This is a genomic window from Halomonas terrestris, assembly GCF_049166755.1.
GTDB lineage: Bacteria > Pseudomonadota > Gammaproteobacteria > Pseudomonadales > Halomonadaceae > Halomonas.
The window spans coordinates 1-55,399 of sequence record NZ_JBMHFZ010000005.1; the positions used below are offsets into that span (position 1 = coordinate 1).

Genomic DNA, 55,399 nt, shown 5'->3' on the forward strand with positions numbered 1-55,399 from the left:
TCGGCGTCGAGCTCGAGCCGCGAGATCCACGGCAGGAAGGTGCCTGCCGAACGCCACTCCCCCTTGAGCCGCAGGCGCGATGGGCACTCGTGGTGCAGCAGCTTGCCTTCGGCATCCAGCACCGGATAGTGGCCCAGGTAGACCCCCTGCTCCATGGCCTGGTGAAGGGCGGCCCGCCAGTCGGCATGCGTGGTGTACAGGATGTCGCGCTGTACGCCCGGGACGATCAGCTGGCCGTGATCGCCCCTGGCCTCGGCGCCGGCCAGGGCGCCGTCGAGGCTCGCGAGCAACTCGCTGCGACGGTCGCCCTGGGCGTAGTCGATCACCGCCGAGGGCAGGCCCAGGGTCACCGACTTCTCCTCCCCCTGGAGGGACCGCAGGCGCTGGCTCAGTTCGCTGCCCAGGCCCTCGAGATCGCTGTTGCCCGGCAGCAGCAGGGCGAAGTCGCTGCCGTTCAGGCGTCCCACCAGACCACCGCCGCGCACCTTGGCAAGCTGGTCGAGGCTGTGCGCCAGGCGCTTGATCAGGGCATCGGTGCCGGGGCGTCCCAGGCGCTCGTTCACTTCGGCGAGCCGCGCCAGGCGCACCAGGGAGAGGCTGCCGCTGGCCCGGTGGTCGTCGCTCTCCAGGCTGGCTCGCAGCTGGTCGAGGAAGGGTTCGCGGTCGAGCACGCCGGTCAGCGGGTCGTGCTGCAGGCGGCGACGCAGCAGGTCGAGCTTCTCGCTCTCCTGGCTCAGCATCTCGCGCACCGCGCCGGAGAGCTGGTTCATCGCCTGCACCACCTCGCGCAGCTCCCGGGTACGCGGCTCCCGGGAGGTGGTGAAGCGACGGACGCCGATGTCGCGGGCCTGGGCGATCACGGTATGCAGCGGCCGGCGGATGGTGTGCACGATCCACCAGGCCAGCAGCAGGCTGATCGCGCCGGCGACGGCGAACCAGCCGGCCAATCCCAGGGCGCTCCGCCACAGCGAGCGATAGGCGAAACTGTGCTGGCTCTGCAGGGTCAGGGTGCCGTACTGGCGCCAGCCGTCCTGCACCACGGCCTGCCCGGGCGGCACCTCGAAGCGCACCAGGTCGACGAACCAGCCGGGCACGTCGTCGACGTGCTCGCCGCCCTCTCGCCGCTCGAGGAGCTCCCCGTCCGGGGAGCGCAGCTCGATCAGCCGATAGTGGCCGGTGTCGAACTGGGCCGCCATCAGCAGCTCGATATTGACCGGGTCCTTGTCGAGCTGGCTCATCGACAGCGCCAGCGCGTTGGCATTGTCGGCGTTCTTGATGCGAACTTCCTGCTCGATGTAGTGACGGCTGGTAGTCACCCCGATGAACAGGCTGCCGACGAAGGCCAGCAACAGCAGTACCACGATGGTCAACCACAACTGCTTGATCAGCGACATCTCAGTGTTCCCCCGGGGGTGAATCCCCCTTGTCGTTGGTTCGCCTTGCCATTCCCCTGACGCCGCATCAGATGAATCCCTGCTGCTGCATGCGGTCGATCACGTTGCGCCAGCGCGACAGCCGGGCCAGCGGGTCGGCGCGCGACTCGGTGGAGCCGCCGGCCCAGAGTCCGCTGCTGTTGAAGCTGAACAGGGGATCGAGGTCGCTGCGTTGCGAGGCCGGGGTGATCGACGGCACCAGGTTGTCGAGCACCAGCGGTTCCGCGGCGGGTGTCTCGTACCAGCCCAGCACCATGTGCGCCTGGGTGATCCGGCTGCGGCCGATGCGCGCGCGAACGTAGATCATGCGCAACTGCTCGCCCGGCACCCCCAGCTGCTTGAGGGTGATGTACTTGGCGATGGAGTAGTCCTCGCAATCGCCCTGGCCCTGGCCCATGGTCTCCAGCGGCGTGGCCCAGAAGTCCTCGTGCCCCCAGTTGTCGATGTCGTCCACCCAGCGCACCCGGCGGTTGAAGAAGTCGTTGACCTCGCGCAGCCGGGTCCGCAGCTCCGCCCCGGCGAGGCGGTCGAGCAGGGCGAACCACTCCTCCAGCACGGCGAGGCCGCCCTGGCCGTAGAGGCGCTGCATGGACTGGCGCAGTCGCGAGGGATCGAGGTTGGCGTCGACCCCGTTCGGCCGCAGCCCCAGGCCGGCGGCCAGCACCAGGCTGCCCAGGCCCGCCAGGAAACGGCGGCGCCCGGGCGCGGCGAGGGTCCGGTGAGGGGGATGGGGCATGCGGACTCGAGACTGGATGAGCGATGTCTCAAGTTTAGGGGTATGAGTTCCGCAATGCGAGGGGGGTGAGTGCTTTCATGAGGTATCGGCCAGCAGGGGCGATCACCCCTGGCTCGGGCCCTTCCACACCCGCAGTCGTCCGACCCACTCGAGCTCGCGGCTGGCCCGGCGCAGCTCGTCGGCCGCCTCGTCGAGGCTCTGGCCGGTGGGCAGTTCGTTGACATAGACCGACACGTCCACCTGGTTGTCCAGGTAGTGCAGGTCCAGGGCCACCCGGGCGTGCCAGACGCGGACGTTGTGCCAGACATCGTCGAGCATGCCCTCCACGTCGCCGCGCAGGGGCAGGCCGGGGCGCAGGCTGTGCTCGGTCTCGCCGGAATCGTCCTCCGGGTCGATATGGAAGGTCACGTCGGTGAGGTTGGGGAAGGTCTCGCGCAGGCGCCGGCTGACCTCGTTGCCGATCTCGTGGGCCTCGGAGACCGTGACCCGCGGCGGCACCACGATATGCAGGTCGAGCAGGGCCTGGCTGCCCAGGGTGCGGGTGCGCAGGTCGTGCACCCCCTTGACCCCGGGCACCCGTTCGGCGACCTCCCGCATCCGGCCGCGCTCCTCCCTGGGCAGGGCGGTGTCGATCAGCTCCTGGCTGGACTCCCACAGCAGGCGCCCCCCCACCTGGCCGACCATCACCCCGACGATGATCGCCGCCACCGCGTCCATCCAGCCGGCACCGAACTGGGCCGCCACCAGCCCCACCAGCACCACCACGGTGGACAGGGCATCGGAACGGGAGTGCCAGGCGTTGGCCTCGAGCAGCCGCGAGTTGACCCGCCTGGCCACGCGCAGGGTGTAGCGGAAGATCCACTCCTTGGCCAGCAGGGCCACCACCGCGATGCCGATGGCCCAGGCGCCGGGGGCGGGAATCGGCTCGCCGCTGACCAGCCGGGTCAGGCTGGCCCAGGCGATGCCGCCGGCGACGAAGATCAGCACGCTGCCGAGCCACAGAGTGGCCAGGGTCTCGATGCGGCCATGGCCGTAGGGATGGTTGCTGTCGGGTTCCTGGCGGCCGAAGTGGGTCGCCGCGATCACGAAGACGTCGGTGAGGATGTCCGAGAAGGAGTGGATGCCATCGGCCACCAGGGCGGCCGAGCCGACGATGAAGCCGGTGACCATCTTCGCCACCCCGACCACGAAGTCGACCAGGGCACCGATCAGCGTGACCTTGTGGGCCTCGCGGGTCTGGGCCCCGCGATCGGGCGGCAGGTGGTGATGTGCTGAGTGGCCCATGGTGGTCGTCATCCGGTTGGTATCGAGGAACCCGCTTCCCCGGTGAGTCAGGCGGGGAATCTCCCCGCCCTGTTGCACGGTTAGCCGTCGATCCTGCCCGCCCGGTTGCGCACCGGGTTGGCGTACTGGGCCAGCCACCACTCGCGCAGCTCGGCGGGCACCTGCTGCAGGCGTGCCTGGAAGGTCGCCCGGTCGGCGTCGGTGACTTCCGAGAGGTCGAGCAGCTCCGGGGCGTCGCCCAGGGCCTCCAGCGCCAGGTAGTGGCTGGGGAAGAGGTGGTAGCCCTCCAGCACCTGGCGGTCGATCTCGGCGGCCACCTCCTCGGCGCTGTCGAAGTCCGCCGCCAGCGGCGTGCCGAAGCGCAGGTGCACCCGGCCCTTGTGGCCGGTGATGCCGGCGACGATCGACATGATGTCCTCCAGCTCGCCTTTCGCGTAGCTGCCGCTGGCGTGGATGGCGTGCAGCTCCCGGGCCTTCTGCACGTCGCAGGGGTCGTGCTCGTAGCTGATCGACACCGGGACCAGGCGCAGCTCGCGGATCGCCTCGCCCACCCCCATGTCGCGGTCCAGGGCGCGACGCGACATGGTCATCATCTTGATGATCGCCGGATCGGTCCGGTCGATGCCGTCCTTGGCGCGCCCCTCACGCTGGGCCATCCAGATCGAGTGGTTGTCCTCGAGGATCGAATGGCGGATATAGCCGGAGAGGTTCTGGTAGGCCGCCAGCATGGCACGCTTGCCGCGGGCGCTGCGCGGCACGATGAAGCTCTTGTTGAGCCGCATCAGGTCGGTGACATAGGGCTTCTTGAGCAGGTTGTCGCCGATGGCGATGCGCACCGTGTCGCGTCCCGCCAGGTAGAGCGCGTAGTTGACGAAGGCCGGGTCCAGCGAGATGTCGCGGTGGTTGCCGATGAACAGGTAGGCGGTGTCCTGGTCGAGCGCCTCCAGGCCGTCGACCCGGAAGTCGTCGGTGGTGGTACGGATCATGCGCTGCATGTAGGCGGCGATGCGCGTCTGGAAGTCGCGCACGCTGGCCACCCCGCGCACCTCGCGGCGGATCACGATGCTGGCCAGGGTGCGGGACAACCGCGGCATGAGGCGCGACAGGCGCGGCAGCCGGAAGCGGGTCAGGGCGTCCAGCAGCTCGGGATCCAGGGCCAGGCGCGCCAGCACCTCGGCGACCTCGTCGTCGTGGTAGGGGCGAATGTCGGCCCAGGGGTCGGTCGGCTGTTCGTCGGTTCGAGGGTCGGTCATGCGCTTGTAATGATGGTTGTTGGAATCATGGTCGGACGCGTCGTCGTTGGCGGCGGATGGGTCATGCGACGTCCTGGTCGCTCGCGGCACCGGCCTCGCCGCCCAGCCAGTCGATCAGGCGGTCGACGTTCTCGCCCAGCGCCTGCGCCATCAGCAGGAAATCGGTCTCCAGGCGCACCAGGGCATCGTCGCCGTCGTCGCTGTTGGTGGCCTCGTCGATCAGGGCGTCGCCGAAGCGCAGCGACTTGAGGGCGAGGTCGTCGTGCAGCACGAAGCTTAACCGCCCCTCGATCTCCAGTGCCAGCTTGCTCGCCTGGCGGCCGCTGGCCAGCAGCTGCTGGATCTCGTCGCTGTCGAGGTCGACCTGGCGGGCGCGCAGCACGCCATCGTCGCCCTTGGCCTTGAGTTCCACCTGATCGCCCAGCGTCATGTCGGCCGGGCGGGCACCCGGGTCGACCAGCCAGGCGGTCATCGCCCGCATCGGCAGCGTCTGGCTGGCCAGGGGAGTGACCTTGAGGCTGCCCAGGGTCTCGCGCAGCAGGTCGAGCACCTCCTCGGCGCGGGTGCGCGAACTCGCGTTCACCCCGATCAGGCCGCGACGCACGTCCCACCACAGGTCGATCTTCTGGCTGCGCACGAAGGCCCGCGGCAGCAGCTCCTCGTAGACCCGCTCCTTGATGTCGAGCTTCTCCTGGCGGCGCAGCTTGCGCCCCTCGCGGGCCTCGAGCTCGGCGCTGCGCTCCTCGACCTCCTCGCGCACCACCGATGCCGGCAGCAGGCGCTCCTGGCGCAGGGCGGTGACCAGGCGCTGTCCCTGCAGCTCGTGCAGCAGCTGGGTGCCGGCGCGACCGGCCGGGGCACACCAGCCCAGGCGGCGCGGCTCGCTGCCGTTCAGGGGGCGAAAGGCCTGCTCGGAAAGGGCGGCTTCCAGGTCGGCCGCGGCGAGTGCCGGCGCGCCGTGCAGGCGATACAGGTGCAAGTGCTTGAACCACATGACGCATTTTCTCGAGCGAAAAGGAGGCACATTATGGCCAAAGGGAGGCGGGGGTGCCAGTGAAAGCCCGTCTTCCCCCGAGCTGCCTTTGCCCTGCCCGGGGTGGTATGATGTGACGCTGTTATGGCGCCCTCGGCGATGCCGGGGTGAGCGGCCAACCTGTTGCAGTGCAAAGGATTCGACGACCCATGGGTGACATCGCCAGAGAGATTCTGCCAGTCAACATCGAGGACGAGCTCAAGCAGTCGTACCTCGATTACGCGATGAGCGTGATCATCGGCCGTGCGCTGCCCGACGTGCGCGATGGCCTCAAGCCGGTACACCGGCGCGTGCTGTTCGCCATGCACGAGCTCGGCAACGACTGGAACAAGGCCTACAAGAAGTCTGCCCGTGTGGTGGGCGATGTCATCGGTAAGTATCACCCCCATGGTGACAGCGCCGTCTATGACACCATCGTGCGCATGGCCCAGGACTTCTCCATGCGCCATGTGCTGGTGGACGGCCAGGGCAACTTCGGCTCCATCGACGGCGACAACGCCGCCGCCATGCGTTACACCGAGGTGCGCATGGCCCGCCTGGCCCACGAGCTGCTGGCCGACCTCGAGAAGGACACCGTCGACTGGGTCGACAACTACGACGGCACCGAGCGCATCCCCGAGGTGCTCCCCACCAAGGTGCCCAACCTGCTGATCAACGGCTCCTCGGGCATCGCCGTGGGCATGGCCACCAATATCCCGCCCCACAACATGGGCGAGATCATCGACGCCTGCCTGGCGCTGATCGACGACTACACCCTCAGCGTCGACGACCTGATGGCGCACGTGCCCGGGCCGGACTTCCCCACCGGGGGCATCATCAACGGCCGCGCCGGCATCCTCGAGGCCTATCGCACCGGCCGCGGCCGCATCTATGTGCGCGCCTGCCACACCATCGAGCACGACGACAAGACCGGCCGCGACCACATCATCGTCACCGAGCTCCCCTACCAGGTGAACAAGGCGCGGCTGATCGAGAAGATCGCCGAGCTGGTCAAGGACAAGAAGATCGAGGGCATCGCCGAGCTGCGCGACGAGTCCGACAAGGACGGCCTGCGGGTGGTGATCGAGGTCAAGCGCGGCGAGAGCGGCGAGGTGGTGGTCAACAACCTCTTCGCCCAGACTCAGCTGCAGAACGTCTTCGGCATCAACATGGTGGCCATCGAGGATGGCCAGCCGAAGATCATGAACCTCAAGGAGATCCTCGAGGCCTTCATCCGCCACCGCCGCGAGGTGGTCACCCGGCGTACCCTGTTCGAGCTGAAGAAGGCCCGCGAGCGCGGCCATATCCTCGAGGGCCTGGCCGTGGCGATCTCCAACATCGACGAGGTGATCGAGCTGATCAAGGCCTCGCCGAACGCCGCCGAGGCCAAGGAGAAGCTGCTGGCCCAGACCTGGCAGCCGGGGCAGGTCACCGCCATGCTCGAGCGTGCCGGGGCCACCTCCTGCAAGCCCGAGGACCTCGAGGAGGGCTTCGGCCTCAACCCGGCCGGCAGCCAGTACCGCCTCTCGCCGGCCCAGGCCCAGGCCATCCTCGAGCTGCGCCTGCACCGCCTCACCGGGCTGGAGACCGAGAAGCTCCTCGACGAGTACCTCTCCATCCTCGAGAAGATCGCCGAGCTCACCGCCATCCTGGCCTCCGCCGACCGCCTGCTCGAGGTGATCCGCGAGGAGCTGATCGCCGTGCGCGACCAGTTCGGCGACCCGCGCCGCACCGAGATCCAGGCCAGCCACCTTGACCTGCGCCTCGAGGACCTGATCGCCGAGGAGGACATGGTGGTCACCGTGTCGCGCTCCGGCTACGCCAAGACCCAGCCGCTCTCCGACTACCAGGCCCAGCGCCGCGGCGGCCGCGGCAAGTCCGCCACCGCCATGAAGGACGAGGACGTCATCGAGCACCTGCTGGTGGCCTCGACCCACGACACCGTGCTGCTGTTCTCCAACCGCGGCAAGGTCTACTGGCTCAAGGTCTACGAGATGCCCAACGCCAGCCGCGGCTCGCGGGGCAAGCCGCTGGTCAACATGCTGCCGCTGGACGAGGGCGAGGCGATCAACGCCATCCTGCCGGTGCGCGACTACGACCCGGAGAGCTACATCTTCTTCGCCACCGCCCGCGGCACCGTCAAGCGCACCAGCCTCGAGCAGTTCTCGCGGCCGCGCAGCGTCGGCCTGATCGCCATCGACCTGGAGGAGGGCGACCGCCTGGTGGGCGCCGCCATCACCTCGGGCAGCGACCACGTCATGCTGCTGTCGTCCAACGGCAAGGCGATCCGCTTCGAGGAGGGCAACGTGCGGGCCATGGGGCGCACCGCCCGCGGCGTGCGCGGCATGCGCCTGCTGGGCGATGCCGAGGTGATCAGCCTGATCATCCCCCAGAGCCAGCTGATCGACGCCGAGGCCGATCTCGAGGCCGAGGACGAGGAGGGCGCCGACCTCCCGGCCGGTAATGGCAATGGCAACGGCGGCCAGATCTATATCCTCACCGCCAGCGAGAACGGCTACGGCAAGCGCACCCGCCTCGAGGAGTTCCCGCTGCGCGGCCGCGGCGGCCAGGGCGTCATCGCCATGCAGACCAGCGAGCGCAACGGCTCGCTCGTCGCCGCCATGCAGGTCTACTCCACCGACGAGATGATGCTGATCACCGACCGCGGCACCCTGGTGCGCACCCGGGTCGACGAGGTCTCGATCACCTCGCGCAACACCCAGGGCGTGATGCTGATCCGCCTGGGCAACGACGAGAAGCTGGTCAAGACCGTGCGCGTCGACGAGCCGGAGGACATCGAGGACGTGGTCGATGTCGAGGGCGAAGAGAGTGCCGAAGGCACCGAAGAATAGAGTGGGGTCAGACCCCTCAGGACACTTTGGGGTCAGACCCCACAGTATGCTTAGGAATACGACGCTGATGACACGCCACTACAACTTCTGCGCCGGACCGGCGGCGCTGCCCGCCGCGGTGCTCGAGCGGGCCCGCGACGAGATGCTGGATTACCGGGGGCGCGGCCTCTCGGTGATGGAGATGAGCCACCGCGCGCCCGAGTACGTCGCCATCGCCGAACAGGCCGAGGCCGACCTGCGGGAACTGATGGCCATCCCCGACAACTACCGGGTGCTCTTCACCCAGGGCGGGGCCACCCTGCAGTTCGCCGCGGTGCCCTACAACCTGCTGGGGGAGGGCGGCCGCGCCAACTTCCTCTACACCGGGATCTGGGGCAAGAAGGCCATGGCCGAGGCCCGCCACCTGTTCGGTGACGCCCATATCGCCGCCAGCAGCGAGGACACCGGCCACAGCGCGGTGCCTCGCCCGGCCGACATCGCCCTCTCGGAAGACGCCGCCTACCTGCACTACACCGCCAACGAGACCATCGGCGGGCTGGCGTTCGACTATATCCCCGAGGCCGTGCGGCCCGATGGCCGCGAGGTGCCGCTGGTCTGCGACATGTCGTCCAGCATCCTCTCCGGCCCGCTGGATGTGTCGAGGTTCGGCGTGATCTACGCCGGCGCCCAGAAGAACATCGGCCCCGCCGGCCTGGTGGTGGTGATCGTGCGCGACGACCTGCTCGAGCGCGCCCGGGCCGACATGCCCTCGCTGTTCGGCTACAAGGCGCTGGCCGAGGCCGGCTCCATGATCAACACCCCGGCCACCTACAGCTGGTACCTGGCGGGCCTGGTGTTCCAGTGGCTGAAGCACGACATCGGCGGCCTGGCGGCCATGGACGCCATCAACGCCCGCAAGGCCGAGAAGCTCTACGCGGCCATCGACGGCAGCGGCCTCTACGCCAACCCGATCACCCTGCGCAACCGCTCGCGGATGAACGTGCCCTTCGTGCTCGCCGACGAACGCCTCGACAAGCCGTTCCTCGCCGAGGCCGAGGCGGCCGGGCTGCTCAACCTCAAGGGCCACCGCAGCGTCGGCGGCATGCGCGCCAGCCTCTACAATGCCGTGCCCGAGGCCGCCGTGGACGCCCTGATCGACTTCATGGCAGATTTCGAGAAGCGGCGGGGGTAGAAGCGTCCAGCCGGCGCTGGCGGTCCCTATGGGGTCAGACCCCGGCGGAGGTTGGTTCGGCTGGTCAAGGTGCACCCTGACAGGCAGGGCGAGTTGGCTGGGGTCTGACCCCATAGGGGCCATGTCGCCGACACGGACGAAGGGGTGGCTTGTCACTTGGGCCCTGGTTCGGCCGCTGAAACATGAGACACCGAGAAGAAGGGAACCACGCATGACCGACACCCCCAACGATCTCGAGGCGCTCAGACAGCGCATCGACGAGCTGGACGGCGATATCCTGCGCCTGATCAGCGAGCGAGCCGCCTGCGCCCAGCAGGTGGCCGAGATCAAGACCGCCGAGGACCCCAGGGCGGTGTTCTACCGCCCCGAGCGCGAGGCCCAGGTGCTGCGCCGGATCATGGCGCTCAACAAGGGCCCGCTGGACAGCGAGGAGATGGCGCGCCTGTTCCGCGAGATCATGTCTGCCTGCCTGGCGCTGGAGCAGCCGGTCAAGGTCGCCTACCTCGGCCCCGAGGGCACCTTCACCCAGCAGGCCGCCCTCAAGCACTTCGGCGAAAGCGCGGTGAGCATGCCCATGGCCGCCATCGACGAGGTGTTCCGCGAGGTCGAGGCCGGTGCGGTCAACTACGGCGTGGTGCCGGTGGAGAACTCCACCGAGGGCGTGATCAACCACACCCTCGACTCCTTCATGGACTCCTCGATGCGCATCTGCGGCGAGGTGGTGCTGCGCATCCACCACCACCTGCTGGTGGCCGAGACCACCCGACAGGACAAGGTCTCGCGGATCTACTCCCACCCGCAGTCCTTCGCCCAGTGCCGCAAGTGGCTGGACGCCCACTTCCCCCACGCCGAACGGGTGCCGGTGTCGTCCAACGCCGAGGCCGCCCGCCTGGTCAAGACCGAGTGGCACAGCGCCGCCATCGCCGGCGACATGGCCGCCAAGCTCTACGGCCTGACGCGCCTGGCCGAGAAGATCGAGGATCGCCCGGACAACTCCACGCGCTTCCTGATCATCGGCAACCAGGAAGTGCCCATGTCCGGCGAGGACAAGACCTCCATCGTCGTCGCCATGCGCAACCAGCCCGGTGCCCTGCACGACCTGCTCGAGCCCTTCCATCGCCACCAGATCGACCTGACGCGCCTGGAGACCCGCCCGTCGCGCAGCGGCGTGTGGAACTACGTCTTCTTCATCGACTTCAAGGGCCACCGCGACGAACCCCGGGTGGCCGCGGTGCTCGAGGAGGTGCAGCTGCGCGCCGCCGAGGTGAAGGTGCTCGGCTCCTACCCGATCGGTGTCCTGTAAGGCATGGCGTCGGCAGTGACTCCCTCGGTCAACGAATCCCGCCTCCTGATCGTCGGCCTGGGGCTGATCGGCGGCTCCCTGGCCGCGGCCCTTCGGGCGAGTGGCTACGGTCGTCGCGATAGCGACGATGCCGGCGGCGGTCCGGCGAAGAGCGCGGAGATCGTCGCCTGCGACCCCGACCCCGACGAGATCGCCCGGGGCATCGAGATGGGCCTGATCGACCGCGGCGACACCCGGCTCGCGCCGCTGGTCGAGGGCGCCTCGCTGATCGTGCTGGCGGTGCCCGTGCTGGCCATGGAAGGCGTGATGGCCGACCTGGCCGCCAGCCTCGACACCGCCGCCCCGGGCGTGGTGATCACCGACGTGGGCAGCACCAAGGCCGCCATTCGCGACTGTGCCCTGGCCGTCTTCGGCCGGGTGCCGCCCAACCTGGTGCTCGGCCATCCCATCGCCGGCTCCGAGAAGAGCGGCGTGGCCGCCGCCGATGCGCGCCTCTACGCCAACCACAAGGTGATCCTCACCCCCGAGCCCGACACCGACCCGGCGGCGCTGGCCCGGGTGCGCGGCCTGTGGGCGGCCTGCGGCGCCGAGGTGCTGGAGATGGACGTGGTGCGCCACGACCAGGTGCTGGCCCGCACCAGCCACCTGCCGCACCTGCTGGCCTTCTCGCTGGTGGACACCCTGGCGCGCCAGGACGAACGCCTCGACATCTTCCGCTACGCCGCCGGCGGCTTTCGCGACTTCACCCGCATCGCCGGCAGCGACCCGGTGATGTGGCGCGACATCTTCGTCGCCAACCGCGACGCCGTGCTCGCCTCCCTCGACGACTTCGAGGCCGGCGTGGCCCGGCTCAGGCACGCGGTGGAGGCGGGCGACACCGACGCCATGCTGGCGATCTTCGATCGCGCCAGCCATGCTCGACACTATTTCGAATCCCTGCTGAACCAGACCAGCTATCAGGCGGAATACCAGATGCAAGCACAAGGCAAGCTGCGCTACCGGGTCGCCCCCGGCGGCGGCGTCACCGGGCGCATCCGCGTGCCCGGCGACAAGTCGATCTCCCATCGTTCCATCATGCTCGGCGCGCTCGCCGAGGGTGTCACCGAGGTCAAGGGCTTCCTCGAGGGCGAGGACAGCCTGGCCACCCTGCAGGCCTTCCGCGAGATGGGGGTGGCCATCGAGGGGCCGCACCAGGGGCGCGTCACCGTCCACGGCGTGGGCATGCACGGCCTCCAGGCCCCCGCCGGGCCCCTCTACGTGGGCAACGCCGGCACCGCCATGCGCCTGTTCGCCGGGCTGCTGGCGGGCCAGGCCTTCGACACCGAACTCACCGGCGACGCCTCGCTGACCAAGCGCCCCATGGGCCGGGTGGCCGATCCGCTGCGCCTCATGGGCGCCGAGATCGACACCGCCGAGGGCGGCCGGCCGCCGCTGCGCATCCACGGCGGCAAGCCGCTCAAGGGCATCACCTACGACATGCCCATGGCCAGCGCCCAGGTGAAGTCCTGCCTGCTGCTCGCCGGGCTCTACGCCGAGGGCGAGACCCGGGTGCGCGAGCCGGCGCCGACCCGCGACCACACCGAGCGCATGCTGGCCGGCTTCGGCTACGCGGTCCATCGCGACGGCGACACCTGCTGGCTCGAGGGGGGCGGCAGGCTCACCGCCGCGCCCATCGACGTGCCCAGCGACATCTCCTCGGCGACCTTCTTCCTGGTGGCCGCGGCGATCACCCCGGGCTCGGACCTGGTGCTGGAGCACGTCGGCATCAACCCGACCCGCATCGGGGTGATCAACATCCTCAAGCTGATGGGCGCCGACCTGCGCCTGGAGAACGCCCACGAGGTGGGCGGCGAGCCGGTGGCCGACCTGCACATCCGCCACGCGCCGCTCCACGGCATCGACATCCCCGTCGACCAGGTGCCGCTGGCCATCGACGAGTTCCCGGCGTTGTTCATCGCCGCCGCCAATGCCGAGGGCACCACCCGCCTGCGGGGCGCCGAGGAGCTGCGGGTCAAGGAGTCCGACCGCCTGCAGGCCATGGCCGATGGCCTGGCGACCCTCGGGGTCGAGCACACCCTGCTGCCGGACGGCATCGATATCGTCGGCGGCGGCAACCCGGAAGGGGCCGACGCATCTTCTCCAAGCTATGGCGGCGGGCGCATCGACAGCCTGGGCGATCACCGCATCGCCATGGCCTTCGCCATCGCCGCGCTGCGGGCCGGCGGCGAGATCGTCATCGACGACTGCGCCAACGTCGCCACCTCCTTCCCGGGCTTCATCGATCTGGCGCGCAAGGTGGGTCTCGCCCTCGAGGAGCAACCGGCCGGCGGGGAGGGCGCATGAGCATCTCTCCCGCGCAGGAAGGCGTTCCCGTGATCGCCATCGACGGCCCCGGCGGGGCCGGCAAGGGCACCATCAGCCGGCTGATCGCCGAGCGCCTCGGCTGGCACCTGCTCGACTCCGGCGCCCTCTATCGCCTCACCGCCCTGGCCGCCGCGAAGCACGAGGTACCCCTGGACGACGAGGCCGGCCTGGCCGGGGTGGCCCGCGAGCTCGACGTGGTGTTTCGCGCCGAGGGCGATGCCACCACCGTGCTGCTGGAAGGGTGCGATGCCACCACCACCATTCGCACCGAGCAGATCGGCGATGCCGCCTCCCAGGTCGCCGCGCTGCCCGCCGTGCGCCAGGCGCTGCTGCAGCGCCAGCGCGACTTCCGCAAGGCCCCCGGGCTGGTGGCCGACGGCCGCGACATGGGCACCGTGGTGTTCACCGACGCCCCCCTCAAGGTCTTCCTCACCGCCAGTGCCGAGGAGCGCGCCCGACGGCGCCACCTGCAGTTGCAGGAGGCCGGGGTGGATGCTAGTCTATCGAGTCTTTTGAAGGAGATTCAGGCGCGCGATGCACGCGACATGCAGCGCAGCGTGGCACCGCTCAAGCCGGCCGATGACGCCATCACGCTTGACACCACGCGCCTGACGATACCGGAAGTGGTGGATCGGCTGACGGAAATGCTGACCGAACGCGGTCTGGCCCCCGACACCTGACACTCCCTTGCGGCGTCTCCGGCAGGATGTGATGACGTGGTCCGGCACTTTCAGGTCTGTGAAATAACCGTGAGCCGAGCCAGGTCGAACCAGCGTTAACATCTCCGGAGACATGGTAAATAAGGCCCGCACTCGCTGGTGGTGCGGAGAAGGCGGCAACGCCGTACTCAACGTTGATCACGTAGGAACATCATGAGCGAAAGCTTTGCTGAACTGTTTGAACAGTCTCTCCAGGACATCAACATGGAGCCGGGCGCCATCGTCCAGGCTACCGTCGTCGACATCGATGGTGACTGGGTCACCGTCAATGCCGGCCTGAAGTCCGAAGGTCAGATCCCCGCGGCCCAGTTCCGCGACGAGAACGGCGAACTCGCCATCGCCGTCGGCGACGAGGTCCACGTCGCCCTGGAAGCCGTCGAGGACGGTTTCGGCGAGACCCGCCTGTCCCGCGAGAAGGCCAAGCGCGCCGAAGCGTGGAAGGTGCTGGAAGCGGCCTTCGAGAAGGACGAGATCGTCAAGGGCGTGATCAACGGCAAGGTCAAGGGCGGCTTCACCGTCGACGTCGACTCCATCCGTGCCTTCCTCCCGGGCTCGCTGGTCGACGTGCGCCCGGTGCGTGACACCACGCACCTCGAGAACAAGGAACTCGACTTCAAGGTCATCAAGCTCGACCCGAAGCGCAACAACGTCGTCGTGTCCCGTCGCGCCGTGCTCGAGGCCGAGAACAGCGCCGAGCGTGAGGCCCTGCTCGCCACCCTGCAGGAAGGCCAGCAGATCACCGGTATCGTCAAGAACCTCACCGACTACGGCGCCTTCGTCGACCTCGGTGGCGTCGACGGCCTGCTGCACATCACCGACATGGCCTGGAAGCGCATCAAGCATCCCAGCGAGATCGTCGCCGTGGGCGACGAGATCAACGTCAAGGTGCTGAAGTTCGACCGCGAGCGCAACCGCGTCTCCCTGGGCCTGAAGCAGCTGGGCGAGGATCCCTGGGTCAACATCAAGGATCGCTACCCGGAAGGCACCAAGGTGCATGCCACCGTCACCAACCTCACCGACTACGGCTGCTTCGCCGAGCTGGAAGAGGGTGTCGAGGGCCTGGTCCACGTCTCCGAGATGGACTGGACCAACAAGAACATCCACCCGTCCAAGGTCGTGCAGGTCGGCGACGATGTCGACGTCATGATCCTCGACATCGACGAGGAGCGTCGTCGTATCTCCCTGGGTATCAAGCAGTGTACCGCCAACCCGTGGGAGACCTTCAACGCCGAGTACAACAAGGGCGATCGCGTCTCCGGCACCATCAAGTCCATCACCGACTTCGGCATCTTCATCGGCCTGGAAGGCGGTATCGACGGCCTGGTGCACCTCTCCGACATCTCCTGGACCGAGACCGGCGAGGAAGCCGTTCGCCAGTTCAAGAAGGGCGACGAGGCCGAGGCCGTGATCCTCTCCATCGACCCCGAGCGTGAGCGCATCTCGCTGGGCATCAAGCAGCTCGATACCGACCCGGTCGCCGAGTTCCTGGCCGTCCACGACAAGGGCACCATCGTCACCGGCCGCGTGGTCGAGGTCGATGCCAAGGAAGCCCAGGTCGAGCTGGCCACCGATGTCGTCGCCGTGCTCAAGGCCTCCGAGATCAGCGCCGACCGCGTCGAGGATGCCCGCAACGTGCTGAGCGAGGGCGACAGCGTCGAGGCCCGTATCATCGGTGTCGATCGCAAGAACCGCCAGATCAACCTCTCCATCAAGGCCAAGGAGCAGGACGACACGCGGCAGAACCTCAAGAAGCTGCGCGAAGAGAGTCCCGAGAGCGGTGGCCCGACCACCATCGGCGACCTCATCAAGCAGCAGATGGGTCAGGACTGACGAGACGGGCACTCGCCCCCTCGCAGCCACGGAAAACGCCGCCCCTCGGGGCGGCGTTTTCATGTAATGATGATTATCCGAGTCGAGCCCGGGTTAATCCGTTCTTCCACTTCCCGTTTCAACGAAACAAGTGAGGCTCGGCTTTCCACCCTCTTGTATCGGACTCGCGAAGTTGCGCTCGATAATAATCGACTCGATACTTACACTGTTGTCATGATCAAGTTTAACGTCCATAATCACACTCGCATCCTGAAACCCGAAGAAGGAATACCCGGTTATGTCACTGCTCAGTGAATACATGCAGATGGAACAGCAGCTCAAGCAACTCCAGGAGAACATGGAGAAGCTGCAGAACGACAAGCGCCTGAAGGCCGAACTCGAGTTCAAGGAAAAACTCGAGTCACTGATGCGCGAGTTCGACAAGAGCGCCGCCGATGTCATCGCCCTGCTCAATCCCAAGCCCGCCGCCGCTGCCCCGAAGACAGCCGCCGCCGGTGGCCGCCGCAAGCGCAAGCTGAAGATCTACAAGAACCCGAATACCGGTGAAGTCGTGGAAACTCGCGGCGGTAACCAGAAGACCCTCAAGGCGTGGAAGGACGAGTACGGCAACGATACCGTCGAGTCCTGGCTGGTGCGCGTCGAGGAGTGATCCTCCGCCCCGCCGCCCACGCCCAGCGCCGCCCTCGAGGCGGCGCTGTCGTGTCCGGGGTCAGCCGCCGGCTGCCTCGGCCTCCAGCAGGGGCAGCTGGAGCTCCAGGCCCGCCGGCGTGTCCAGCAGCAGGGGCGGCTCGCCGTTGAGGTGCTCGCCCTGCTCGGGCAGCGTGCGGCCGAGCACGAAGTGCACCGCCGCGGGCAGTTGCGATATCTGCTCGAGGGGGACGCAGGCGTGGCGTCGGGCCGGCAGCTCCACCAGCCGGAAGGGCAGGGGCAGGGCCAGGTCGGCGGCCTCGCCATGGGCCACCTGCACGCCGAGATCGAGGCGCGGCAGCTCGCTGTCCAGGGGTTGGTCGTGGAGAAGGGCGATGGGGATGGCCTCGCTCAGTCGGGGTGGCAGGGGCTCGCCGTCCTCCAGCGGATGCTTCCATTCGCTTGGGTCGTCGAGGGTCCGGCTGGACGCATAGCGCCGGGTGACGATCGCATCCCGTGGCGGCATGTCGCGCAGTTCGACGGGAAACCCCGTGGCCGCGGCCCATTCGTTCTTGCGCATACACCACCGCTGACGGCGGCGATACTCCCGTGGCGAACGGGTGTAGCGGCGATGGAAGGCGCGGCTGAATGCCGAGTGGTTGCGATAGCCGCACATCTCGGCGATGCGGCTCACCCCATGGGGGGTGTGCACCAGCAGCCGGGCCGCCTTCTCCAGGCGCAGCCTGTCGCGGTAGGCACCGGGCGACATGCCGAAGTGCTGGCGGAAGCGGCGGCGGACCTGGGAAGAGGAGTAGCCCAGCCGCCGCGCCAGGTCCTCGATGCCCAGGTCGCTCGCCAGGGTCTCCTGCAGCCAGATCTCTGCTCGCATCATCTCGTTGAACATTGACTGGCTCCATCCCTTGGGGTCAGGTGCACGAGCCGGCCGCCTGCCGTGCCCGCCGACAGGTATCGCCCCGCCGGTGCCTGAACGCTGTCGCTCCGGGGACCCCGCTGCGGGCAGGGCTCCCCGGGCGTATTGCCTTGTTCCGCTTTATTAGTACTTTATGCTTGTTATGAGGGTCCGAAGGCAAGTTTGCATGGCCGGGATGATCGATTGGGCACATTTTTGCGCGGCAGGAGTGGCCGTGATGGCCGTGAGTGGGTGGCGACACCCGGGGTTCGGGGAGAAACCCCCTTCGCCACGGGCGCCAATGGCGGTATACTTCAGCGTAGATCATCAGCGTGAGCGTCGGCTCCTGGTTTCCTTTCCCTCCCCGCCGGCCTCCTGACACCACTGGTAGCGAATGAAACAACAGACTTCCCGCAAGCCCATGGATGAGCGCGAGAAATTGCGCAAGTTCCGCGAGCTCGACGACGCCTTCGCCGAAGCCCTTCGCGAACTCGAAAGTCCCGACAGCACGCTCGACATTCCCACCGGGCCGCCGGTGCGTTCCCTGGAGGCCCGTGAGCAGGACGACAAGACCCGCCAGCAGGCCTTCGAGGAGCGCCTCAAGGCGCTGATGAGCGAATACGCCCAGCCCGCCGAGAATGTCAGCGACCTGCTGCAGACATTGAAGGAACTCGGGCGCATCGCCTGATACCCGACCTCCGTCGTGGCAGTTTCCCTGCGCGATCGGCGCCGCAGGCGCCCCGGCGGTGACCGCCAACGTCGCAGACTACCGCCAGCGCCGCTTCGCGCCGCATCGCCCCGCAAAGCGCGGCTCCCACAGGGAGCCAACTCCCCGCCTTGTGGAGGATGACCGCCAGCGCCGCGCCGGGGCACTCACCGGTAGCGGAACACCCTCAGGCTCGGCAGCAGGGGTTCGTCCTCGAGGCGTTCGTCGCTGCGGCGTGCGCGGAGGCGCTTCTCGGGGGGATGGGGCGGGGGCTGGTTGTGGTCCGGCAGGCGGCCATCGGGGGCGGGCACGAACAGCGGCAGCGCCACGTTCATCGCTCGGCGCGAGCGGCCATCCTCCAGCGGCTCGCGAAAGAACAGGTTGGCCCGCATCAGCGGCGCCTGGCGCTGCACCTGGGCCAGCGGTTCGCCGTCCGGGATGCCGGCCAGCCGGCGCAGCTGGATCCGCACATGGGGCGCCTCGGCATCGAGCCTGAGCAGCTTCTGTTCGGCCTCGCGCACGCTCAGCCGCTTGATCGAGCGCCCGCTCGCGTACCAGGCCAGCCGCACCCGTGACACCGGGGCCTCGGCCACCGGGATCGCCCGCCAGCACTGCTTGAGGTGCAGCCGCGCCAGCCCCCGGCCGCGCAGGTGGTCGTGCAGGGCGGGGTGGCGGAAGGGCAGCACCGTCTTGATCTCGGGAATCAGGCCGGGCACCTGCTCGCGGATCTGGGCGAGCAGCGCGGCGAAGGCCGCCTTGGCCGCGTTCACCTCGGCGACCCGGGCCAGCAGCGCCTCGCCGGCCGCCACCAGCCCGACATGGGCCCGCGTCGTCCGGCCGTCCTGGCCATCGTGGTACCAGAAGTCCAGCAGCGCCCGGCGCAGCCACGGCTCACCCGCCGCTTCCCCGCCGAAGGCCCAGCTCGCCCCCGGGGCCTGGTGGTAGGCGTCGAGCAGCGCCTCGGTACGCTGGATCAGCGCATCGAAGGCCGCCTCCAGCTCGGCCAGCAGGCGATACTCGGGCTTCTGCAGCCCCGGGGGATGCGCCACGCCGGCCGGGCGCTTGCCGGCAGTCACTGCAGGCCACCGTCCCGGTCGGCCTGGGCCAGCATGGCGTCGAGGTCCATCTCGTCCATGGCCGGCTCGCCGGCGATGCGATGCGACTCGTCGGCCCAGGCGCCCAGGTCCAGCAGCCGGCAGCGCTTGCTGCAGAAGGGACGGTAGGGGTTCTCCTCGCTCCACACCACCGCCTTGCGGCACTGCGGGCAGGCGACTTCCAACGGGCGTTTCGTTCGTTGCGACGTCATGACACGCGATCTCGATTCGTTGGGTTGATCAGTCCGACGGCCGGGCACCGGCCAGGGCCCGGTAGTGTCGGTCCAGCTCGGCGACCTGCGCGACCAGGGCCGGCTCGTCCCCCCCATTGTCGATCACCTCGTCGGCGCGGGCCAGGCGTTCGGCGCGCGGCATCTGGGCGGCCACGATGGCCCGTGCCTGGGCCTCGTCGACATCGTCGCGGGCGGCGGTGCGCGCCACCTGCAGCGCCTCGGGCACGTCGATCACCAGGCTGCGGTCGACCAGGCGGTGCTGGCCCGACTCGAACAGCAGCGGCGAGACCAGCAGCACATAGGGGGCGTCGCCGGCCTGCAGCTGTGCCAGCCGGGCCTCGAGCCGCTCGCGGATGCGCGGGTGGGTCACCGATTCCAGCCAGCGCCGCTCGGCCTCGTCGGCGAAGACGATCTCGCGCAGCGCCCGGCGGTCGAGCCGGCCATCCTCGAGCAGCACCCGCTCGCCGTGGCGCGCGGCGATCTCCGCCAGCGCCGGCTCGCCGGGCTCCACCACCTCCCGGGCCACGTCATCGGCATCCACCCAGGGAATGCCCAGCGCCGCGAAGGCCCTGGCCACCGTCGACTTCCCCGACGCGATCCCCCCGGTCACACCCACGATCAAGCTAAGCCTCCCTTGGGGTCAGACCCCAAAATTCGCTTTGGGGTCTGACCCCAAAATTGGCTTCGGTCACTGCAGCAGGCCGAGGTAGGCGGCCATCAGCGGTTCGCCGGCGAGCAGGGCGATCCAGCCGGCGACCACCAGGTAGGGGCCGAAGGGCATGGGAGCGCCGCGCAGCCGCGGGATCGCCACCTGCATCAGCACGCCGATCACGGCGCCGGCGCCGGCGGAGAGGATCAGCACCAGCGGCAGGCTCTGCCAGCCCAGCCAGGCGCCCAGGGCGGCGAGCAGCTTGAAGTCGCCGTAGCCCATGCCCTCCTTGCCGGTCACCAGCTTGAACAGCCAGTAGAAGCTCCACAGCGAGAGGTAGCCGGCCATGGCGCCGATCACCGCCGAGGGGAGCATCAGCGGCTGGAACAGCAGCTGGTAGAGCAGCCCGGCCCACAGCAGCGGCAGGGTGAGCAGGTCTGGCAGCAGCTGGGTACGCAGGTCGATCACCGCCATCGCCAGCAGCGCCAGGCAGGCCCCGAGGATGAACAGCCCCTGCCAGCTGGCGCCGAAGATCGCCACCACCGCCAGCGTCAGTGCGCCGCCGGCCAGCTCCACCAGCGGGTACTGGGGGCTGATGCGGGCCTGGCAGGTGGCGCAGCGCCCGCGGCGCTTGAACCAGCCGAGCAGGGGGATGTTGTCGTGCCAGGCGATGGGCGCCTCGCAGGCGGGGCAGATCGAGCGCGGCGTCACCAGGTTGAAGCGCGGGGGCTCCTCGCCGGGCAGCTCCAGCGCCTCGCGGGCCTCGGCCCGCCAGCCCTGCATCAGCATCACCGGCAAGCGCACGATCACCACGTTGAGGAAGCTGCCCAGGCAGAGGCCGACGACGGCCGCCAGCGGCCAGAGCAGGGAAGGGGAGAGATCGAACAAGAAGAGTATCCTTACGGGTCAGGCGGCTTCGCTCTTGAGTAGCGGCCAGGCACCTTGTTTCGAGGCCTCGAGAATGACCACCTCCACGATGGTGCCATCTGCGGCGTAGCTGATATGAGTGTTCCAGTCCTGGGAGACTTCCTTGGTGATCGGCTTGTCAGCCAGGTGGAGCACCAGGATATCGTCGGCTTCGTCATAGGTCGTACGCATCGTCACTCCTCCCACTGGAAATGATGCATGACGGTTTTCACGACCAGTCTATCCTCCAGAATCACAGCCGCACAGATCAGATTGTCATGGCGGCTCGACACTTCCTTGGCCAGCCAAAGCCGAATGTCGTCCTTGTAACGGGTAATGCCAGTTTCAATAAGTTCGCAAAGCGTTGCCTCGGATATGCGTCGCTCGGCCATGCGCTCACGAGCATGGCGAGTGACATGGACGTCCAGGCCGAATCGTTGGCTGTGCATGGTCAGCCCCTAGATCACGCTGCCCAGCTCGAAGATCGGCAGGTACATCGAGACCACCAGGCCGCCGACGAGCACCCCGAGCACCACGATGATGAAGGGCTCGAGCAGCGAGGTGAGGGTGTCGACCTTGTTGTCGACCTCCTCCTCGTAGTAGTCGGCCACCCGGTTGAGCATGGCGTCCAGGGAGCCGGCCTCCTCGCCGATGCCCACCATCTGCACCGCCAGGGGCGGGAACTGCTCGGTGAGGCGCATGGCGAAGTGCAGCTGCTGGCCGGTGGACACGTCCTCGCGGATCTGCTCGATGGCGCGCTCGTAGACCTTGTTGCCCGAGGCGCCGGCGGCGGTGTTGAGTGCCTCCACCAGCGGCACCCCGGCGCCGAAGGTGGTGGCCAGGGTGCGCGAGTAGCGCGCCACCGACGACTTGTCGAGGATGTCGCCGATCACCGGGATCTTCAGCGACAGCGCATGCATGCGGTAGGCGAAGGCCTCGGAGCGCTTCATGCCGGTGCGGATGAAGAAGATGAAGGCCGCCACCCCGAGCAGGCCCCACCACCAGTACTGCTGGGCGAACTGGGAGAGCGAGATGGTCATGCGGGTCATCGCCGGCAACTCGGCGCCGAAGCCGTGGAACAGGCTCTCGAACTGCGGCACCACCTTGATCAGCAGCAGGGCGGTGACGCCGATGCCCACCGCGATCACCGCCGCCGGGTACCATAGCGCCTTCTTGACCCGCCCCTTGAGCGACTCGATCTTCTCCTTGTAGGTGGCCACCCGCTCGAGCATGCGGTCCAGCGAGCCCGACTGCTCCCCGGCCTCCACCAGGTTGGCGAACAGCCGGTCGAAGTGCTGGGGGTGCTGCTTGAGCGCCTCGGAGAAGCTCGCCCCCGCCGCCACCTGGTTCATCAGCTGCTGCACCAGGGCGCTCATGGCCGGCTTCTTGAGGCTCTCGGCCACCACCTGGAAGGCCTGCAGCACCGGCACCCCGGCGCGGATCATGGTCGCCATCTGGCGGGCGAAGAGCATGATGTCGCGGGGCTTGATCTTGCCCATGCCGCTGCCGAAGCCCCCCTTGCGGCGTACGGTCTTGACCATGATGTTCTGGCCGGAGAGCTCCTTCTCCACCTCCGCCTTCTTCGCCGCGATGATCTCGCCGCTCACGCGGCGTCCGTTCGGTCCCTTGCCGCTCCAGCGCCAGCGATAGAGCTTGATCTTGTCCGGCGCTCGCATCGTGCGTGTGGCCATGAGTGATTCCCTGCCTGCTTGCGTTTCGTATCATCAGTTATATGTCGGGGCGCCGTGGTCGGCGCCGCCGAATTGTATCGTTCTGGTGTGGCGAGTTTGCGAAGTGTTCGGTTCTCCTCAGTCCTTGGTCACCCGGTTCACCTCGGCCAGGCTGGTCACGCCCTGCATCACCTTGAGCAGGCCGCTGCGGCGCAGGTCCGGGTGGCCCTCCTCCCTTGCCAGCTCGTCGAACGCCATGGAGTCGCCGTGCTTCATGATCAGCTGGCTCATGGCATGGCTGATCGGCACCACCTCGTAGATGCCCACCCGGCCCTTGAAGCCCTGGGTGCAGTGCTTGCACCCCACCGGCGTGTAGATGGTGGCGCGGTCGACCTCCTCGGTGGTGAAGCCCTGCTGCAGCAGCACCTCCCGGGGGATGTCGGCCGGCTGCTTGCAGTGCTTGCACAGCTTGCGCGCCAGGCGCTGGGCGATGATCAGGCTCACCGAGCTGGCGATGTTGAACGGCGCCAGGCCCATGTTGGCCAGGCGGGTGAGGGTCTCCGCCGCCGAGTTGGTGTGCACCGTGGAGAGCACCAGGTGGCCGGTCTGGGAGGCCTTCACCGCGATCTCGGCGGTCTCCAGGTCGCGGATCTCGCCCACCATCACCACGTCCGGGTCCTGGCGCAGGAAGGCGCGCAGGGCGCTGGCGAAGTCCAGGCCGATCCTGGGCAGCACGTTGACCTGGTTGACCCCCGGCACCTTGATCTCCACCGGGTCCTCGGCGGTGCAGATGTTGCGCTCCACCTCGTTGAGGATGTTGATGCCGGTGTAGAGGGTCACCGTCTTGCCGCTGCCGGTGGGGCCGGTGACCAGGATCATGCCCTGGGGCTGGTCGAGCACCGTCTCGTACATGGCGCGCTGCTCGGGGGTGAAGCCGAGCTGCTCGATGCCCAGCTGGGCCGAGGCCGGGTCGAGGATCCGCAGCACCACCTTCTCGCCGTACACCGTGGGCAGCGAGTTGACGCGAAAGTCGATGGAGCGGCTCCGGGAGAGCTTGAGCTTGATGGCGCCGTCCTGGGGCAGGCGCCGCTCGGAGATGTCGAGCCGCGACATGACCTTGAGCCGCGCGGCGATGCGCGTGCGCATGGCGAAGGGCGGGTGGGCCACGTCGTGGAGGATGCCGTCGATACGAAAGCGCACCCGGTAGCTGGTCTCGTAGGGCTCGAAGTGGATGTCCGAGGCGCCGCGGCGGATGGCATCGAGCAGGATCTTGTTGACGAACTTGATGATCGGCGCGTCTTCGCCGGCCTCGGCGGTCACCGCCTGGGCGTCCACCTCGCCGGTGTCGCCCTCGTCGTAGTCCAGCTCGCCGATGGCGTCGTCGACCCCCTTGAGCTCGTCGAGCATGCTGTGCTCGCTCTGCGCCAGGTAGTTCTCCAGCGCCGGGGCGAGCTGGTCCACCGGCGCCAGCACCCCCTCGGGGGTGAGGCCGGTGGCGAACTGCAGCTCGTCGAGCAGCGCCAGGGTCGAGGGGAAGGGCACCGCCACCGTGAGGCGGTGGCCGTGGCGCACCAGCGGCAGCACGTTGAGCCGGCGCAGGATCTTCTCGGGGAACTCACCCGCCGGCGGCAGGCCGTCGGGGCGCAGGGCGTCCAGGTCGATGATCGGCAGGCCGTACTCCCAGGCCGCGGTGAGGGTGGCCTGGCGGGCCGGCACCAGGCCCGACTCGATCACGTGCTCGAGCAGCGACATCTCGGCCTCGCGGGCCTCCTGCTCGGCGCGTACCGCCGCCGCCTCGGAGAGCAGCCGGTCCTTCACCAGGCGGCGCGACAGCCCGCGCAGGCCGTCGGCCCCGGCGGTGCGGTGACCGACCCCGGCCAGCGGCGACTCGGCGGGCTCCGCCGCCGGCGGCGGCTGCTCGGGGGAGGGGGGACGGTAGTCGTTCATGGCGCCTCGCGGGTGCAGCAATGGGGACATCACCCCCGATTCTAGCCTTATGCAAGCGGCCCCGCCCAGCGCCAGGCCACGCCGATTCAACCTTTTTCTTGATCCAGCACATGACGCGGCTGCACGAAACCGATGAGACGGGCCATATTGTCCTTGCAGTGTCGCCATCTGTAATTTAATGTAAGCACTAGGGTAAGCCGCCGGGCAGGGTGGCAGGCCCGCAAGTGACGGTGGCGCACGGCCACCCAACGCAAATCCCGCACGGGTCGCGAGAAGAAGGCAAACGCCAGACGGGCCACGGCGGACAGCAAGCAAGGGGCAGGGCCATGAAGAGGCAAGGCATGCAGAACATGAGAAACATCAAGACCGGCCAGGGCGGTTTTACCCTGATCGAGCTGCTGATCGTGGTGGCGATCATAGGCATTCTGGCGGCAATTGCGCTCCCAGCCTATCAGAGTTATACCGAGCGCGCAGTTGCTTCAAATGCAATTGCTAGCGCTGCTTCAGCTAGAACTCAAGTTGCTATCAATTGGAATTCTGGTGCGGATGCAGCTACGGCAACTGAAATTTGTGAGGATGTGGATACTACTGGCAACATTGGCTGTGCAGCTAATGGAGTCATTACAAGTTCATATGATAGCAAGTCTGTAACACTTACTCCAACCTTTCCCTCAACAACAGGCTCTTCTAATATCACATGGGGCTGTGCACTTGTTGCTGCTGATTTTGATTCAATTACAGCTTGCCCAGGGAACTGGTAATCGGGGCTAATGAGGGACAGCCCCCCATTTCCCGCCTAGCATAAACCAGCGGCCGGCTTAATGCCGGCCGCTGGCGTTTCTGCGCCGGGCATGGCGCTCGGGAGTCGGGCGCCAGCGTCGGCAGCGCCATGGGGTCAGACCCCGGCGGCGGCGAATCCGCCCGCCAGGCGCGCCATGGCGGGCTTCACGACCTGGCTGGGGTCTGACCCCATGGGGCGGGCCTCGGCGGTTGCCTCGGCGCCAGGGCTGCCAATGGCCGGGGCCCGCGGGCAGGGAGGGGCAGCCCATTTTAGCTAAGGCTAATGAGGGACAGGCCCCCATTTCTGATGTCAGTACCCGGCTTCTTTCTGATGACGGACGGCGAGGATAACGGCCTTCTGCCCATCGAGGCGGTACAATGCGATATAGCCGTCACTGCCGAAGTCGATCGGCCATTCGCGATATTCCGGTTCAAGGTCTTCAACGAGCCGCCCCAGTTGGGGTTGGTGTGCCAGAATCCCGATGCCGGTGCGGATTGCCTTCACGGCTCGGCGGGCGGCATCGGGGTTCTTGTGTGAGAGGAAACGATAGAGCCGTTGTACATCGGCCAGGGCCTGTGGTGTCCACTCGAGCCTCACTTGTGGCAAGCGGGAATCTCCACATCTTCGCCGGCTTCAAGCCTTGCCAGCCAAGCGTCGGCATCCTCCTGGGTCAGGTGCAGGCCGGTTCGCTGATACTCCTCCCAGGCGCGGAGGGCGTCCTGCTTGAACGACTCGCGCTTCTCCTCCCGCGCGACATACTCGGCAATCGCCTCACGCATGATCCAGTGGGTTGTGCGCCGACGGGCCTTGGCAAGCTGCTGCACTCGACCTTTCAGCTCGTCATCCAGCTTGATGGAAGTTGGGGTTGCCATATTGGCCTCCGCATCATGGGGGTAATACCTTTGACTACTATAGGTGACGCACTCTCCCGGGTCGAGACGGAGACGGTAGCATGACCCAGCGGCCGGCAGCGATGCCGGCCGCTGGCGTTGCGCGCCAGGCATGGCGCTCGGGTGTCGGGCGCCAGCGTCGGCAGCGCCATGGGGTCAGACCCCGGCGGCGGCGAATCGGCCCGCCAGGCGCGCCATGGCGGGCTTCACGACTCGGCTGGGGTCTGACCCCATGGGGCGGGCCTCGGCGCCTTCCTCGGCGCCTCAGCTGCCAATGGCCGGGGCCAGCGGGTGCAGCGGCGAGCTGCGCTACAACGTGCCGCCCGGCGCCCCGGCGGCAACCGCCAACGTTGCCGCCGTTCGCTGGCGTTGTGGTGTTCTACTTGCGGGGAGTACGTCACTGACGCATAATGGCTCCATGTACACGATTATCGAAACTGCCATGTTTCGGCGTTATGCGGAGCAGATTTGGCAAGACGATGAGCGAGAGTCCTTCATTACCTGGCTTGCCGCAGACCCCCTGGTGGGAGATGTCATTCCGGGTACGGGCGGTGTCCGAAAGGTCCGCTGGTGGCGCCAAGGCAGCGGTAAGCGAGGAGGTGTGCGAGTGATCTACTACAACACCCTCGATGATGGTCAGGTATGGTTGCTGATCGTGTATTCGAAGTCGAAGTTTGACAATCTTCCCGCATCGCTGTTGAGGCAACTGAGAGAGGAGCTGGACCATGGATAAAGAAATGGATCAGTTCGGGCGTGATCTGCTGGAGTCCGTGCGCCAGATGAAGCGTGGCGAGGCAGCTGGGGTCACTCGGGTCGAGGTCCCAATGGCGGCTCAGATTCGCCATCGGTTGGGACTCTCGCAAAAGGAGTTCGCCGAGCTATTGGACGTTAGCCCCGGCACACTACGTGGTTGGGAGCAGGGACGACGTGAGCCTACCGGTACTGCACGTACCTTGCTGCGTGTGGCGGAAAAACACCCCGAGGCGCTGCGCGACCTGGCGGGGTAATCGGCGGCGAATGAGGGACCGGCTGATGAGGGACAGCCCCCTCCCGCCTGGCATGACCCAGCGGCCGGCAGCGATGCCGGCCGCTGGCGTTGTGCGCCGGGCATCACGCTCGGGAGTCGGGCGCCAGCGTCGGCATCGCCCCGCGGAGCGTGGCTCCCACAGGGAGTGGTTGGTGCCCCCCATGTAGCGGCTGCTGCCCTGTGGGGAGCGCAGATTCTCTGCGCGATTGGCGCCGTCAGGCGCCCCGGCGGTGACCGCCAACGTCGCTGACCACCGCCAGCGCCGCTTCGCGCCGCCATCGCCCCGCAAGGCGCGGCTCCCACAGGCAGGCAAATCCCCGCCTCGGTGGCGGCCGCCAGCATCGGCAGCGCCATGGGGCGGGCCTCGGCGTCTCCGGTCGCCATCGATTCTCGCGGCAATGCAGGACAGCCCCCGATTTTCCGCCGATCCCGTTCCCGTTCATGGCTTCACTTCAAGAGGCCAGTCGCTGGACCTCGGGCTGTTCGCTGTGCTCGGCTTGCCAGAGGTCATAGGCGGTCTGCATCGCGAGCCAATGCCGCGCGGTGCCTGCGCCGGCGCGTTCGAGGCGCACGGCCAGGTCCGGCGAGATGGCCGCATGCCCGTGGACGACCCGCGAAAGGGCGACCCGAGACATGCCGAGGCGTCGGGCGGTCTCGGCAACCGAGATACCCAACGCCTCGATGACATCCTCGCGCAGCATCTCGCCCGGGTGCGGGGGATTGTGCATTCCAGTGATGCTCATGATCATGTCCTCCTTACGGGCATCAGGCAGATGGCCTCGGCCCCTGGATCAGTGGTAGTCCAGATAATCAACCAACTCGACATCCTCTCCGGTGAACCGCCATATCACGCGCCAGTTGCCGTTCACGCTGACCGACCAGTGATCCTTGTATTGCCCTTTCAGTGCGTGGAGACGGAAACCGGGAAGATCCATGTCGGCGGGTTGCTTGGCTTGATCGAGCGCGGCCAGGATGCGCCTGAGCTTGTTCACGTGGTCGCTGCGAAGGCCTTTTGACGACCCTTTCCAGTACAGGGCTTGAAGGCCTTTATGCTTGATCGTGAGGATCACCGTCCTTGTCTCCGCGGACCGCCCCGGACGGATCGAAGTGTATCGTTGCGCGATACACCTTGCAAGTGCGGTGAGTCGGGCCAATCGGGCAAACCCACATCTCCCGCCGTCGGGCGTCAGCGTCGGCAGCGCCATGGGGTCAGACCCCGGCGGCGGCGACTCCGCTCGCAAGGCGCGCCATGACGGGCCTCGTGAGGTGGCTGGGGTCTGACCCCATGGGGCGGGCCTCGGCGCTTTATTCCCATCGATGTTGCACTGCACAATAAACCCTGCTATTGTGCAGTGCAGCAGAGCGGGAATCTCCCGTTCCATGGCATTCAGAACCCCGGAGGTTCCCATCATGACCAACGCCTTTACTTTCGACGCCAAATCGTTCGACACCGCTCAGCTCGAGTCCGTGTTCTTCGGCCCGGCGCGTGCCTTCGCCGCCCTGTCCATCGACTTCACCGAGAAGCTGGTTGCGGCCCAGCTCGACGCCACCAAGGGCTATGCCGACGCCAACCTGGCGCAGCTGCGCCGCCTGGTGGAGGTCAAGGACGCCGAAGGCCTCAAGAGCTACCTGGAAGGCCAGCAGCAGGTCGCCAAGGACCTGGCCGAGCGCCTGAAGGGCGATGCCGACAAGGTGGCGGCCCTGCAGCAGGACTTCGTCCAGGGAAGCCAGAAGCTGACCGAGGGCAGCGTCAAGCAGGCCCAGCAAGGCCTCAAGCAGGCCACCGAGACCGCCACCAAGGCTGTCAAGGAAACCGCTCCCAAGGCCAAGTGAGTCGGGCCCGCCCCGCGGGCCACGATGACGCAGGACCCCAGGCCGCCGATCGATGATCGGCGGCCTGTTTGCGTGGGTGAGGGCAGCGGCAACCAGCGCCCGTTTCGCGATGCACGCATCATGCTAGTATCGGGTTCGACCTGAATAACCATGATCGAATCTACGCAGAGGAATTCCGCCATGCTGCCCGCCAATGCCGTGCGCCGGCTGCTCGTCTCCCTCGTGTGTCCCTTCCTGTGGCCGGTCACCGCCGCCGTGGCAAGCCCCGATGTCGTGGTGTTCCGGCACGGCGAGCAGGAGACCCGAGTCGAGGTCGAGGCACTGCGCGAACGCGCCGACGTGCACTTCACCTTCTTCGATCCCTACATGGCCGAGGAGGTGGCGATCACCGGGCTGGTGTTCCGCGACCTGCTGGTGGAGCAGTTCGGCGCGGTGCCCGAGCGGCTGGCCTTCACCGCCTGGGACGACTACGCGGTGACGCTGGGCGGCTGGGACGACCCCAACTGGATCCTGGTGACCCACCACGACGGTGACCCCATCGGCCTGCGCGAACGCGGCCCGCTGCGGCTGGTGGAGCGTGATTACGGCGACCGCGATCGCGCCAACCTGCGCAACTTCAACGACTGGGTGTGGATGATTCGCGGGATCGAGGCCCGGCGGTGAGTTCACCCCCCGTGCGGCGCCGCTATATCGGCTGGCTGTGGCTCGGCCTGATGAGCTTCACGGCGCTGCTGCTGTTGATCACCTACGAGACGCGCTGGGTACACCCCGATATCCATGCCTACTTCAGCCAGTCGGGCAACCTGACCGGCCAGCAGCTGGCGACCCGCTCGCGACGCTATCTGGAGGAGAGCCTGGGCATCCTGCTGGAGGAGGGCGACAGCGAGTCCGCCGTGCAGCGTGCCAGCTTCCAGGTCGAGCTGGGCTACAGCCTGTTCGATATCGGCCTCTACCGTAACGAGTACGCCTGCACGGTGCCGAGCCTGCAGCGCCTGGACGCCCTCCATGACATGCTGGGCCACGGCGTCATGCCACCGCCCGCCGTGCTCAGCCAGCACCTGCTGCAGCCCATCCGCTGCCTGACCGAGATCGAGATGGACCAGCTCGATCGCCGCAGCGAGGTCACCAACCAGTTCGTCGAGGAGACCCGGCACCATCAGGCCCGGGTGCTGGTGGGAAGCCTGGTGATCTACCTGCTGGGGCTGCTGTTCTGGGGGATGCACGAGCGCAAGCACCGCCTGGCGGACCGGGCCACCCGCGAGAGCCTGCACTGGATGGCCCAGGCCCTGCGCGACCCGCTCACCGGCATCGGCAATCGCAGCGCGCTGCATGACGACGTGCTGGCCGAGCCCGGTCGCTCCCTGGGGCTGATCCTGATCGATATCGATTATTTCAAGCAGTACAACGATGCCCTGGGCCATCCCGATGGCGACCACCTGCTGCGTCAGCTGGCCGGGCTGATCGACCGGGCGCTGGACGGCCATGCGCGACTCTACCGCATGGGGGGCGACGAGTTTGCCGCGCTGCTGCCCTGCGAGGGCACGGAGGCCGTGGAGCGGGCGTGCGCGTCGGTGGTGGCGGAGGTCCATCGCGCGGCGCTGCCCCACCCGGACCATCCCGGCGGCGCCTTCGTGACGCTCAGCGTGGGCGGGGCCCAGTTCACCGCCGGCAGCGAGGCCTTTACCCACGCCTATGCCGCCGCGGACCGGGCGCTCTATCGGGTCAAGGCCCAGGGGCGGGACGCCTGGCAGGCGGCGAAGATCGTCCGGCTGTCCCGGCAATGAGCGCCCGGGGCCGGCCCGGCGCGCGCTAGCCCGGCGCCGGCATCGGGCGGATCGGCAAGCTTCTCGTTTCCTGCACCCTGCCTGCCCGTCATGTCACCTACACTCAGGGCACATCCCTGCCGATAAGGAGTTCCCCATGCGCAACGGAACCACGCGCCCGCTGCTGCTTGCCTCGCTGCTCGGCCTCGCCCTGGCCGCCGGCCCGGTGCTGGCCCAGCCCGCCGACAACCCCGGCCGCGGGCAGGGGGCGGGCGCCCGGGAGCAGCCCCCCGGCCAGCGCGGGGAGGCGCCGGGGCGCGGCGCGTCTCCGCAGCAGGAACGCCGCGACACGGAGCGCCCGCGCAATCGCGACTACTGGCGGGACCGGGAGCGTGAACGCCACGGCGAGGGGCGTGTCGAGCGCCGCGACGGCCCGCGCATCGTCGAGGGCGAGGTGAGGCGCATCTTCGAGCGGCACCGCGAGTTCATCCGCCACGACGACCGCGACGGCCTGCCCCCCGGCATCCGCATGAACCTGGAGCGCGGCAAGCCGCTGCCCCCGGGGATCGCCAGGAACTTCGACGACCGCGTGCTGCGCGACCTGCCGCGCCACGACGGCTACCGCTGGCACCGCGTCGGCCCCGATGCGGTGCTGGTGGATGCCGCCAACGACGTCATCCACGAGGTGCTGCGCGATATCCTCGAGTGAGGCGTGGCGGGCTCGAACGCCGGGAGGCGCTGGCGTCGGCAGCCTGGGCCGTCAGCGTTGATCCATGTCAGGCATCCCCGGCGCCGATCCTCCATACTGGCGGAGACGACAAGGAGAGATGCCATGGTGGAACCCCTGGGGGTGGCGCAGGTGTATCGCACCTGCCCGGAGGAGGCCTTCGCCTTCGATGTGACCAGTGAACTGGAGTCGCTGGACCTGCTCAGCGGCCATGACCGCGCGCGGGATGCGCTGAGCTTCGGCACGGCGATCCGCAGCGACGGCTTCAACCTCTTCGTGCTCGGCCAGCCGGGCCACGGCAAGCACGCCCTGGTGGGGCGCTTTCTCACCGAGCGCTCGCGGGACGAGGCGCCGCCGCCGGACTGGTGCTACCTCTACAACTTCGACGACCCGGCGGTGCCCCGCCAGCTGGCGCTGCCGCCGGGCCTGGGGCGTCAGCTGCGCGCCGACATCGACCAACTGGTGGAGGAGCTGCGCCGGGCGATTCCCGCGGTGTTCGAGAGCGAGGAGTACCAGAACCGCCTGCACGAGCTGAAGCAGGCCATGGGCGAGCGCCAGCACGACGCCGTGGAGGCGGTGCGCCGCGAGGCGCGCGAGCAGGACATCATCCTGCTCTCGACCCCCAACGGCTTCACCTTCGCCCCGGCCGCCGACGGCGACAAGATGATGTCGCCCAAGGAGTACGAGGCGCTGCCCAAGGACGAGCGCGAGCGCATCGAGGGCACGGTGGAGATCCTGCAGCGCAAGCTGACCCAGGCGATCCGCCAGATGCCGCGGCTGGCCAAGGAGCTGCGCGACCAGGTCCACGCCCTCAACGAGGAGATGCTGGAGTCGGTGATCGGCTCGCCGCTGGGCGAGCTGGAGGAGCGCTACGCCGACGAGGAGGGCGTGCTGGCGCACCTCAAGGCGATCCGCGAGGCGATCCTGCTGCACGTCGACTCCTTCCATGCCGACGACCCGGACATTCCCCCCGAGGCGGTGTTCAGCCGCTTCCAGGTCAACCTGCTGGTGGACAACGCCGACACCGAGGGGGCCCCGGTGATCTACCAGGACCTGCCCACCCACCAGCACCTGGTCGGGCGCATCGAGCACCATGTGCACAACGGCACCCTGCTCACCGACTTCTCGCTGATCCGCGCCGGGGCCCTGCACCGCGCCAACGGCGGTTACCTGGTGCTCGACGTGCGCGGCGTGCTGACCCAGCCGGGGGCCTGGGAGACCCTCAAGCGCGTGCTGCGAGCCGGCGAGATCCGCACCGAGTCGCTGGAGCAGGCCTACGGCCTGATCAGCACCGTCAGCCTGGAGCCGGAGCCGATCCCGCTGGACATCAAGATCGTGCTGCTCGGCGAGCGGCTGCTCTACTACCTGCTCTGCGAGCATGACCCGGAGTTCCTCGAGCTGTTCAAGGTGCAGGCCGACCTGGAGGACGAGCTCGACCGTGACGAGCCCCACCAGGACTTCTATGCGCGGATGATCGCCACCCTGGCGCGGGAGGCGGCGCTGCGCCCGCTGGACCGCAGCGGCGTGGCGGCGGTGATCGAGCGGGCCAGCCGCCTGGCCGACGACCAGGGCAAGCTGACCGCCCGCCATCGCGACCTCCACGACCTGCTGCTCGAGGCCGACCACTGGGCCGGCGAGGCGGACCTGTCGGTGATCTCGCGGCCCCAGGTGGAGAAGGCGGTGGAGCAGCAGCTGTGGCGCGCCGGGCGCATCCGCGAGCGCAGCCACGAGCAGATCACCCGCGGCGTGCGCATGATCGCCACCGAGGGCAGCGTGGTGGGGCAGGTCAACGGCCTCTCGGTGCTGCAGCTGGGGGATTTCGCCTTCGGCCAGCCCAGCCGCATCACCGCCACCGCGCGCCCCGGCAGCGGCCAGGTGGTGGACATCGAGCGCGAGTCGCGCCTCGGCGGGCGCATCCACTCCAAGGCGGTGATGATCCTGTCGCGCTACCTGGCCAACCGCTATGCCCAGGACCAGCCGCTGTCGCTCTCGGCCAGCCTCGCCTTCGAGCAGTCCTACGGCGGCATCGAGGGCGACAGCGCCTCGGTGGCCGAGGTGTGCGCCCTGGTGTCGGCGGTGGGCCGGATCCCCCTCGACCAGTCGCTGGCCCTGACCGGCTCGATCAACCAGCACGGCGAGGTGCAGGCGGTGGGCGGCGTCAACGAGAAGGTCGAGGGCTTCTTCGATGTCTGCCGTGCCCGCGGCGAACTCGCCGGCCAGGGGGTGGTGCTGCCGGCCACCAATGTCGAGCACCTGATGCTCAAGCGCGAGGTGCGCGAGGCCATCGAGGCGGGGAGCTTCCGGGTCTATGCGGTGCGCCATGTGGAGGAGGCCCTGGCGCTGCTCACCGGGCTCGCCCTCGGCGAGGCCGACGCGCACGGCGACTTCCCGGAGGAGAGCCTCAACGGCCGGGTGCAGGCGCGGCTCGCGGCCTTCCGCGAGGCGGTCAAGGCGGCCCGCGGCAAGGGCGACGACGACGGCAACCAGGGCGACGACCGCAACGACGAGGAGGGTGGCAATGAACGATGACACCCACGAGCAAGGCGAGGCGCTGCCGGAAGCGGCACGGGTGCTGGCGCTGCTCGATGCCTCGCGCCAGAGCCTGGCGGCGCTCTCCGCCGCCGTGGACCTCGCCGCCAGCCGCCAGGCCGAGCTGGTGGCGCTGTTCGTCGAGGATATCGACCTGCTGGCCAGCGCGGGCTTTCCCTTCTCCCGCGAGGTGGGTGCCCAGTCGGGCCTGTCCCGGCCCCTCTCGCCGGAGGCGGTGGAGGCGAGCCTGGCACGCCAGGTGAAGCGGGCCACCCAGGCCCTGGCCGAGGCGGTGGCCGGGCGCCAGGTGCGCCACCGCTTCCAGGTCAGCCGCGGCCGCGTGGCCAGCGAGGCGCTGGCGCTGGCCGGCCCCGGTGACCTGCTGGTGCTGGGCAAGGCCGGGCTCTCCGGCCAGTGGGGGGTGCGGCTGGGCTCCACCAGCCGTGCGCTGATCCTCGAGGCCCCCTGCACCGTGATCATCTGGGACGAGCGCCTGCCGACCCACCGCGGCCCCCTGCGCCTGATGTCTCCGGCCGACCCCGAGCTGCCGGCGGCGAGCCTCGCCGCGCTGGAACCGCTGTTCGACGGCGTGGAAGCGCTGCCGGCCATGGACGCCACCACCCTGGAGCGCTACCTGGCCCGGGCCCGCAGCGGCGCACTGCTGCTCCACCGCCCCGAGCTCGCCCGCCTCGCCGAGCAGGACCCGCAACTGCTCGGCCGCATCCCCGTCCCGATCATCGTGGTGCCGTAGGGCCAGCGCCGCTGTGTGCCGCATCGCCCCGCAGAGAGGGAGGGTGGCCTGGCTCCCAGGCTGGGCCGTGCCGCCCGCCGTGGCCGTTTATGGCAGAATGGCAGTTTTGCAGTGAACGAAGGATCGCCGCATGGCGTATTTTCTGGTGATGGGCGGTCTGGCGCTGTCCGTGTTCTTCACCTTCGGCTGGCTGCTGCTGCGCACCGGCCAGTGGCTGGCGCGCGGGCTGCCCGGTGGCGGCGCGCGGGGCCGCAAGCGCCCGGCCCGCAAGGCGCCGGCCCGCAAGCCCGCCCGTGCCCCCGCGAAGGCATCGCGTCCGAAGGCGGCCACCAGGAAACCGGCCGCTCCCCGAGCGCCCTGGCGGCTGACCCGCTGGCTGGCGCGCCGCCGCTTCGCGTTGCCGCTGTCGCTGCTGGCGCTGCTGCTCTACGGCTTCACCCGCCTGGCCGAGTACGGCATGGCCTTTCGGCCCCAGGAGGTCCCCGGCGCCTACCACGCCCTGGTCGCCACCCTGGGCTGGATCGCGGCCGTGCTGCTCGCCCTGGCGCTGATCAACCTGCTCGCCGCCTGGCGTTGCCGCGGCAGCTAAGCTCGCTTTGGGGTCAGACCCCTAAATCCGCTTTGGGGTCTGACCCCAAAGCAGACTCAAGGGTCTGACCCCATGGACGCAGGGAGGCTGGATTCATGGACGACACGCCCTACATCCTTCACCACGGCGGTGCCGATGGGGTGACCGGCAGCTGCCATCGGCTGCAGATCGCGCCGGACCGGGCGCTGCTGGTCGACTGCGGCATCTTCCAGGGGCAGGATGCCGATCATCTCGACAACCTGGCGCAGCACGAGGTGCACTTCCCGGTGCAGGACGTGCTGGCGCTGGTGGTGACCCATGTGCATATCGATCATGTCGGTCGGCTGCCCTACCTGCTGGCCGCCGGCTACCGCGGGCCGATCCTCTGTTCGGTGCCGTCGCGGCGGTTGCTGCCGCTGGTGATCGAAGACGCGCTGCGGGTGGGCTTCACCCGCGACCGTGCGCTGATCGAGCGCTTCCTCGACGAGGTGGAGCGCCGCCTGGTGGCGATCGACTACCGGGAGTGGCACACCCTGGTCGACGACGAGCGCCACCGCGTGCGCATCCGGCTCAAGCGGGCGGGGCATATCCTGGGGTCGGCCTATGTGGAGGTCGACAGCCTCGATCGGGAGCACGACAGGGCGCAGCGCACGGTGTTCTCGGGCGACCTGGGCGCCCCCGGCGCGCCGCTCCTGCCGGCGCCGAAACCGCCCTGGCGTGCCGATGTGCTGGTGCTGGAGAGCACCTACGGCGACCGCCGGCACGAGGATCGCCGCCACCGCCGGGATCGGCTCGAGGCCGCCATCGACCGGGCGCTGGCCAACGATGGCACCGTGATCATTCCCGCCTTCAGCATCGGCCGCACCCAGGAGCTGCTCTACGAGCTGGAGGGGCTGATCCACCGGGCGAAGTCGCCGCGCTGGCGCGAGCTGGAGATCATCGTCGATTCCCCCCTGGCGGCGCGCTTCACCGAGGTCTACCGGGACCTCAAGCCCTGGTGGGACGCCGAGGCCCACCGGCGGCTGCGCAGCGGGCGGCATCCCCTGAGCTTCGACAACCTCACCACCGTGGACGACCACGAGGCCCACGAGCGCGTCGTCGACTACCTGGCCCGCACGGGCCGGCCGGCGGTGGTGATCGCGGCCAGCGGCATGGCCGCCGGGGGGCGGGTGGTCAACTATCTCAGGCGGATGCTGCCGGACGCGCGCCACGCGGTGATCTTCACCGGCTATCAGGCGGCCGGCACCCCGGGCCGCGACATCCAGCGGTACGGCCCCCGCGGCGGCTGGGTGATGCTCGACGGCGAGCGCATTCCCATCCATGCTCGGGTGGAGACCCTGGGCGGCTACTCGGCCCATGCCGACCAGCAGGACCTGCTCAACTTCATCCGGCGCATGCGTCACCCACCGCGGGAGGTCCGGCTGGTCCATGGCGAGCCCGAAGTCCAGGCGGCGTTCAAGGCCCGGCTGGAGGCCTGGGCCGCCGAGCGGGGCCACGCCATGCGCGTGACCCTGGCCAGCCGCACGTCCTGAAATCCTCCGACGATGGAGAGCGCATGTTCCAGCATATCCTGGTGGTCTGTGTCGGCAACGTCTGCCGCAGCCCGGTCGCCGCAGCCATGCTCAGGGAGCGGCTGCCCGGCCGCCGCGTGGAGTCCGCCGGGCTCGGCGCGCTGGTGGGGCAGGGCGTGGAGCCCACCGCCCGGGCGCTGGCCGAGGCCGACGGGCTGGAGGTGGCGGGCCACCGGGCGCGACAGCTCGATGCCGGGATGCTCGAGGCCGCCGACCTGGTGCTGGTGATGAGCGAGGGGCAGCGCCGCGCCGCCGCCGACCTGGCCCCGGCGGTTCTGGGCAAGACCCTGCTGCTCGGCCGCTGGCTGAACGACGGCCAGGGCCGCGAGATCCCCGACCCCTATCGCCGCGATGCCGAGGTGTTCAGGGCAGTGCACGGCCTGCTGCGCGAAGCCGCGGATAGCTGGGCGAAGCGGCTGTAGGGGCATCCGCCGGGGCGCCTGCGGCGCCGATCGCGCAGAGAATCTGCGCACACAGGGCGCTGGTAGTAGTCTGCAACGCTGGCGGTTGTCTGCGACGTTGGCGGTTGCCGCCGGGGCGCCTGACGGGTGGCCAACAAAAAAAAGCGCCCCGGGTGGGGCGCTTCTGTCATCGGCTCAGGCCGCCGCGGGGGCGGCCATTCGATGTTGCGAGCATCGGAGTCGAAAGGCAGGGTATCAGGCTTCCTGCGCGACCGGAATCACGTTGGACGCGGCGTTCTGATACTCCTCGATCTCGTGGAAGTTCATGTAACGATAGATCTCCCCGGCCATGGCGTCGAATTCGCCCATGTAACGGCGGTACTCGTCGACGGTGGGCAGGCGACCCTCCACGGCGGCCACGGCCGCCAGTTCCGCGGAGGCGAGGTAGACGTTGGCACCGTCGCCGAGGCGGTTGGGGAAGTTGCGGGTCGAGGTGGAGACCACGGTGCTCTTGGCGGCGACGCGGGCCTGGTTGCCCATGCACAGCGAGCAGCCCGGCATCTCCATGCGCGCGCCGGCGCGGCCGTAGATGCCGTAGTAGCCCTCCTCGGTGAGCTGGTGCTGGTCCATCTTGGTGGGCGGCGCCAGCCACAGGCGGGTCTTCAGGCTGCCGGCCGGCTGCTTCTCGAGCAGCTTGCCCGCGGCGCGGAAGTGGCCGATGTTGGTCATGCACGAGCCGATGAACACCTCGTCGATCTTCTCGCCGGCCACGTCGGAGAGCAGGCGGGCGTCGTCCGGGTCGTTCGGGGCGCAGAGTACCGGCTCCTTGAGCTCCTCGAGGTCGATCTCGATGACCTCGGCGTACTCGGCGTCCTTGTCGGCGCGCATCAGGCTCGGGTCGGCCAGCCACTCCTCCATGCCCTGGATGCGGCGCTCGATGGTACGGCGGTCGCCGTAGCCGTTGGCGATCATCCACTTGAGCAGGGTGATGTTGGACTTGAGGTACTCGCTCACGCTCTCCTCGGACAGCGTGATGGTGCAGCCCGCGGCACTGCGCTCGGCGGAGGCGTCGGAGAGCTCGAAGGCCTGCTCGACGGTGAGGTCCTCGAGGCCCTCGATCTCCAGCACGCGGCCGGAGAAGGCGTTCTTCTTGCCGGACTTCTCGACGGTCAGCAGGCCGTCCTTGATGGCGTAGTAGGGGATGGCGTGGACCAGGTCACGCAGGGTGACGCCGGGCTGACGCTTGCCCTTGAAGCGCACCAGCACCGATTCCGGCATGTCCAGCGGCATCACGCCGGTGGCGGCGGCGAAGGCCACCAGGCCGGAGCCGGCCGGGAAGGAGATGCCCAGCGGGAAGCGGGTGTGGGAGTCGCCGCCGGTGCCCACGGTGTCGGGCAGCAGCATGCGGTTCAGCCAGCTGTGGATGATGCCGTCGCCGGGGCGCAGCGACACGCCGCCGCGGTTCATGATGAAGTCGGGCAGGGTGTGGTGGGTGTCCACGTCCACCGGCTTCGGGTAGGCCGCGGTGTGGCAGAAGGACTGCATCACCAGGTCGGCCTGGAAGCCGAGGCAGGCGAGGTCCTTGAGCTCGTCGCGGGTCATCGGGCCGGTGGTGTCCTGGGAACCCACGGTGGTCATCCTGGGCTCGCAGTACATGCCCGGGCGCACGCCCTCCAGGCCGCAGGCCTTGCCGACCATCTTCTGGGCCAGGGTGTAGCCCTTGCCGGTGTCGGCGGGCTGCTCGGGCAGGCGGAAGACGTCGGACGGCGCCAGGCCCAGGGACTCGCGTGCCTTGGTGGTCAGGCCACGGCCGATGATCAGCGGGATGCGGCCGCCGGCGCGCACCTCGTCGAGGATCAGCTGGGTCTTGAGCTCGAAGGTGGTGACCACCTCGTCGGTGCCGTGCCTGCACACCTTGCCCGCGTAGGGGTAGACGTCGATGACGTCGCCCATCTCGAGTGCGGAGACGTCCATCTCCACGGGCAGGGCACCGGAATCTTCCATGGTGTTGAAGAAGATCGGGGCGATCTTGCCGCCGAAGCAGAAGCCGCCGGCGCGCTTGTTCGGCACGTTGGGGATGTCGTCGCCGAAGAACCACAGCACGGAGTTGGTGGCGGACTTGCGCGAGGAGCCGGTGCCCACCACGTCGCCCACGTAGGCGACCGGGAAGCCCTTGGCCTTCACCTCCTCGATCTGCTTGAGCGGGCCGACACTGCCCGGCTGTTGCGGCTCGATGCCGTCACGCTCGTTCTTGAGCATGGCGCGGGCGTGCAGCGGGATGTCGGGGCGCGACCAGGCGTCCGGGGCGGGGGAGAGGTCGTCGGTGTTGGTCTCGCCGGGCACCTTGAAGACGGTGAGGGTGATCTTCTCTTCCAGGGCGGGCCTGGAGAGGAACCACTCGGCGTCGGCCCAGGACTGGATGACCTCCTTGGCCACGGCGTTGCCCGCCTTGGCACGCTCCTCCACGTCGTGGAAGGCGTCGAACATCAGCAGGGTGTGCTTGAGCTGCTCGCCCACTTCCCGGGCCAGCTCGGCGTCGTCGAGGAGCTCGACCAGGGAGACGATGTTGTAGCCGCCCTGCATGGTGCCCAGCAGCTTGACCGCATGGACCCTGTCGATCAGCGGAGACTCGGCCTCGCCCTTGGCGATGGCGGTGAGGAAACCGGCCTTGACGTAGGCGGCCTCGTCGACACCGGGGGGGACCCGGTTGGTGATCAGGTCGAGGATGAACTCCTCCTCGCCGGCCGGCGGCGTCTTCAGCAGCTCGATCAGCGCGGCGACCTGCTCGGCGTTCAGCGGCTTCGGCGGCACGCCTTCGGCGGCGCGCTCCTCGACATGTTGGCGATAGGCTTCAAGCACGTTGGGGCCCTCATCTGTTGTGGTGGTCAGGGTGTCCCGAACGGTGCCTCGGGGGCGGCGCCCTGGGGCACTCTGACGCGTGAAACAGTCTTGACAAGCATCGTGTCTCCGGGTGGCGGCGATTCTACGGGAAACTGTCGACAATGTTAAGCGAGCCCCGTGGTTGGGGCCTTGAACTTTGGTCGTCGGCGTTGAAAAACAGCAACACGGGGGTGTTCCCGAGGCGGCTGCGCGTTACCATGGTGTAACCGAACGGGAGTATGAAACCCGCGTCAACCGCCATCACCGCAGGAGGATCGCCATGGGGGCCGGTATCAGTTCACCCTGCGTGGGACTCTGCTCGACGACCCTGGGCGACCGGGTGTGCCGAGGCTGCCAGCGCGGCGACGACGAGATCCGCGACTGGTTCGGCCTGTCGGCCGACCAGCGTGCCAGGCGCATGGACGAGCTGGATGCCTTGCGCGAGACCATCGCCGGCCGCTACCTGCGCCTGGTCGATGCCGAGCGCCTCGAGGCCCAGCTCGAGCGCCACCGCATCCGCGTCCGCCCCGGGCAGCCGCCGCTGTCGCGGGCGGTGGAGCTGCTGCGGGTGGGGCGCGATCGGATCCGCGACCTGTCGAGCTACGGCCTGGCGCCGCGGGCGCCGTTCGCCGACCTGGATGCCGGCGCGCTGCATGCGCGGTTGAGCAAGGCCCTGATGGAGGCCGCCGAGTGGCGCCGGGCCGACGACGCCACTTCCCTCCCGACTGCGACAGCGAGCCGATGACCATGCAAGAGACCCTTTCCGCCCCCATGGGCGAGACCCGCGACGCGTCCGGCGTCGATCACCTGCTGCCGCCGGGGCTGCTCGACTTCCTCGGCTGCCGCACCCCCGACGCCTGGGTGGGCTGGGCGCTGGAGAACCCCGAACTGCTGCTGATCGATCACGCCCAGTGCGAGAAGAAGGCGGCCTCCACGGCCATGAGCCTGCTCTACCGCTACGTGGACCAGCCGCTGCTGTTGACCCGGATGTCGCAGCTCGCCCGCGAGGAGCTGCTGCATTTCGAGCAGGTGGTGACCCTGATGGAGGCGCGTGGCATCGCCTATCGGCACATCAGCGCCTCGCGCTATGCCGAGGGGCTGCGCCGCCATGTGCGACCTCAAGAACCCGAGCGCCTGGTCGATATCCTGATCATCGGCGCCTTCATCGAGGCGCGCAGCTGCGAGCGTTTCGCGCGGCTGATCCCGCATCTCGATGACAAACTTGCCAAGTTCTATCGCAGTCTGGTTAAGTCGGAAGGACGCCACTACGAGGACTATCTGATGCTGGCCCGGCATCTTTCCCCGGCGCCCATCGAGTCACGCGTCGCTTTCTTCGCCGAGTGCGAGAGAGCGTTGATCGCCTCGCCCGATACGGTGTTTCGTTTCCACAGCGGCGTGCCGGCCTGAGGCATCCGCTTTTGCCACGCAGGATCGACCATGATGCGGGATTCCTCCGACGTCGTTGACAAGCAGGACCAGGACCAGCTGTCGCTGTTCGGCCATTTCTCGCTGGTGCTGGGCGAGGATGAGCTTTCCCAGTTCAGCTACGACAAGGTCAAGGCGCTGCTGGTCTACCTGCTGCTGCACCAGCAGCCGGTGAATCGCGCCACCCTGGCCGAGCTGCTGTGGCCGGACCAGGGCCTGTCGTCGGGGCGCACCAACCTGCGCCACGCCCTGCACTGCCTGCGCCAGTCGCTGGGCGAGCATGCCGACCAGGTGCTGGCGGTGTCGCGCCAGACCATCGCCTTCCGCCTGCCGGAGCACTGGTGCTTCGACCTCAACGAGGTGCATGCGCTACTCAAGGGCCCGCGGGACGTGGCGACCCTGGAGGCGCTGCTCGCCCGCTACCGGGGCGACCTGGCGGAGGAGCTGCAGCTGTCGACCTGTGCCGAGTTCCAGCGCTGGCTGGTGCAGGTGCGCAACGAGTGGCGCCAGCGGGTGATCCGCTTCGCCGAGGCGGTACTCGAGCCGCACGACCCGATTCCCGACCACCTGCTGCATGCCCTGGTCAATCGCTTCTCGGGCTACGGGCCCTTCCACGAGCGGCTGGTGCACCAGCTGGCCGAGCAGGGCCAGCTGGCCGCCGCCCACGAGCAGTACAACGCCTACCTGCAGCTGCTGGCGCTCTCGGGGCAGCAGCCCGAGCCCGCCTTCCTGCAACTGGCCCGCTACTGGTCCGACGGCCAGCCCGATGCCCATGGCATGGCCGCCCAGGGGGGCTTCTCGCGCACCCTGGCGGCAGACAGCTCGCCGCTGCGCGAGGACGAGATCGAGCAGCGCCAGCTGTCGGTGATGGCGATCCGCCTGCGCCTCAAGGGCGACCTCTCCTCGCGCTGCGAGACCCGCGCCTGCCTGGCGCTGCAGTTCGAGCTGATGCGCTGGCTGGAGCAGCAGTGCCACCACCTGGGGGGCTTCTGGCTGCCGGGTGCGTCCGGTGGCCTGGGCCTGGCCTGCTTCGGCACCCACGGCCCGGCCCACCAGCTGGCCGAACTGGTGGCGCTCTACGAACACTGCCGGCGCATGCTCCCCGAGGAGTCGAGACGCCACTGGACCGGCGAGGGCGACCCGCCCCGCATCGAGCTGGCCGCCGGGCTCAACAGCGGGCGGGTGGTCTACCTGCCCGAACGCAACATGGTCGATCCCCTGGGCCAGGTGACCCAGGGCTCGCTGGACCTGATGAGCGCCGCCGAGAGCAGCGAGCTGGTGATCTCCCAGGAGGCCAGCCAGCACATGCCGCCGGCGCTGGACCTGCAGCCGCGGCTCTCGTCGCGGCTGGTGGCCTGCGACGGCCGGGTGTGCCTGCGCGCGCTCGTCCTGGGCGCGAACGAGGGGGGGCGCGAGGCGCTGCCGCCGAGCCTGATCGGCCGCGAGTCGGCGCTGCGCAACCTGCGCGACGCCCTGGCCCGGGCCGGCATCGGCCTGCGCCAGAGCGTGCTGGTACGTGGCCCGTCGGGGATGGGCAAGTCGGCGCTGATGGTGGGGTTCCGCCAGCTGGAGCAGAGCCGTGATGCGGCGATCTGCTGGCAGCCCACCACGCGCCTCTCGGTGCAGGAGCCCTACGGGGTGGCGCGGCTGCTGCTGCGCTGGCGCCTGGGCGGCAGGATCGACGCCGAGGCGCTGACCCGGCTGCTCGCCCAGGTCGACGCCCCCGAGCTCGACGAGCACCGCCGCCAGCTGCTCGAGGAGGCCCTGGGCGTGCGCGAGCCCGACGAGCTGGCGGCCCTGGCCCAGAGCGGCGAGGCCGTGGAGCTGGTGGTGGGGCTGATGCACAAGCTGATCACCCTGCTGACCCGCGAGCGGACCCTGGTGGTGATGATCGACGACCTCCAGTGGCTCGACGAACCCTCCTTCAAGGTGCTGGCCGGGCTGCAGGCGCGGCTGCCGATCAACTGTGCCTTCCTGCTGGTGGCCAGCCACCATGGCCGCGAGTCGCTGCCGGCCCGGCTGCACTGGGACCAGCAGATCACGCTCGGCCGGCTGGACGCCATGCAGTCCTCGCGGCTGCTCTCCCAGCTGGCCCGACGCTACCGGCTGCACCTCAGCCCGCGGCTGCGCGGCCAGATCATCGAGCGCTGTGACGGCGTGCCCCTCTACCTGCAGGAGATCTGCCGGCGGGTCGACATGGACCGCCGGGAGGGGCGCAGCGTGCAGCTCGACGAGCTGCCGCGCGGGCTGCTGGGGCTGCTCGCCAGCCGCATCGACCAGCTCGACGCCGACCGGGCGGTGGCCCACATCGCGGCGGTGCTGGGGCGCCGCTTCCGCCTCGACTTCCTCGTCGAGTGCAGCGACTGGGAGATGCCGCGGCTGACCCAGGCGCTGGAGCAGATGCGCCGACTGGAGATCATCGAGCCCGCCGAAGGCGAGGAGGGGGGCCGCGAGTACCAGTTCAGCCACCAGCTGCTCCAGGAGGCCGCCTACCTCTCCTGCCCGCGGGACGTGCGCACGGCCATCCATCGCCAGGTGGTCGAGCTGATCGAGGAGCGTTTCCCGATGTGGATCAGTCGCCACCCCGGCGACTTCGCCACCCACCTGCGGCGCAGCGGCCACTATGCCCGCGGCGCCCGCTACTTCGAACTGGCCGCCCGCGAGGCGCTCAAGGTGAGCGCCAACCGCACGGCACTGCGGATGGCCGACTTCGGCCTGGCCAGCCTGCGCCATGTGGAGGGGCAGGTGGAGCGCCAGATCAGCCTGCTCACGGTGCGCGGCCAGGCGGCCTTCGCGCTGGAGGGGCACGGCTCGCCCACCGCCCACGAGAGCTTTGCCAAGGCGCGCGAGCTGCTCGCCAGCAACGGCGGCGAGGCCGCCGATCTCGAGCAGGCCTTCCTGGTCAACTGGGGGCTCTGGGTGGGCTGCAGCCAGCGCCACTCCCATGCCGACGCCTTCTCGCTGGCCTCGCGGCTGGCCGACCTGGCCGCCCGGCTCGACGACCCGCGCTACGCTCGCCTGGCCCAGTACGCCCGGGCCAGCTGCGAGTACTGGGCCGGCCGCATCGGCCAGGCCTACGATCACCTCGAGGAGATCGATCCGCTCAACGCCTCGATGATGATCGAGTGGCTGCCGTTCTCGGACCATCCCCAGGTGGCCGCGGCCTGCTTCCAGGGCTGGGCGCTCTGCCTGCGCAGCGACTACCGGCGCGCCGAGCAGCAGGTCGAGTCGGCGATTCGCCTGGCCGAGCGGATCAACCATCCCGGCAGCCTGGCCATGGCGCTGATGTATGCCTCGGCACTCTACCGCCAGCTGGGCCATGTGCACCTGGCGGCGAGCCGGGCCGAGCGCGCCTACGAGCTGACCAGCACGCCGGACCTGCACCTGTGGCAGATCTCCGCCCGCGCCGTGCTCGGCTGGCAGCGTGCCCTGTCGGGCGACCGCGAGGGCCTGGCCCAGATCGAGGCCGCCCTGGAGGAACTCTCCGAGGTCACCGGCCGCGACCGTTACCAGCGCCCGGCGCTGTGGTACGTGGATGCCTGCATCGCGCTGGGCGAGCTGGCCCGGGCCGAGGACTACCTGGACCAGACCCTGCTGATCGCCCGGGAGCGCACCACCCTGTTCGTGCCGGAGCTGGCGGTGCACCTGGCGCGGGTGCGCCACCGCCTGGGCCACCCCCGCGAGGAGGTGCTGGCCCTGACCCAGCAGGCCCTGGACCATGCCCGCGAGGACGGCAACCTTCACCAGCAGCTCTGCGCCCTGGAGCTGTGGCTGACGCTGATCGACCCCGCCGACAAGGGGGCCCGGGAAGGGCTGCGTGGCCTGCTGGGCCAGGTGAGCCACAGCGATGCCCCGGTGCTGGTGCGCTGGCGGACGCTGCTCGACCGTCGCCTGCCGCTGGTGGTCGACGCCGAAGACTAGGTGGCGCCCCGGCGGCGGATCACCGCCAGTGCCCCTGTGGGAGTGCAGATTTTCTGCGCGATTGGCGCCGCCAGGCGCCCCGGCGGCAACCGCCAACGCCGCAGCCAACCGCCAGCGGCGCATCGCCCCGCAAGGCGCGGCTCCCACAGGCAGGCAAATCCCCGCCTCGGCGGCGGATGACCGCCAGTGCCCCTGTGGGAGCAGAGTCCTGCGACCGCCTCAGGTCGCCAGCTCCAGGGCGGCGATACGCTCGAGTGCCTGGTCGCGATGCTCGCCGCACAGCTCCCGGTCGTAATCGAAGCGGGCGCAGACGGCGGGGCGGCGGGGGTCGCCGAACAGCCGGCAGAGGTTGTGCTCGTCGAGCTGCACGCAGCGGGCCCCGGCGGGCTTGCCCTGGGGCATGCCGGGTATCGCCGAGCTGATCGAGGGGGCGATGCAGCAGGCGCCGCAGCCGGGGCGGCATCGGCCCTCGGCGGCGGGGGCGCTGGCGCCCTTCATGGCCTGTCCCTTCCCGTTCATGGCGTTGCCTGTCCCGCTCATGCCTGGGCGATGGCGCCCTTGTCGATGCCCTCGAAGGCCTGGACCCGGGTGGCGCGACCGGTCTCGCGGCTGATCTCGCCGGCCAGCCACTCGGCGATATGCTCCACCGTGGTGGGGCCGCTCAGCACCTCGCAGCGTTCCTTCGGCAGGCGCAGGAAGAAGCGCCCCTGCTCGGCGCGGTAGCGGGTGGTGAGCTGTCCCCGGTACTCCGATTCGCCGCCATCGACGATATCCTCCTCGCTGACCAGGTAGCTGTCCGCCAGCCGCTCGGCCCACTGGCGCTCGAGTTCCGGGGCACGCTTGCCCTGCTGCCAGATGTGCAGGCGCGAGCGGTGGCCGTGGGCGATGCGCTGGCAGTTGCCGGCATGGCGCTTGAGGCCATGGCTGTAGCAGTAGGCAGCGTCCTCGATGGCCTCCTCGCGCAGTGCCAGGCGGATGGCCGTGACCCGGGCGGGCGGGCGTCGCATCAGCTCCTCGGCCAGCCGGTCGCCCAGGCGCTCGGTGGTGACCTCGCCCCAGGGCAGCAGGGTGAAGGCCTGGCGCGGGGCGCGAATCTCCATGGGGTAGGGCAGTGAGGTGCGCACGCAGAGCCCCTCGGGGCACTCGAGCACTTCCACCCCCGGGGCGCGGGTCGGCACCAGCAGGGTATGGTCGGCGCCGGCATCCAGGCGCTGCTTGATCCAGGGCTTCACCTCGCCGAAGTCGAAGAGCATGCCGTCCTCGCCGAGCTCGCCGTCGAGCTCGGCGTCCACGTGCCAGCTCGCGGCGGTGAGGCCGCGGCGCGGACACCAGAGGGATACGTCCAGTTGGGTCAGGCGGTTGACGAAGAGCGTCATCAGTCGATCCCCGCGATCTTGTGGGTCTGCAGCGACAGGCGCCACTGGGGGTGGGCCAGGCAGTAGGCGACGGTCTCGGCCATGGCCGAGCCGCTGTCGCCGAGCGGTGCACGGTCCATGGGCTGCAGGTAGAAGTGCCGGAAGCCGAGGCGAGTGAAGCGTTCCGGCCGCGCGTCGGCCTGGGGGTAGACCAGCTTGAGCTCGTCGCCTTCGGTGATCACCAGCTCGCGTTCCCCCTTGGGACTGACGCACAGCCAGTCGATGCCGGGCGGGGCGGCCAGGGTGCCGTTGGTTTCCACCGCGACCTCGAAGCCCCGCGCGTGCATGGCGCGTATCAAGGGCGCATCGAGCTGGAGCAGCGGCTCGCCGCCGGTGAAGACCACATAGGGGGTGGCGACCCCGTCCTGGTCCGGCCACAGGGCGGTGAGGTGCCCGGCGAGCGCCTCGCCATCGGCGAAGCGCCCGCCGTTCTGGCCGTCGGTGCCGACGAAGTCGGTATCGCAGAAGCGGCAGGCCGCGGTGGCCCGGTCCTGCTCGCGACCCGACCAGAGGTTGCAGCCACTGAACCGGCAGAAGACGCTGGCACGCCCGGCCTGGGCGCCTTCGCCCTGCAGGGTGTAGAAGGCCTCCTTGACGTGATACATCACGCGCCCCCCATGGCCAGTTCTGCGGCGGGGTCGGGCCGCTGGCAATAGGGGAGGGGGTCTGTCGCGTCGTTGGCGGCAAAGGCCGCCAGTCGTTCGCGACAGCTGCCGCATGTCCCGCAGGCGAGCGCCTGCCCGAGGTAGCAGGTCCAGGTATCGGCGTAGTCCAGCCCCATGGCCAGGCCGTCGGCGAGGATCTCCGCCTTGCTCGACCGCAGGTAGGGGGCGTGGATCTCCACCGCTTCGAAGTTGGCGATGCCGGCCACGGCGTTCATCGCCTCGACGAACGCGGGCCGGCAGTCGGGGTAGAGCACGTGGTCGCCGCCGTGGGCGCCGTAGTCGACCCGGCCGGCGCCGATGTTCACCGCCTTGGCGATGGCCAGCGAGAGCAGGATCATGTTGCGGTTGGGCACCACCGTGGCCGTGAGGTTGTCCTCGGCGTAGTTGCCCTCGGGCATCGCGCGGCTGGTATCGGTGAGCGCCGAGTTGTCGATCAGCCCGTGGATGGCGCGGATGTCCACCACCTGGTGGGGCACGCCGAGTGAGCGGCAGACGCGCGCCGCCACCTCGAGCTCGCGGGCGTGGCGCTGGCCGTAGTCGAAGGAGAGGGCGTGGACGTCGAGCCCCTCGCGCCGGGCGCGGTGCAGCACGGTGTAGGAGTCCATGCCGCCGGAGTAGATTACCACGCTGGAGCGGTCGGCCGCCGTGGGGGAAGCAGAAAGGGTCATGGGTCAACTCTGGTCGGAGAATTTGTCGGGCGGCGGCTCCTGGCGGAACTGCCGCATTCCGGGGTCCGGTCCGGAAGGGGCCATAGTTTACTTGACCGGCAGGACAAGCGCCAATGCTGGCCGAACCTGGCGAGGGTGAATCCCCCGCGTCTATCTCGACGTTGGCAGCCTGGTCGCGGGAACAGGCGCCGAGGCTGCCCCCTTGCCCCGGAATCAGTATGTCGACGGTACCGTGGCGGTAGGCGGCCAGCGCTGGGAGCTCCTATGGGGTCAGACCCCGGCGGCGTCGAATCCGCTCGCAAGGCGCACCATGACGGGCTTCGTGACCTGGCTGGGGTCTGACCCCATAGGGGCGGTCTCGGCGCCATCTTCGGCGAAAAAAACCGCCATCGTCGAGGAAAGCCAGGGGCGCGCAAGGCATTGGCCGCTCGGTGCTTCTCTGGCCAGGATAGGTGCCAGTTGCTAGAATTCTGGCCCCTCTCCATAAGCGCCTTCGGCGCCATCGTCCTGACAACGGTGACTCCCCATGCAAGCTCCCGAACTGCTCTCCCCGGCGGGGACGTTCAAGAACATGCGCTACGCCTTCGCCTACGGGGCGGATGCGGTCTATGCCGGCCAGCCGCGCTACTCGCTTCGCGTGCGCAACAACGACTTCAAGATCGACAACCTGCACCGTGGCATCGCCTACGCCCACGAGCGGGGCAAGCAGTTCTACGTGGCGTCGAACATCGCGCCGCACAACAGCAAGCTGAAGACCTACCTGCGCGACATGGAGCCGGTGATCGAGGCCGGCCCGGATGCGCTGATCATGTCCGACCCGGGCCTGATCATGATGATCCGCGAGCGCTGGCCCGACCAGGTGATCCACCTCTCGGTGCAGTCCAACGTGGTCAACTGGGCCGCGGCGAGGTTCTGGCAGCAGCAGGGCATCAGCCGCATCATCCTGTCCCGGGAGCTGTCGCTGGCGGAGATCGCCGAGATCCGTGCCGAGTGCCCGGACCTGGAGATCGAGACCTTCGTCCATGGCGCGCTGTGCATCGCCTACTCCGGGCGCTGCCTGCTCTCCGGCTACTTCAACCACCGCGACCCCAACCAGGGCACCTGCACCAACGCCTGCCGCTGGAAGTACAACACCGTGGCCGCCGCCCACGACGAGACCGGGGACCTGGTGCCGGCGAACTCGGCGGCCGCCCATGCCGGGAGCGGTATCTGGACGCCCGAGAGCGGCGGGCAGCAGGGCGGCTTGATCGCCTCCGGCGGCGGCAGTGCCTCGATACCGGAGAGCACCGCCACCGCCGGCGGGGTGGAGGGCCAGGACGAGCTCTCGGCGCTGATCGAGGATCGTACCCGCCCGGGCGAGCTGATGCCGGTCTTCGAGGACGAGCACGGCACCTACATCATGAACTCCAAGGACCTGCGCGCCGTGCAGCACGTCCCGCGGCTCACCGAGATGGGGGTGACCTCGCTGAAGATCGAGGGGCGCACCAAGTCCCACTACTACGTGGCGCGCACCGCCCAGGTCTACCGCCGGGCCATCGACGACGCCGTGGCCGGCCGGCCCTTCGACATGCGCCTGATGGACGAGCTCGACAACCTGGCCAACCGCGGCTACACGGAGGGCTTCTACCGCCGCCACGTCCACGACGAGTACCAGAACTACGAGCAGGGCAACTCGGTGGGGGTGCACCAGCAGTTCGTCGGCGAGGTGATCGGCTACGACCCCGACCGCGGCCTGCTCGAGGTGGACGTCAAGAACCGCTTCGAGGTGGGCGATGGCATGGAGCTGATGCTGCCCGGCGGCAACCGCCGCTTCGTGCTCGAGCATATCGAGAACCGGCGCGGCGAATCCGTGGGCGCCGCCCCGGGCTCGGGCCATGTGGTGCGCATCCCGGTGCCGGGCGAGGCCATCGACCCGGAGCGCATCGAGTTCGCCCTGTTGATGCGGGACCTCTAGGCCCCGGCAGGTTGGCCCCGCCGCGCGATTGGCGCCGCAGGTGTCCCGGCGGACATCGCCAACGTCGCCGACCACCGCCAGCGCCGCTTCGCGCCGCCATTGCCCCGCAAGGCGTGGCTTCCCACAGGGAGCCCAGCGCCTAGCTGGTGGGAGTGCAGAGCCTCTGCGCGATTGGCGCCGCAGGCGCCCGGGCGGTAAGCTCCAGGCTGGTGTGTCTCTCTTCATCTCTTCGTCTTTCGGGGAAGCCGCATGGCCACCATCGAACACAGCGCGATCCTCAAGGCACCGCCCGAGCGGGTCTTCGCCCTGCTCGAGCGGGTCGAGGACTTTGCCGACTATTCCGACCTGATCCAGGCGATCGAGCCCCTCGGGGAGGCGCGTTACCGCTGGCATGTGCACGCGGTGGGACGCGACTGGACCTTCGACGTGGCGATCACCGAATCCCGGGCGCCGGAGTTGCTGGCCTGGGAGTCGCTGGACGGGGTGGAGAACCAGGGCTGCTATCGCCTGACGCCGGTTGCCGAGGGCACCGAGGTGGCGTTGACCCTGACCTACGTGCTGCGCAGCCGCCTGGTGGAGAAGGCCGTCAGCCGGGCGGCCAAGCCCCTGGTGGGCAGGGTGAGCCGGCAGATACTCGAGCGGGTCGAGGCCCGGCTGTGATGGGATGCCCGGGCGGCCATCTGTCCGTCGGGGAGGAGGCGCGCTAGAATGGTGGCGACGAAGCCGTCGGCTTCCCTCGAGGATACCCGCATGATCAAGGGGCTGTTCTGGTGTCTTGCCGTGCTGTTCGCGCAGCTGGGGCTGCTGCGCTACGTGGACCGGCGCGTGGCCGCCATGCCGCGCCTCGCCGATATTCCCCGGACCGATGAGAAGGAAGGGGGGCCGCCCGCCGGCGGGCTCGACGCCTGAGTCGCCCCCGGCCCGTGACCCGGCGGCGGGGGCATGGCAACATGTCGACTGGGACCTGCCGCCGGGAAGGGAGTCCATGCCCAAAGAGAGTTCACTGAGCCGACCCTGGCGCTGGGCCGCCATCGGAGCCAGCCTGTTGATGGCGGTCTACCTGTGGATCTGGCACTCCCCGGACCTGGCGGCGGTGCAGCGCTGGGCCGAGGATGCCTCCCACCATCCCCTGACCGTGATCGGGGTCATGCTGATCATGGCGGTGACCCTGGCCGTCGGCCTGCCCGGCAGCATCGGCCTGTGGCTGATCGCGCCCTTCTATTCTCCGCTCGTGGCGACCCCCATGCTGATCGTCGGCAGCGTCGCCGGTGCCCTGGGCGCCTACTGGCTCGCCGCACGCGTGGGGGAGCGCTTCTCTCCCGGTGCCCTGACCCGCAAGGTCATGCGCATGCTGGAAAAGCGCAGCGACTTCCTGACCCAGTGCGCCCTGCGTGTCATGCCGGGCTTTCCCCATTCCGTGGTCAACTACGCCGCCGGCCTGTGCCGGCTGCCGCTCTGCACCTTCCTGCTCGCCGCGGTGGTCGGCCTGGGCATCAAGTGGGCGATCTACGCCAGTGCCATCTACGGCGCCCTGGCGGCGGTGGAGCGGGAGGAGAGCCTGGGCCCGGACGTGGTGCTGCCGCTGGTGGCGCTCACCCTGCTGCTGCTGGCCGGGGGCTGGATGCGACGCCGTGTCGACCGGGCGCGCAACGGCTTTCCCGACTGACAACGCTGCCGGTCCCTGTGCGGGGGCCTACCTCGGCTGGCGCGAGATCCTGGCGCGCCCGTCGCGCTTGGCCTGGTACATGCCCTGGTCGGCGGCATCGATCATCTCGCGAGCGTCCCGGAAGTCGGCGTCGCTGAGGCAGGCGATGCCGACGGAGACCGTGACGTGCAGCGGCTCGCCGTCGACCCGGGCAACGGGCTGGCGGGCGAGGCGCCGGGACAGCCGTCTCGCCATGGCCTCGGCGCCGGTGGCTCCCTCGTCGGGCAGGATGACCAGGAACTCCTCGCCGCCGTAGCGCCCGGCCAGGTCCCCCTCGCGGACCATCTCCTGGAGGTTGGTGGCGAAGCTGGTCAGCACCTGGTCGCCGAACTGGTGGCCATGGCGGTCGTTGAGCTGCTTGAAGTGGTCGAGGTCGATGAACACCAGCGAGAGGTCCTTGCCCGCCTCGCGGCTGCGGTGGAAGCGCTCCTCGAGCCGCTGCTCCAGCCAGGCACGGTTGGCGAGCCCGGTGAGGGGGTCGAGGCGGCTGCTGCGTTCCAGCTCGGCGTGGCGCTCGCGCAGGGCGTCGAGCTCGGCCTGGTGGGCGTCGAGGCGTGCCCCCAGGGCCAGGGTCTGCATGAACAGGTGGCGCTTGGCCTCGGCGAGCATCTCGTGGCTGTCGCGCTGCGGTGGTCGGGTGATCTCCAGCAGCTCGGCCATGCTGGGCAGCTGCTCCTGGAGGTCGGCGAGGATCTCCTCCAGCGACGCCGGCGACAGCGCCTCCAGGGTCTCCAGGCGACGGATCAGGCGGCCGAAGGCACGCTCGGGCGCCTCCGTCAGCCAGCCATCGGCGATCCGCCCGGAGAGGCGCAGGCAGAGGGTGTCGGGGGAAGCCGCCTCGAGCTCGCCGTGGCTGTCGGCGATGCCGCGTGCCAGGTGGGTCGGAATCCCCCAGCTGGCGGCGAGCCAGGCCCCCAGGTCGGCGTGGTCGCAGCCGTAGTGTTCGCGTTCGGCCTGGCACAGGGCGTCGTGGCCGACGGTGGCCTGGATCAGGGCGGCATAGTCGTCGCCGTCGAGGGCCTCGGCGGCGAGGATACCGATGTCCTGGAGCAGGGCGGTGGTGAAGAGGGTGCCGGAGCGTTCCGGGCAGAGCCTCTCCGCCAGGTGACGGGCGGCGAGGGCGGCGATGATCGCCCGCTGCCAGAGGGCGTCCAGGTCGAGGGTGTCGGCGCTGGCCGGGCGGGCCAGTCCGAAGCTCATCACCGCCGCCAGGGTGGCATCCAGGCCGATGCGCGAGACCGCATCGCGGCAGGTGCTGGCCTCGCTGCGCTGCCGGGAGTAGAAGACGCTGTTGGCCAGTGCCAGCAGGCGCAGCGTGAGGGCGGGATCCTCCTCGATGGCCGCGGCGTAGTCGAACAGGCTGGCGTCCGGCCGGCGCGCCACCATCAGCACCCTGGCGACGGCGGCGGGCAGCGAGGGCAGGGTGTGGCAGTCGGCGAGCCGGGCCTGCAGCGAGGCCGGCAGTGGCGGCAGGGGGCAGGAATCCCGGGAGTCCCGGCCGGTTTCGCTTGCTGGTGTCTCGACAGGCGGCATCCGTGACTCCCCGCGTGATCGGTGGTGCGGCCGCCCCGGGGCGTCCGCACCGTGTCGATGTTGATACGGACGTGGCGTCCTGTCTGTATACTTTTTTTTACATGGGGTGCCTCGGAGGGTCAAGCGAAATTAGGGCCTCGCGCCCTCGGTGGGTCAACGCTTCCTCAGCGAGGTATTGAGATGGTCGACCACCTCCGCCCAGTCGGCATCCTCCTCGATGGCCTCGCGGAGGAACTCGGCCTGGCCTTCGTTCCAGCAGGGGGCGTCCGGCAGGGGGATCTCCTCGGGGATCGGGCCGTTGCGTTCGATGAAGCGCTTGATCGCCTCGGGATCGGAGGCGAGGCCCAGCTGCTCGAACAGTTCGCTGAAGGGGTGATCGGGGTGTTCCATGGTGGCGCTCCTTGCAGGGACGAGTCACCTCCACCATAGCCATTTCCGCCCTGGCGTGCCTGACCCGGGTCAACGCTCCCCCACCAGCGGGGTGAGGAAGCGGCGGCGGCGCTCGGCGTCATCCAGGGGCTGGGCCAGCAGGTGCACCAGCTTGGTCAGCGCCGCCTCGGGGGTCATCGCCTCGCCGCACAGGACGCCGGCATCGACGAGGCCCTGGCCGGCGGCGTAGCTGCCCAGCGCGATGCTGCCCAGGGGGCACTGGCTGACGGCGGCGAGCAGCTTGCCCTCGCCGCTGGCCCGGGCCAGCACGCCGAGCAGCGCCGGGTCGTCCGGCACGTTGCCGCCACCCCAGACCTCGAGCAGGGCGCCGCGCAGGCGGTCGTCGTCGAGCCAGGCGGCGACCTGGCGGGCGGTGATGCCCGGCCACAGCACCAGGCGGGCCACGCCACCCTCCGCCAGGGGCGCATAGTCGGGCAGTTCGAAGCGGGGGGCGCCGCGCTGTCGGGTCTCCAGGCCACGGCCGGGGTAGAGCACCACATCGTCGTCGACGCGCTCGCCGAGCAGCGGATAGTTGGGGCTGTCGAAGGCGTCCGCGGCACGGGTGTGCCACTTGCGGGTGCGAACGCCTCGCAGCAGCCGCCCGCAGAAGCCGACCGCCACCTCCTGGAGCGCCGGCTGGGCGGCGAAGTGCAGGGCCGTCTCGACATTGGCCGGAGCGTCGCTGCCGGGGGCCTCCAGCGGCAGCATGGCACCGGTCACCACCAGGGGGCGGTCGAGCCCCTGCAACTGGAAGGCGAGGCTCGAGGCGGTCCAGGCCAGGGTGTCGGTGCCGTGGAGCACCACGATGCCGGCATGGTCGCGATAGCGGGCGGCGACCTCCCGCGCCAGGCGCTGCCAGTCGGCGGGCGTGGCGGCGCTGGAGTCGATCGGGGTCGGCGATTCGACCAGGGTGAAGTCGGGCAGTGCGGCGCGGCGTGCGGGGGGCAGGGCATCCAGGGCGCGGCGCAGCCGGGCCTCGAAGTCGCTCCCCGGCGCCAGGCCCCGGGGGGTCTCCACCATGCCCAGGGTGCCGCCGGTGTAGAGTACCAGCAGGGGACGGTCTGCCGAGGTCATGGGGGCTCCTGTCGCGGGTGAGTTCGGCCCGCATGATACCACCCCTCACTCACGCACTCTTGCCCCCTCGCTGACCTGCTGGCCGGGGTGGGTGATGATCCGCTCGCCCGCCTGGAGACCCGCGACGACCTGGGTGACCAGCCCGCTGCGACGGCCCGTCTCGACGCCTCGCCTCACCGCACGCCCGGCC

54 protein-coding genes (1 of these 54 cut by a window edge) are annotated in these 55,399 nt (G+C 69.1%); 27 read left to right on the forward strand and 27 right to left on the reverse strand.

The window, feature by feature from the left end; translation table 11 throughout:
* The 5 genes from ACOMD9_RS06655 to ACOMD9_RS06675 all read right to left on the reverse strand — a co-directional run.
* Nucleotides 1-1,394 (reverse strand): LapD/MoxY N-terminal periplasmic domain-containing protein (locus tag ACOMD9_RS06655; protein ID WP_421412982.1); only part of this gene is annotated, 1,394 nt, incomplete at its 3' end.
* Nucleotides 1,395-1,461: 67 nt separating this feature from the next.
* Nucleotides 1,462-2,169 carry a transglutaminase-like cysteine peptidase gene (locus ACOMD9_RS06660; protein WP_421412984.1) on the reverse strand — a complete coding sequence of 236 codons (708 nt, stop codon included), beginning with the start codon at nt 2,167-2,169 and terminating at the stop codon, nt 1,462-1,464.
* A gap of 102 nt (nt 2,170-2,271) precedes the next feature.
* Nucleotides 2,272-3,453 (reverse strand): cation diffusion facilitator family transporter, encoded by a 1,182-nt coding sequence (locus ACOMD9_RS06665; RefSeq protein ID WP_421412985.1) that lies wholly within the window; start codon nt 3,451-3,453, stop codon nt 2,272-2,274.
* An 80-nt stretch (nt 3,454-3,533) separates the two neighbouring features.
* Nucleotides 3,534-4,706, reverse strand: coding sequence for a 1-acyl-sn-glycerol-3-phosphate acyltransferase (locus ACOMD9_RS06670; protein ID WP_421412986.1), 1,173 nt, complete (start codon nt 4,704-4,706; stop codon nt 3,534-3,536).
* A 61-nt stretch (nt 4,707-4,767) separates the two neighbouring features.
* On the reverse strand, nt 4,768-5,700 hold the full coding sequence (locus ACOMD9_RS06675; RefSeq protein WP_421412987.1) for a recombination-associated protein RdgC: 933 nt from the start codon (nt 5,698-5,700) through the stop codon (nt 4,768-4,770).
* Between the two features lie 188 nt (nt 5,701-5,888).
* Between ACOMD9_RS06675 and gyrA the strand changes: the two genes are divergently transcribed.
* From gyrA to ACOMD9_RS06710, 7 genes are all read left to right on the forward strand, one after another.
* Complete coding sequence (gene gyrA, locus ACOMD9_RS06680) at nt 5,889-8,570, forward strand: DNA gyrase subunit A (RefSeq protein ID WP_421412988.1); 2,682 nt, start codon at nt 5,889-5,891, stop codon at nt 8,568-8,570.
* A gap of 67 nt (nt 8,571-8,637) precedes the next feature.
* On the forward strand, nt 8,638-9,741 hold the full coding sequence (gene serC, locus ACOMD9_RS06685) for a 3-phosphoserine/phosphohydroxythreonine transaminase (protein ID WP_421412989.1): 1,104 nt from the start codon (nt 8,638-8,640) through the stop codon (nt 9,739-9,741).
* Between the two features lie 211 nt (nt 9,742-9,952).
* On the forward strand, nt 9,953-11,044 hold the full coding sequence (pheA, locus tag ACOMD9_RS06690; protein WP_421412990.1) for a prephenate dehydratase: 1,092 nt from the start codon (nt 9,953-9,955) through the stop codon (nt 11,042-11,044).
* A gap of 3 nt (nt 11,045-11,047) precedes the next feature.
* Nucleotides 11,048-13,387, forward strand: a complete 2,340-nt coding sequence (locus ACOMD9_RS06695; RefSeq protein WP_421412992.1) for a bifunctional prephenate dehydrogenase/3-phosphoshikimate 1-carboxyvinyltransferase — start codon at nt 11,048-11,050, stop codon at nt 13,385-13,387.
* Nucleotides 13,384-14,088, forward strand: coding sequence for a (d)CMP kinase (cmk, locus tag ACOMD9_RS06700; protein ID WP_421412994.1), 705 nt, complete (start codon nt 13,384-13,386; stop codon nt 14,086-14,088). The genes ACOMD9_RS06695 and cmk overlap by 4 nt, the downstream gene beginning before the upstream one ends.
* Nucleotides 14,089-14,280: 192 nt before the next feature.
* Nucleotides 14,281-15,957: a 30S ribosomal protein S1 gene (rpsA, locus tag ACOMD9_RS06705; RefSeq protein WP_421412996.1), complete on the forward strand. Its 1,677-nt coding sequence runs from the start codon at nt 14,281-14,283 to the stop codon at nt 15,955-15,957.
* A gap of 277 nt (nt 15,958-16,234) precedes the next feature.
* A complete protein-coding gene (locus ACOMD9_RS06710) occupies nt 16,235-16,606 on the forward strand; it encodes a histone-like nucleoid-structuring protein, MvaT/MvaU family (RefSeq protein WP_421412998.1) in 372 nt (123 codons plus the stop codon).
* Nucleotides 16,607-16,666: 60 nt separating this feature from the next.
* Here ACOMD9_RS06710 and ACOMD9_RS06715 read toward each other — a convergent pair whose 3' ends face one another.
* Nucleotides 16,667-17,488, reverse strand: coding sequence for a helix-turn-helix transcriptional regulator (locus tag ACOMD9_RS06715; protein WP_421412999.1), 822 nt, complete (start codon nt 17,486-17,488; stop codon nt 16,667-16,669).
* A gap of 400 nt (nt 17,489-17,888) precedes the next feature.
* On the opposite strand from ACOMD9_RS06715, the gene ACOMD9_RS06720 reads away from it, so the two are divergent.
* On the forward strand, nt 17,889-18,182 hold the full coding sequence (locus tag ACOMD9_RS06720) for a hypothetical protein (protein WP_421413001.1): 294 nt from the start codon (nt 17,889-17,891) through the stop codon (nt 18,180-18,182).
* Nucleotides 18,183-18,367: 185 nt separating this feature from the next.
* Here ACOMD9_RS06720 and ACOMD9_RS06725 read toward each other — a convergent pair whose 3' ends face one another.
* The 8 genes from ACOMD9_RS06725 to pilB form a co-directional block, all read right to left on the reverse strand.
* Nucleotides 18,368-19,276, reverse strand: coding sequence for a DNA replication terminus site-binding protein (locus tag ACOMD9_RS06725; RefSeq protein ID WP_421413003.1), 909 nt, complete (start codon nt 19,274-19,276; stop codon nt 18,368-18,370).
* Nucleotides 19,273-19,506 carry a DNA gyrase inhibitor YacG gene (yacG, locus tag ACOMD9_RS06730; protein ID WP_421413005.1) on the reverse strand — a complete coding sequence of 78 codons (234 nt, stop codon included), beginning with the start codon at nt 19,504-19,506 and terminating at the stop codon, nt 19,273-19,275. The genes ACOMD9_RS06725 and yacG overlap by 4 nt, the downstream gene beginning before the upstream one ends.
* A gap of 28 nt (nt 19,507-19,534) precedes the next feature.
* A complete protein-coding gene (gene coaE, locus ACOMD9_RS06735) occupies nt 19,535-20,149 on the reverse strand; it encodes a dephospho-CoA kinase (RefSeq protein WP_421413007.1) in 615 nt (204 codons plus the stop codon).
* A 66-nt stretch (nt 20,150-20,215) separates the two neighbouring features.
* The gene (locus ACOMD9_RS06740) at nt 20,216-21,064 is read right to left on the reverse strand and encodes a prepilin peptidase (RefSeq protein WP_421413009.1); all 849 of its coding nucleotides are present in this window, start codon (nt 21,062-21,064) and stop codon (nt 20,216-20,218) included.
* A gap of 18 nt (nt 21,065-21,082) precedes the next feature.
* Nucleotides 21,083-21,274 carry a DUF2283 domain-containing protein gene (locus ACOMD9_RS06745; RefSeq protein WP_421413011.1) on the reverse strand — a complete coding sequence of 64 codons (192 nt, stop codon included), beginning with the start codon at nt 21,272-21,274 and terminating at the stop codon, nt 21,083-21,085.
* A gap of 2 nt (nt 21,275-21,276) precedes the next feature.
* Entirely contained in the window at nt 21,277-21,531 is a 255-nt protein-coding gene (locus ACOMD9_RS06750; RefSeq protein ID WP_421413013.1) for a DUF4258 domain-containing protein, read from the reverse strand.
* 9 nt (nt 21,532-21,540) lie between these two features.
* Nucleotides 21,541-22,773: a type II secretion system F family protein gene (locus ACOMD9_RS06755; RefSeq protein ID WP_421413015.1), complete on the reverse strand. Its 1,233-nt coding sequence runs from the start codon at nt 22,771-22,773 to the stop codon at nt 21,541-21,543.
* 117 nt (nt 22,774-22,890) lie between these two features.
* A complete protein-coding gene (gene pilB, locus ACOMD9_RS06760; RefSeq protein ID WP_421413017.1) occupies nt 22,891-24,699 on the reverse strand; it encodes a type IV-A pilus assembly ATPase PilB in 1,809 nt (602 codons plus the stop codon).
* A 341-nt stretch (nt 24,700-25,040) separates the two neighbouring features.
* Between pilB and ACOMD9_RS06765 the strand changes: the two genes are divergently transcribed.
* Nucleotides 25,041-25,460 carry a pilin gene (locus tag ACOMD9_RS06765; protein WP_421413019.1) on the forward strand — a complete coding sequence of 140 codons (420 nt, stop codon included), beginning with the start codon at nt 25,041-25,043 and terminating at the stop codon, nt 25,458-25,460.
* Nucleotides 25,461-25,789: 329 nt separating this feature from the next.
* On the opposite strand, the gene ACOMD9_RS06770 is transcribed toward ACOMD9_RS06765, so the two are convergent.
* Entirely contained in the window at nt 25,790-26,077 is a 288-nt protein-coding gene (locus ACOMD9_RS06770) for a type II toxin-antitoxin system RelE/ParE family toxin (RefSeq protein ID WP_421413346.1), read from the reverse strand.
* Nucleotides 26,074-26,352: a CopG family ribbon-helix-helix protein gene (locus ACOMD9_RS06775; protein WP_421413021.1), complete on the reverse strand. Its 279-nt coding sequence runs from the start codon at nt 26,350-26,352 to the stop codon at nt 26,074-26,076. The genes ACOMD9_RS06770 and ACOMD9_RS06775 overlap by 4 nt, the downstream gene beginning before the upstream one ends.
* Nucleotides 26,353-26,788: 436 nt before the next feature.
* Between ACOMD9_RS06775 and ACOMD9_RS06780 the strand changes: the two genes are divergently transcribed.
* Both ACOMD9_RS06780 and ACOMD9_RS06785 read left to right on the forward strand, forming a co-directional pair.
* Entirely contained in the window at nt 26,789-27,103 is a 315-nt protein-coding gene (locus tag ACOMD9_RS06780; protein ID WP_421413023.1) for a transcriptional regulator, read from the forward strand.
* A complete protein-coding gene (locus tag ACOMD9_RS06785; protein ID WP_421413024.1) occupies nt 27,096-27,377 on the forward strand; it encodes a helix-turn-helix domain-containing protein in 282 nt (93 codons plus the stop codon). Before ACOMD9_RS06780 ends, ACOMD9_RS06785 begins: the two co-directional genes overlap by 8 nt.
* A gap of 472 nt (nt 27,378-27,849) precedes the next feature.
* Here the strand turns inward: ACOMD9_RS06785 and ACOMD9_RS06790 are convergent, their stop codons facing one another.
* Together ACOMD9_RS06790 and ACOMD9_RS06795 are read right to left on the reverse strand one after the other, a co-directional pair.
* Complete coding sequence (locus ACOMD9_RS06790) at nt 27,850-28,140, reverse strand: HigA family addiction module antitoxin (protein ID WP_421413025.1); 291 nt, start codon at nt 28,138-28,140, stop codon at nt 27,850-27,852.
* Between the two features lie 48 nt (nt 28,141-28,188).
* Entirely contained in the window at nt 28,189-28,467 is a 279-nt protein-coding gene (locus tag ACOMD9_RS06795; protein WP_421413027.1) for a type II toxin-antitoxin system RelE/ParE family toxin, read from the reverse strand.
* Between the two features lie 310 nt (nt 28,468-28,777).
* On the opposite strand from ACOMD9_RS06795, the gene ACOMD9_RS06800 reads away from it, so the two are divergent.
* The 9 genes from ACOMD9_RS06800 (at nt 28,778) to ACOMD9_RS06840 (ending at nt 37,561) form a co-directional block, all read left to right on the forward strand.
* Nucleotides 28,778-29,230 (forward strand): phasin family protein, encoded by a 453-nt coding sequence (locus ACOMD9_RS06800; protein WP_421413028.1) that lies wholly within the window; start codon nt 28,778-28,780, stop codon nt 29,228-29,230.
* Between the two features lie 180 nt (nt 29,231-29,410).
* Nucleotides 29,411-29,893 (forward strand): hypothetical protein, encoded by a 483-nt coding sequence (locus tag ACOMD9_RS06805; protein ID WP_421413030.1) that lies wholly within the window; start codon nt 29,411-29,413, stop codon nt 29,891-29,893.
* Nucleotides 29,890-31,014: a GGDEF domain-containing protein gene (locus ACOMD9_RS06810; protein ID WP_421413031.1), complete on the forward strand. Its 1,125-nt coding sequence runs from the start codon at nt 29,890-29,892 to the stop codon at nt 31,012-31,014. The genes ACOMD9_RS06805 and ACOMD9_RS06810 overlap by 4 nt, the downstream gene beginning before the upstream one ends.
* A gap of 136 nt (nt 31,015-31,150) precedes the next feature.
* Nucleotides 31,151-31,702 carry an anti-virulence regulator CigR family protein gene (locus ACOMD9_RS06815; protein WP_421413032.1) on the forward strand — a complete coding sequence of 184 codons (552 nt, stop codon included), beginning with the start codon at nt 31,151-31,153 and terminating at the stop codon, nt 31,700-31,702.
* 123 nt (nt 31,703-31,825) lie between these two features.
* Nucleotides 31,826-34,249, forward strand: coding sequence for a Lon protease family protein (locus ACOMD9_RS06820; RefSeq protein WP_421413034.1), 2,424 nt, complete (start codon nt 31,826-31,828; stop codon nt 34,247-34,249).
* On the forward strand, nt 34,239-35,000 hold the full coding sequence (locus ACOMD9_RS06825; protein ID WP_421413036.1) for a universal stress protein: 762 nt from the start codon (nt 34,239-34,241) through the stop codon (nt 34,998-35,000). Before ACOMD9_RS06820 ends, ACOMD9_RS06825 begins: the two co-directional genes overlap by 11 nt.
* 130 nt (nt 35,001-35,130) lie before the next feature.
* The gene (locus ACOMD9_RS06830) at nt 35,131-35,589 is read left to right on the forward strand and encodes a hypothetical protein (RefSeq protein WP_421413037.1); all 459 of its coding nucleotides are present in this window, start codon (nt 35,131-35,133) and stop codon (nt 35,587-35,589) included.
* Nucleotides 35,590-35,684: 95 nt separating this feature from the next.
* The gene (locus tag ACOMD9_RS06835) at nt 35,685-37,100 is read left to right on the forward strand and encodes an MBL fold metallo-hydrolase RNA specificity domain-containing protein (protein WP_421413038.1); all 1,416 of its coding nucleotides are present in this window, start codon (nt 35,685-35,687) and stop codon (nt 37,098-37,100) included.
* A 23-nt stretch (nt 37,101-37,123) separates the two neighbouring features.
* The gene (locus ACOMD9_RS06840; protein ID WP_421413039.1) at nt 37,124-37,561 is read left to right on the forward strand and encodes a low molecular weight protein-tyrosine-phosphatase; all 438 of its coding nucleotides are present in this window, start codon (nt 37,124-37,126) and stop codon (nt 37,559-37,561) included.
* 234 nt (nt 37,562-37,795) lie between these two features.
* Here ACOMD9_RS06840 and acnB read toward each other — a convergent pair whose 3' ends face one another.
* Nucleotides 37,796-40,399: a bifunctional aconitate hydratase 2/2-methylisocitrate dehydratase gene (gene acnB / locus ACOMD9_RS06845; RefSeq protein WP_421413041.1), complete on the reverse strand. Its 2,604-nt coding sequence runs from the start codon at nt 40,397-40,399 to the stop codon at nt 37,796-37,798.
* A gap of 301 nt (nt 40,400-40,700) precedes the next feature.
* Between acnB and ACOMD9_RS06850 the strand changes: the two genes are divergently transcribed.
* Genes ACOMD9_RS06850 through ACOMD9_RS06860 form a run of 3 tightly spaced genes read left to right on the forward strand, consistent with a single transcriptional unit; the run spans nt 40,701 to nt 45,766 of the window.
* Nucleotides 40,701-41,165 carry a DUF1289 domain-containing protein gene (locus tag ACOMD9_RS06850; protein ID WP_421413043.1) on the forward strand — a complete coding sequence of 155 codons (465 nt, stop codon included), beginning with the start codon at nt 40,701-40,703 and terminating at the stop codon, nt 41,163-41,165.
* Nucleotides 41,166-41,167: 2 nt separating this feature from the next.
* The gene (locus ACOMD9_RS06855; protein ID WP_421413044.1) at nt 41,168-41,827 is read left to right on the forward strand and encodes a MiaE family protein; all 660 of its coding nucleotides are present in this window, start codon (nt 41,168-41,170) and stop codon (nt 41,825-41,827) included.
* Between the two features lie 33 nt (nt 41,828-41,860).
* Nucleotides 41,861-45,766, forward strand: coding sequence for an AAA family ATPase (locus ACOMD9_RS06860; RefSeq protein WP_421413348.1), 3,906 nt, complete (start codon nt 41,861-41,863; stop codon nt 45,764-45,766).
* A gap of 219 nt (nt 45,767-45,985) precedes the next feature.
* On the opposite strand, the gene ACOMD9_RS06865 is transcribed toward ACOMD9_RS06860, so the two are convergent.
* From ACOMD9_RS06865 to queC, 4 genes are read right to left on the reverse strand one after another with little or no spacing between them, the layout of a single operon-like run.
* Nucleotides 45,986-46,285 (reverse strand): YkgJ family cysteine cluster protein, encoded by a 300-nt coding sequence (locus ACOMD9_RS06865; protein ID WP_421413045.1) that lies wholly within the window; start codon nt 46,283-46,285, stop codon nt 45,986-45,988.
* A 17-nt stretch (nt 46,286-46,302) separates the two neighbouring features.
* A complete protein-coding gene (locus tag ACOMD9_RS06870; protein ID WP_421413046.1) occupies nt 46,303-47,142 on the reverse strand; it encodes a 6-carboxytetrahydropterin synthase in 840 nt (279 codons plus the stop codon).
* On the reverse strand, nt 47,142-47,786 hold the full coding sequence (gene queE / locus ACOMD9_RS06875) for a 7-carboxy-7-deazaguanine synthase (RefSeq protein ID WP_421413048.1): 645 nt from the start codon (nt 47,784-47,786) through the stop codon (nt 47,142-47,144). Before queE ends, ACOMD9_RS06870 begins: the two co-directional genes overlap by 1 nt.
* Nucleotides 47,786-48,514, reverse strand: a complete 729-nt coding sequence (gene queC / locus ACOMD9_RS06880) for a 7-cyano-7-deazaguanine synthase QueC (protein ID WP_421413050.1) — start codon at nt 48,512-48,514, stop codon at nt 47,786-47,788. Before queC ends, queE begins: the two co-directional genes overlap by 1 nt.
* 526 nt (nt 48,515-49,040) lie before the next feature.
* Between queC and trhP the strand changes: the two genes are divergently transcribed.
* The 4 genes from trhP to ACOMD9_RS06900 all read left to right on the forward strand — a co-directional run bounded on the left by trhP (nt 49,041) and on the right by ACOMD9_RS06900 (nt 52,134).
* Nucleotides 49,041-50,468, forward strand: coding sequence for a prephenate-dependent tRNA uridine(34) hydroxylase TrhP (gene trhP, locus ACOMD9_RS06885; protein ID WP_421413051.1), 1,428 nt, complete (start codon nt 49,041-49,043; stop codon nt 50,466-50,468).
* Between the two features lie 249 nt (nt 50,469-50,717).
* Entirely contained in the window at nt 50,718-51,128 is a 411-nt protein-coding gene (locus ACOMD9_RS06890; RefSeq protein ID WP_421413052.1) for an SRPBCC family protein, read from the forward strand.
* Nucleotides 51,129-51,176: 48 nt separating this feature from the next.
* Nucleotides 51,177-51,377, forward strand: coding sequence for a hypothetical protein (locus tag ACOMD9_RS06895; protein WP_421413054.1), 201 nt, complete (start codon nt 51,177-51,179; stop codon nt 51,375-51,377).
* 76 nt (nt 51,378-51,453) lie between these two features.
* On the forward strand, nt 51,454-52,134 hold the full coding sequence (locus ACOMD9_RS06900) for a TVP38/TMEM64 family protein (protein WP_421413055.1): 681 nt from the start codon (nt 51,454-51,456) through the stop codon (nt 52,132-52,134).
* A 27-nt stretch (nt 52,135-52,161) separates the two neighbouring features.
* Here ACOMD9_RS06900 and ACOMD9_RS06905 read toward each other — a convergent pair whose 3' ends face one another.
* From ACOMD9_RS06905 to ACOMD9_RS06920, 4 genes are all read right to left on the reverse strand, one after another.
* Entirely contained in the window at nt 52,162-53,706 is a 1,545-nt protein-coding gene (locus ACOMD9_RS06905; RefSeq protein WP_421413057.1) for a sensor domain-containing diguanylate cyclase, read from the reverse strand.
* A gap of 153 nt (nt 53,707-53,859) precedes the next feature.
* The gene (locus ACOMD9_RS06910) at nt 53,860-54,096 is read right to left on the reverse strand and encodes a DUF2789 domain-containing protein (RefSeq protein WP_421413059.1); all 237 of its coding nucleotides are present in this window, start codon (nt 54,094-54,096) and stop codon (nt 53,860-53,862) included.
* Nucleotides 54,097-54,165: 69 nt separating this feature from the next.
* On the reverse strand, nt 54,166-55,209 hold the full coding sequence (locus ACOMD9_RS06915; protein WP_421413061.1) for an asparaginase: 1,044 nt from the start codon (nt 55,207-55,209) through the stop codon (nt 54,166-54,168).
* Nucleotides 55,210-55,254: 45 nt separating this feature from the next.
* Nucleotides 55,255-55,399 carry the 3' portion of an efflux RND transporter periplasmic adaptor subunit gene (locus tag ACOMD9_RS06920; RefSeq protein WP_421413062.1) on the reverse strand. The gene runs 1,061 nt beyond the window's last position, so the window shows 145 of its 1,206 coding nt (coding positions 1,062-1,206); the start codon falls outside the window, past its right edge; it ends in the stop codon at nt 55,255-55,257.

Bases quoted from the DNA above. Each gene is read 5' to 3' on its own strand.
- ACOMD9_RS06665 (WP_421412985.1), bottom strand. From the start codon at position 3,453: ATGGGCCACTCAGCACATCACCACCTGCCGCCCGATCGCGGGGCCCAG.
- ACOMD9_RS06905 (WP_421413057.1), bottom strand. From the start codon at position 53,706: ATGCCGCCTGTCGAGACACCAGCAAGCGAAACCGGCCGGGACTCCCGG.
- ACOMD9_RS06840 (WP_421413039.1), top strand. From the start codon at position 37,124: ATGTTCCAGCATATCCTGGTGGTCTGTGTCGGCAACGTCTGCCGCAGC.
- ACOMD9_RS06675 (WP_421412987.1), bottom strand. From the start codon at position 5,700: ATGTGGTTCAAGCACTTGCACCTGTATCGCCTGCACGGCGCGCCGGCA.
- ACOMD9_RS06755 (WP_421413015.1), bottom strand. From the start codon at position 22,773: ATGGCCACACGCACGATGCGAGCGCCGGACAAGATCAAGCTCTATCGC.
- ACOMD9_RS06815 (WP_421413032.1), top strand. From the start codon at position 31,151: ATGCGCAACGGAACCACGCGCCCGCTGCTGCTTGCCTCGCTGCTCGGC.
- ACOMD9_RS06710 (WP_421412998.1), top strand. From the start codon at position 16,235: ATGTCACTGCTCAGTGAATACATGCAGATGGAACAGCAGCTCAAGCAA.
- ACOMD9_RS06825 (WP_421413036.1), top strand. From the start codon at position 34,239: ATGAACGATGACACCCACGAGCAAGGCGAGGCGCTGCCGGAAGCGGCA.
- ACOMD9_RS06860 (WP_421413348.1), top strand. From the start codon at position 41,861: ATGCGGGATTCCTCCGACGTCGTTGACAAGCAGGACCAGGACCAGCTG.
- trhP (WP_421413051.1), top strand. From the start codon at position 49,041: ATGCAAGCTCCCGAACTGCTCTCCCCGGCGGGGACGTTCAAGAACATG.
- ACOMD9_RS06895 (WP_421413054.1), top strand. From the start codon at position 51,177: ATGGTGGCGACGAAGCCGTCGGCTTCCCTCGAGGATACCCGCATGATC.
- ACOMD9_RS06870 (WP_421413046.1), bottom strand. From the start codon at position 47,142: ATGACGCTCTTCGTCAACCGCCTGACCCAACTGGACGTATCCCTCTGG.
- ACOMD9_RS06910 (WP_421413059.1), bottom strand. From the start codon at position 54,096: ATGGAACACCCCGATCACCCCTTCAGCGAACTGTTCGAGCAGCTGGGC.
- pilB (WP_421413017.1), bottom strand. From the start codon at position 24,699: ATGAACGACTACCGTCCCCCCTCCCCCGAGCAGCCGCCGCCGGCGGCG.
- ACOMD9_RS06805 (WP_421413030.1), top strand. From the start codon at position 29,411: ATGCTGCCCGCCAATGCCGTGCGCCGGCTGCTCGTCTCCCTCGTGTGT.
- ACOMD9_RS06915 (WP_421413061.1), bottom strand. From the start codon at position 55,209: ATGACCTCGGCAGACCGTCCCCTGCTGGTACTCTACACCGGCGGCACC.
- pheA (WP_421412990.1), top strand. From the start codon at position 9,953: ATGACCGACACCCCCAACGATCTCGAGGCGCTCAGACAGCGCATCGAC.
- serC (WP_421412989.1), top strand. From the start codon at position 8,638: ATGACACGCCACTACAACTTCTGCGCCGGACCGGCGGCGCTGCCCGCC.
- queE (WP_421413048.1), bottom strand. From the start codon at position 47,786: ATGTATCACGTCAAGGAGGCCTTCTACACCCTGCAGGGCGAAGGCGCC.
- ACOMD9_RS06830 (WP_421413037.1), top strand. From the start codon at position 35,131: ATGGCGTATTTTCTGGTGATGGGCGGTCTGGCGCTGTCCGTGTTCTTC.
- ACOMD9_RS06660 (WP_421412984.1), bottom strand. From the start codon at position 2,169: ATGCCCCATCCCCCTCACCGGACCCTCGCCGCGCCCGGGCGCCGCCGT.
- ACOMD9_RS06765 (WP_421413019.1), top strand. From the start codon at position 25,041: ATGCAGAACATGAGAAACATCAAGACCGGCCAGGGCGGTTTTACCCTG.
- ACOMD9_RS06775 (WP_421413021.1), bottom strand. From the start codon at position 26,352: ATGGCAACCCCAACTTCCATCAAGCTGGATGACGAGCTGAAAGGTCGA.
- ACOMD9_RS06720 (WP_421413001.1), top strand. From the start codon at position 17,889: ATGAAACAACAGACTTCCCGCAAGCCCATGGATGAGCGCGAGAAATTG.
- ACOMD9_RS06820 (WP_421413034.1), top strand. From the start codon at position 31,826: ATGGTGGAACCCCTGGGGGTGGCGCAGGTGTATCGCACCTGCCCGGAG.
- cmk (WP_421412994.1), top strand. From the start codon at position 13,384: ATGAGCATCTCTCCCGCGCAGGAAGGCGTTCCCGTGATCGCCATCGAC.
- ACOMD9_RS06850 (WP_421413043.1), top strand. From the start codon at position 40,701: ATGGGGGCCGGTATCAGTTCACCCTGCGTGGGACTCTGCTCGACGACC.
- ACOMD9_RS06900 (WP_421413055.1), top strand. From the start codon at position 51,454: ATGCCCAAAGAGAGTTCACTGAGCCGACCCTGGCGCTGGGCCGCCATC.
- ACOMD9_RS06790 (WP_421413025.1), bottom strand. From the start codon at position 28,140: ATGAGCATCACTGGAATGCACAATCCCCCGCACCCGGGCGAGATGCTG.
- ACOMD9_RS06890 (WP_421413052.1), top strand. From the start codon at position 50,718: ATGGCCACCATCGAACACAGCGCGATCCTCAAGGCACCGCCCGAGCGG.
- ACOMD9_RS06785 (WP_421413024.1), top strand. From the start codon at position 27,096: ATGGATAAAGAAATGGATCAGTTCGGGCGTGATCTGCTGGAGTCCGTG.
- ACOMD9_RS06715 (WP_421412999.1), bottom strand. From the start codon at position 17,488: ATGTTCAACGAGATGATGCGAGCAGAGATCTGGCTGCAGGAGACCCTG.
- ACOMD9_RS06780 (WP_421413023.1), top strand. From the start codon at position 26,789: ATGTACACGATTATCGAAACTGCCATGTTTCGGCGTTATGCGGAGCAG.
- rpsA (WP_421412996.1), top strand. From the start codon at position 14,281: ATGAGCGAAAGCTTTGCTGAACTGTTTGAACAGTCTCTCCAGGACATC.
- queC (WP_421413050.1), bottom strand. From the start codon at position 48,514: ATGACCCTTTCTGCTTCCCCCACGGCGGCCGACCGCTCCAGCGTGGTA.
- ACOMD9_RS06855 (WP_421413044.1), top strand. From the start codon at position 41,168: ATGCAAGAGACCCTTTCCGCCCCCATGGGCGAGACCCGCGACGCGTCC.
- ACOMD9_RS06865 (WP_421413045.1), bottom strand. From the start codon at position 46,285: ATGAACGGGAAGGGACAGGCCATGAAGGGCGCCAGCGCCCCCGCCGCC.
- yacG (WP_421413005.1), bottom strand. From the start codon at position 19,506: ATGACGTCGCAACGAACGAAACGCCCGTTGGAAGTCGCCTGCCCGCAG.
- ACOMD9_RS06800 (WP_421413028.1), top strand. From the start codon at position 28,778: ATGGCATTCAGAACCCCGGAGGTTCCCATCATGACCAACGCCTTTACT.
- ACOMD9_RS06750 (WP_421413013.1), bottom strand. From the start codon at position 21,531: ATGCACAGCCAACGATTCGGCCTGGACGTCCATGTCACTCGCCATGCT.
- ACOMD9_RS06670 (WP_421412986.1), bottom strand. From the start codon at position 4,706: ATGACCGACCCTCGAACCGACGAACAGCCGACCGACCCCTGGGCCGAC.
- gyrA (WP_421412988.1), top strand. From the start codon at position 5,889: ATGGGTGACATCGCCAGAGAGATTCTGCCAGTCAACATCGAGGACGAG.
- ACOMD9_RS06745 (WP_421413011.1), bottom strand. From the start codon at position 21,274: ATGCGTACGACCTATGACGAAGCCGACGATATCCTGGTGCTCCACCTG.
- ACOMD9_RS06695 (WP_421412992.1), top strand. From the start codon at position 11,048: ATGGCGTCGGCAGTGACTCCCTCGGTCAACGAATCCCGCCTCCTGATC.
- ACOMD9_RS06835 (WP_421413038.1), top strand. From the start codon at position 35,685: ATGGACGACACGCCCTACATCCTTCACCACGGCGGTGCCGATGGGGTG.